This is a genomic window from Streptomyces sp. NRRL S-920, assembly GCF_000717945.1.
GTDB classification, from domain to species: domain Bacteria; phylum Actinomycetota; class Actinomycetes; order Streptomycetales; family Streptomycetaceae; genus Streptomyces; species Streptomyces alboniger.
Genome location: NZ_JODF01000041.1, coordinates 1 through 57,671 on the forward strand (window position 1 = coordinate 1; position 57,671 = coordinate 57,671).

General features: G+C 70.9%; 44 protein-coding genes and 1 pseudogene (1 of these 45 running past the window's edge). 27 read left to right on the top strand and 18 right to left on the bottom strand.

Annotated elements, in window-relative coordinates; all coding sequences use genetic code 11:
• Both IG54_RS40555 and IG54_RS0125765 read left to right on the top strand, forming a co-directional pair.
• Positions 1-151: carboxyl transferase domain-containing protein (locus IG54_RS40555; protein WP_078594499.1), on the top strand; the 151-nt coding region annotated here is incomplete at its 5' end.
• Positions 152-171: 20 nt separating this feature from the next.
• Positions 172-354 (top strand): acyl-CoA carboxylase subunit epsilon, encoded by a 183-nt coding sequence (locus tag IG54_RS0125765; RefSeq protein ID WP_030789099.1) that lies wholly within the window; start codon positions 172-174, stop codon positions 352-354.
• 69 nt (positions 355-423) lie between these two features.
• On the opposite strand, the gene argF is transcribed toward IG54_RS0125765, so the two are convergent.
• The 4 genes from argF to IG54_RS0125785 form a co-directional block, all read right to left on the bottom strand.
• Positions 424-1,407 (bottom strand): ornithine carbamoyltransferase, encoded by a 984-nt coding sequence (gene argF / locus IG54_RS0125770; RefSeq protein WP_030789102.1) that lies wholly within the window; start codon positions 1,405-1,407, stop codon positions 424-426.
• 203 nt (positions 1,408-1,610) lie between these two features.
• The gene (locus tag IG54_RS0125775; protein WP_030789105.1) at positions 1,611-3,098 is read right to left on the bottom strand and encodes a tryptophan 7-halogenase; all 1,488 of its coding nucleotides are present in this window, start codon (positions 3,096-3,098) and stop codon (positions 1,611-1,613) included.
• A gap of 12 nt (positions 3,099-3,110) precedes the next feature.
• The gene (locus tag IG54_RS39385; RefSeq protein ID WP_078594501.1) at positions 3,111-10,634 is read right to left on the bottom strand and encodes a non-ribosomal peptide synthetase; all 7,524 of its coding nucleotides are present in this window, start codon (positions 10,632-10,634) and stop codon (positions 3,111-3,113) included.
• Positions 10,635-10,671: 37 nt separating this feature from the next.
• Positions 10,672-10,875, bottom strand: coding sequence for an MbtH family protein (locus tag IG54_RS0125785; protein ID WP_030789108.1), 204 nt, complete (start codon positions 10,873-10,875; stop codon positions 10,672-10,674).
• Between the two features lie 223 nt (positions 10,876-11,098).
• On the opposite strand from IG54_RS0125785, the gene IG54_RS0125790 reads away from it, so the two are divergent.
• Genes IG54_RS0125790 through IG54_RS0125800 form a run of 3 tightly spaced genes read left to right on the top strand, consistent with a single transcriptional unit; the run spans position 11,099 to position 15,110 of the window.
• Complete coding sequence (locus tag IG54_RS0125790) at positions 11,099-12,301, top strand: beta-ketoacyl-[acyl-carrier-protein] synthase family protein (RefSeq protein WP_078594503.1); 1,203 nt, start codon at positions 11,099-11,101, stop codon at positions 12,299-12,301.
• Positions 12,298-13,374 carry a beta-ketoacyl synthase N-terminal-like domain-containing protein gene (locus IG54_RS0125795; protein ID WP_030789111.1) on the top strand — a complete coding sequence of 359 codons (1,077 nt, stop codon included), beginning with the start codon at positions 12,298-12,300 and terminating at the stop codon, positions 13,372-13,374. The genes IG54_RS0125790 and IG54_RS0125795 overlap by 4 nt, the downstream gene beginning before the upstream one ends.
• A 53-nt stretch (positions 13,375-13,427) precedes the next feature.
• Positions 13,428-15,110, top strand: coding sequence for a phytoene desaturase family protein (locus IG54_RS0125800; RefSeq protein ID WP_030789113.1), 1,683 nt, complete (start codon positions 13,428-13,430; stop codon positions 15,108-15,110).
• A 76-nt stretch (positions 15,111-15,186) separates the two neighbouring features.
• Here the strand turns inward: IG54_RS0125800 and IG54_RS0125805 are convergent, their stop codons facing one another.
• Positions 15,187-15,849 carry an O-methyltransferase gene (locus IG54_RS0125805; RefSeq protein WP_030789116.1) on the bottom strand — a complete coding sequence of 221 codons (663 nt, stop codon included), beginning with the start codon at positions 15,847-15,849 and terminating at the stop codon, positions 15,187-15,189.
• Between the two features lie 59 nt (positions 15,850-15,908).
• Positions 15,909-16,667, bottom strand: a complete 759-nt coding sequence (locus IG54_RS0125810) for a hypothetical protein (protein ID WP_030789119.1) — start codon at positions 16,665-16,667, stop codon at positions 15,909-15,911.
• Positions 16,668-16,875: 208 nt separating this feature from the next.
• Between IG54_RS0125810 and IG54_RS0125815 the strand changes: the two genes are divergently transcribed.
• The 15 genes from IG54_RS0125815 (at position 16,876) to IG54_RS0125885 (ending at position 27,463) form a co-directional block, all read left to right on the top strand.
• Complete coding sequence (locus IG54_RS0125815) at positions 16,876-17,160, top strand: acyl carrier protein (protein WP_051819956.1); 285 nt, start codon at positions 16,876-16,878, stop codon at positions 17,158-17,160.
• Between the two features lie 27 nt (positions 17,161-17,187).
• The gene (locus IG54_RS0125820; protein ID WP_030789123.1) at positions 17,188-18,414 is read left to right on the top strand and encodes a beta-ketoacyl-[acyl-carrier-protein] synthase family protein; all 1,227 of its coding nucleotides are present in this window, start codon (positions 17,188-17,190) and stop codon (positions 18,412-18,414) included.
• Positions 18,411-19,553 (top strand): beta-ketoacyl-[acyl-carrier-protein] synthase family protein, encoded by a 1,143-nt coding sequence (locus IG54_RS0125825; protein ID WP_030789125.1) that lies wholly within the window; start codon positions 18,411-18,413, stop codon positions 19,551-19,553. Before IG54_RS0125820 ends, IG54_RS0125825 begins: the two co-directional genes overlap by 4 nt.
• Entirely contained in the window at positions 19,550-20,551 is a 1,002-nt protein-coding gene (locus tag IG54_RS0125830; protein WP_037897712.1) for a beta-ketoacyl synthase N-terminal-like domain-containing protein, read from the top strand. The genes IG54_RS0125825 and IG54_RS0125830 overlap by 4 nt, the downstream gene beginning before the upstream one ends.
• Positions 20,548-21,429, top strand: coding sequence for an alpha/beta fold hydrolase (locus tag IG54_RS0125835; protein ID WP_051819958.1), 882 nt, complete (start codon positions 20,548-20,550; stop codon positions 21,427-21,429). Before IG54_RS0125830 ends, IG54_RS0125835 begins: the two co-directional genes overlap by 4 nt.
• Complete coding sequence (locus IG54_RS0125840; RefSeq protein WP_030789132.1) at positions 21,429-22,436, top strand: hypothetical protein; 1,008 nt, start codon at positions 21,429-21,431, stop codon at positions 22,434-22,436. Before IG54_RS0125835 ends, IG54_RS0125840 begins: the two co-directional genes overlap by 1 nt.
• Positions 22,433-23,494 carry a beta-ketoacyl synthase N-terminal-like domain-containing protein gene (locus IG54_RS0125845; protein WP_030789134.1) on the top strand — a complete coding sequence of 354 codons (1,062 nt, stop codon included), beginning with the start codon at positions 22,433-22,435 and terminating at the stop codon, positions 23,492-23,494. The genes IG54_RS0125840 and IG54_RS0125845 overlap by 4 nt, the downstream gene beginning before the upstream one ends.
• Complete coding sequence (fabG, locus tag IG54_RS0125850; protein WP_030789137.1) at positions 23,487-24,233, top strand: 3-oxoacyl-[acyl-carrier-protein] reductase; 747 nt, start codon at positions 23,487-23,489, stop codon at positions 24,231-24,233. The genes IG54_RS0125845 and fabG overlap by 8 nt, the downstream gene beginning before the upstream one ends.
• An 82-nt stretch (positions 24,234-24,315) precedes the next feature.
• Entirely contained in the window at positions 24,316-25,032 is a 717-nt protein-coding gene (locus tag IG54_RS0125855) for a 2-hydroxychromene-2-carboxylate isomerase (protein ID WP_037897715.1), read from the top strand.
• 41 nt (positions 25,033-25,073) lie between these two features.
• On the top strand, positions 25,074-25,334 hold the full coding sequence (locus tag IG54_RS0125860) for an acyl carrier protein (protein WP_030789141.1): 261 nt from the start codon (positions 25,074-25,076) through the stop codon (positions 25,332-25,334).
• Positions 25,331-25,666, top strand: a complete 336-nt coding sequence (locus IG54_RS0125865; RefSeq protein WP_030789143.1) for a hypothetical protein — start codon at positions 25,331-25,333, stop codon at positions 25,664-25,666. Before IG54_RS0125860 ends, IG54_RS0125865 begins: the two co-directional genes overlap by 4 nt.
• On the top strand, positions 25,657-26,082 hold the full coding sequence (locus tag IG54_RS0125870; protein WP_158708929.1) for a DsrE family protein: 426 nt from the start codon (positions 25,657-25,659) through the stop codon (positions 26,080-26,082). The genes IG54_RS0125865 and IG54_RS0125870 overlap by 10 nt, the downstream gene beginning before the upstream one ends.
• Positions 26,083-26,466, top strand: coding sequence for a hypothetical protein (locus IG54_RS0125875; protein WP_030789148.1), 384 nt, complete (start codon positions 26,083-26,085; stop codon positions 26,464-26,466).
• 20 nt (positions 26,467-26,486) lie between these two features.
• Positions 26,487-26,954, top strand: a complete 468-nt coding sequence (locus IG54_RS0125880) for a hypothetical protein (RefSeq protein ID WP_030789150.1) — start codon at positions 26,487-26,489, stop codon at positions 26,952-26,954.
• Complete coding sequence (locus tag IG54_RS0125885) at positions 26,951-27,463, top strand: 3-hydroxyacyl-ACP dehydratase FabZ family protein (RefSeq protein ID WP_051819962.1); 513 nt, start codon at positions 26,951-26,953, stop codon at positions 27,461-27,463. Before IG54_RS0125880 ends, IG54_RS0125885 begins: the two co-directional genes overlap by 4 nt.
• On the opposite strand, the gene IG54_RS39390 is transcribed toward IG54_RS0125885, so the two are convergent.
• From IG54_RS39390 to IG54_RS0125900, 3 genes are all read right to left on the bottom strand, one after another.
• Complete coding sequence (locus IG54_RS39390) at positions 27,449-28,771, bottom strand: ATP-binding protein (RefSeq protein ID WP_030789156.1); 1,323 nt, start codon at positions 28,769-28,771, stop codon at positions 27,449-27,451. The two genes, IG54_RS0125885 and IG54_RS39390, sit on opposite strands and share 15 nt — an antisense overlap.
• A gap of 133 nt (positions 28,772-28,904) precedes the next feature.
• Positions 28,905-29,399, bottom strand: a complete 495-nt coding sequence (locus tag IG54_RS0125895) for a DUF3995 domain-containing protein (RefSeq protein WP_030789159.1) — start codon at positions 29,397-29,399, stop codon at positions 28,905-28,907.
• 154 nt (positions 29,400-29,553) lie between these two features.
• Positions 29,554-41,022, bottom strand: coding sequence for an amino acid adenylation domain-containing protein (locus IG54_RS0125900; protein WP_051819964.1), 11,469 nt, complete (start codon positions 41,020-41,022; stop codon positions 29,554-29,556).
• A 166-nt stretch (positions 41,023-41,188) separates the two neighbouring features.
• On the opposite strand from IG54_RS0125900, the gene IG54_RS38295 reads away from it, so the two are divergent.
• Positions 41,189-41,782 (top strand): DUF6191 domain-containing protein, encoded by a 594-nt coding sequence (locus tag IG54_RS38295; protein WP_037897717.1) that lies wholly within the window; start codon positions 41,189-41,191, stop codon positions 41,780-41,782.
• The gene (locus tag IG54_RS0125910; protein WP_051819966.1) at positions 41,779-43,155 is read left to right on the top strand and encodes a cation:proton antiporter; all 1,377 of its coding nucleotides are present in this window, start codon (positions 41,779-41,781) and stop codon (positions 43,153-43,155) included. Before IG54_RS38295 ends, IG54_RS0125910 begins: the two co-directional genes overlap by 4 nt.
• A gap of 3 nt (positions 43,156-43,158) precedes the next feature.
• Here IG54_RS0125910 and IG54_RS0125915 read toward each other — a convergent pair whose 3' ends face one another.
• The 6 genes and pseudogenes from IG54_RS0125915 to IG54_RS40565 form a co-directional block, all read right to left on the bottom strand.
• Positions 43,159-43,455: an SCO5918 family protein gene (locus IG54_RS0125915; protein WP_030789167.1), complete on the bottom strand. Its 297-nt coding sequence runs from the start codon at positions 43,453-43,455 to the stop codon at positions 43,159-43,161.
• Positions 43,456-43,506: 51 nt separating this feature from the next.
• Positions 43,507-43,881: a CBS domain-containing protein gene (locus IG54_RS0125920; RefSeq protein WP_030789170.1), complete on the bottom strand. Its 375-nt coding sequence runs from the start codon at positions 43,879-43,881 to the stop codon at positions 43,507-43,509.
• Positions 43,882-43,931: 50 nt separating this feature from the next.
• On the bottom strand, positions 43,932-45,389 hold the full coding sequence (locus tag IG54_RS0125925) for a DEAD/DEAH box helicase (RefSeq protein WP_030789173.1): 1,458 nt from the start codon (positions 45,387-45,389) through the stop codon (positions 43,932-43,934).
• Positions 45,390-45,591: 202 nt separating this feature from the next.
• Positions 45,592-45,795 (bottom strand): cold-shock protein, encoded by a 204-nt coding sequence (locus tag IG54_RS0125930; RefSeq protein WP_030789175.1) that lies wholly within the window; start codon positions 45,793-45,795, stop codon positions 45,592-45,594.
• Positions 45,796-46,186: 391 nt separating this feature from the next.
• A pseudogene (locus IG54_RS40560) lies at positions 46,187-46,998 on the bottom strand (IS5 family transposase).
• A 42-nt stretch (positions 46,999-47,040) separates the two neighbouring features.
• Complete coding sequence (locus tag IG54_RS40565) at positions 47,041-47,316, bottom strand: hypothetical protein (RefSeq protein ID WP_078594509.1); 276 nt, start codon at positions 47,314-47,316, stop codon at positions 47,041-47,043.
• A gap of 152 nt (positions 47,317-47,468) precedes the next feature.
• Here IG54_RS40565 and hsdR point away from each other — a divergent pair, with 152 nt between their 5' ends.
• The 5 genes from hsdR (at position 47,469) to IG54_RS42175 (ending at position 54,299) form a co-directional block, all read left to right on the top strand.
• The gene (gene hsdR, locus IG54_RS0125940; RefSeq protein WP_037897718.1) at positions 47,469-49,991 is read left to right on the top strand and encodes an EcoAI/FtnUII family type I restriction enzme subunit R; all 2,523 of its coding nucleotides are present in this window, start codon (positions 47,469-47,471) and stop codon (positions 49,989-49,991) included.
• Between the two features lie 103 nt (positions 49,992-50,094).
• Positions 50,095-50,694 (top strand): type IV toxin-antitoxin system AbiEi family antitoxin domain-containing protein, encoded by a 600-nt coding sequence (locus IG54_RS0125945; RefSeq protein ID WP_030789180.1) that lies wholly within the window; start codon positions 50,095-50,097, stop codon positions 50,692-50,694.
• Positions 50,691-51,632, top strand: a complete 942-nt coding sequence (locus tag IG54_RS0125950) for a nucleotidyl transferase AbiEii/AbiGii toxin family protein (RefSeq protein WP_078594511.1) — start codon at positions 50,691-50,693, stop codon at positions 51,630-51,632. Before IG54_RS0125945 ends, IG54_RS0125950 begins: the two co-directional genes overlap by 4 nt.
• A gap of 1 nt (position 51,633) precedes the next feature.
• On the top strand, positions 51,634-53,148 hold the full coding sequence (locus IG54_RS0125955) for an HsdM family class I SAM-dependent methyltransferase (RefSeq protein ID WP_030789188.1): 1,515 nt from the start codon (positions 51,634-51,636) through the stop codon (positions 53,146-53,148).
• Positions 53,145-54,299 carry a hypothetical protein gene (locus tag IG54_RS42175; protein WP_158708930.1) on the top strand — a complete coding sequence of 385 codons (1,155 nt, stop codon included), beginning with the start codon at positions 53,145-53,147 and terminating at the stop codon, positions 54,297-54,299. Before IG54_RS0125955 ends, IG54_RS42175 begins: the two co-directional genes overlap by 4 nt.
• Positions 54,300-54,304: 5 nt before the next feature.
• On the opposite strand, the gene IG54_RS0125965 is transcribed toward IG54_RS42175, so the two are convergent.
• From IG54_RS0125965 to ychF, 3 genes are all read right to left on the bottom strand, one after another.
• Entirely contained in the window at positions 54,305-54,973 is a 669-nt protein-coding gene (locus tag IG54_RS0125965; protein ID WP_030789195.1) for a JAB domain-containing protein, read from the bottom strand.
• Between the two features lie 16 nt (positions 54,974-54,989).
• Positions 54,990-56,711, bottom strand: a complete 1,722-nt coding sequence (locus tag IG54_RS0125970; protein ID WP_078594513.1) for a GmrSD restriction endonuclease domain-containing protein — start codon at positions 56,709-56,711, stop codon at positions 54,990-54,992.
• 302 nt (positions 56,712-57,013) lie between these two features.
• Positions 57,014-57,671 carry the 3' portion of a redox-regulated ATPase YchF gene (ychF, locus tag IG54_RS0125975; protein WP_030789200.1) on the bottom strand. Its footprint extends 431 nt past the window's final position, so the window shows 658 of its 1,089 coding nt (coding positions 432-1,089); the start codon falls outside the window, past its right edge — the gene reads right to left on this strand; it ends in the stop codon at positions 57,014-57,016.

The following is a 57,671-nucleotide window of genomic DNA, read 5'->3' on the forward strand; positions in this document are numbered from 1 at the left end:
GATGCACCCCTACTACGCCGCCGAACGCGGCCTGGTCGACGACGTCATCGACCCCGCCGAGACCCGCGAGACCCTCATCAACTCCCTCGCGATGCTCGCGGGCAAGCACGCCGACCGTCCCGCCCGCAAGCACGGCAATCCCCCGCAGTGACGCCCACGACCGGAGGTCCCATGCCCACAGCCGACATCCGCATCGAGAAAGGCGAGGTCACCGCCGACGAGCTGGCGGCCCTGACCGTCCTCCTGCTGTCCCGCGCGGCCGTCCCGTCCCGGACCACCGCCACCGGCACCACCGGGCCGAGCACGTCGTGGCGCCACGACCGGTACCGGGCCCCGCACAGCTGGCAGGGCTGACGGCCGCCGCCGTGACGCATGAGTGCGCGCCCCCGGATGTCCGGGGGCGCGCACTCATGCGTGCGGGTCTCAGCCCGCGATGGTCAGCTGCATCAGGGCCTTGGCCGTGTGCATGCGGTTCTCCGACTGGTCGAAGACGCGGCTCTGCGCACCCTCGAACACCTCGTCGTCCACCTCGCGGATGTCGGGGTGCGCGATCGCGGTCTCCGTGTCCAGGAGGTGGAAGGCCGGCAGGCAGTGCAGGTAGATGCTGTCCTCGCGGCCGGTGAGGGCCATGAGGTCGCTCGTCACCTTCAGGTCGCGCAGCAGGTCGATGCGCTCCTGCGTCTGGTCCTCCTCGCCCATGGAGACCCAGACGTCGCCGTAGACGCAGGCCGAGCCGCTCAGCGCCTCCTCGGGCGACTCCGTGACGAGCACCCGGGCCCGCTCCGACTCGCGCCCGGCGAGCAGCTCCTTGATCACCTCGGGGTCGGGCTGCAACGGCTTCGGCGCGAGGATGCGCAGGTCGAGGCCGAGCTTGGCGGCGGCGATGGCCAGGGTGATGGCCATGTTGTTGCGGCCGTCACCGACGTACGTCAGCGGGAGGCCCTCCAGGTCGCCGAAGTTCTCGCGCAGGGTGAGCAGGTCGGCGAGCACCTGGGTGGGGTGGTAGCTGTCGCACAGGCCGTTCCACACGGGGACGCCCGCGTACTGGGCGAACTCGGCGACCGTGGCGTGCTCGTAGCCGCGGAACATGATGCCGTCGAAGACGCGGCCGAAGACGCGCGCGATGTCCCGGACGGACTCCTTGATGCCGAACCGGATGTCCTCGCGGTTGAAGATCTCCGGGTGCGCGCCGGACTGCGTCGAGGCGACGACGAAGGAGACGCGCGTACGGGTGGAGGGCTTCAGGAAGATCAGGGCGATGTTCTTGCCGGCCAGGGCGGGTACGTTCACCCCGAGGGCGGTGCGCTCCTTGAGGTCGGCCGCCTTGACCAGCAGCTCGCGGATCTCGTCGCCGCTCAGCTCGCGCAGGGACAGCAGGCTGCGCCCCTTGAGGCCCGAAATCGTCACGGCACTACCTCCGAAGTCTGACCAGCCCCGACAGCACCGAGTCGGTGGAGCTGGGTCAAGGGAACTGGGTCAAGGGAACTGGGTCGATAATCATGCAGACCTTTACATTAACATGCAGTCGCAACGGGTCAACCGCGTGCGCCGCAGGTCACACATGCGAAAGGGGCCGGACTCCGACGAGTCCGGCCCCTTCCCCCTTCAGCTCACCGCTCGGCCGACACCGCCCAGCGCAGACCGTCCGCCGAGGGTACGAGACCGCCTTCGAACAGGGCGTCCGACGGATCGAGGTCGCCGCCGAGCGCGGCCTGCACCTGGATCTGGGTGCCCTGCTCCATGACGCTGCCCATGATCTCCGACTGGTACAGCGGCGTGGCGTCGTCCCCGCCGGTCCGGTCCACCTGGGCCACCGACCGCTCCAGCTCACCGGCGGTGTTCTTGAACCGCGTCCGCACCGACTCGGCGTCCACGAAGGCGCCGTCGAGGGAGGCCACCCCGCCCACCAGCTCGACGAACGCCTCCAGCTCGGAGTCCGCGAAGCTGTTGACCTTCTTCGCCTGCCAGAAGTACGACTCGTGATCGCTGTTCATGTCGTAGAACGACACCAGGAACTCGTAGAACAGGCCGAACTCGTGGCGGTAGCGCGCGTCGAACTCGGCGAAGCTCTCCTCCTCGCCGATGTCGCCCGCCAGCACGGAGTTGATGGACCGCGCGGCGAGCAGCGCGCTGTAGGTCGCCAGGTGCACCCCGGAGGAGAAGACCGGGTCGAGGAAGCAGGCGGCGTCCCCGACCAGCACCATGCCCGGACGCCAGTAGCTGTTGTTGCTGTACGAGTAGTCCTTGCGGACGCGCACCTGGCCGTAGACACCGTCCGTGACGCGCTCGGCGTCGGACAGCAGGTCGGCGATGCGGGGGCACTTCTCGATGAGCTGCGAGAGCGCCTCGGACGGGTCGCCCTGCACCGACTCGGCGAACTCGCGGTGCACCACCGCGCCCACGCTGGTGAGGGTGTCGCTCAGCGGGATGTACCAGAACCAGCCCTCGTCGAAGGCGGCGCAGAAGATGTTGCCCTGCTTCGGCGCGGGCATCCGCTTGCCGCCCTCGTAGTACCCGAAGATCGCGATGTTGCGGAAGAAGTCCGAGTACGTGCGTTCGCCGCCCGCCTGTCGGTGGATCCGGCTCTTGTTGCCGGACGCGTCGACGACGTAGCGCGCGTTGACCGTGTGCCGGGTGCCGTCCGCGTCGGTGTAGACGACGCCGCGGACCCGCTCGGCGTCCTCGATCACCTCGGTGACGGAGCAGTTCTCACGCACGTCCACGCCGAGCTTGCGGGAGTGCTTGAGCAGGATGTCGTCGAACTTCATCCGCTCGACCTGGTACGCGTGAGAGGTCGGACCGGCCATCCGCGGCGAGATCGCGAAGGCGAACGACCACGGCTCGGGGTTGGTGCCCCAGCGGAAGGTGCCGCCGAGCTTGCGCGTGAAGCCGGCCTTCTCCACCTCGTCGGCCACGCCCAGCATCCCGCAGATGCCGTGCACCGTCGCGGGCAGCAGCGACTCGCCGATCTGGTACCGCGGGAAGGTCTCCTTCTCCAGCAGCAGCACCCGGTGACCCTGCTTGGCGACGAAGGACGCGACGGTCGAGCCGCTCGGGCCACCGCCGACCACGACGACATCGAACTCTTCTGTAGACAACGGTCAATCTCCTCAACTTGTCGGGCGTGGACGCGGTCGCAGCACCGGCCGCTCGCGCTTGCGCGCCACGGCCAGCCGGCCCGAGAGCTTCTCGACCGTGGTCGCGTTGAACAGATCCGGGATGGCCAGCTCGACGCCCAGCGTCGAGCGGATCCGGGACACAAGGCGGGTCGCGAGGAGCGAGTGGCCGCCCAGCTCGAAGAAGTCGTCGTCGATGCCGACCGCCGGTACGCCGAGCAGCTCGGCGAAGAGCCGGCACAGCACTTCCTCGCGCTCGTCGCGCGGCCCCCGGCCCGTCCCGGCGCCGGCCCGGCCCGGTGCGGGCAGCGCCCGCCGGTCCACCTTGCCGTTCGGTGTCAGCGGCAGCTCCTCCAGCACGACCAGGGCCGAGGGGACCATGTGGTCGGGCAGGGAGGCCTGGAGGTGGGCCTTGACCGCGGCGCTCAGGGAGACGGCCTCCGCGGCCAGGGACGGGTTGTTGGTCAGCGGCCGGGGACCGGAGTGCCGCGGCAGGTACCCGGTCGTGGGCACCCCCGTCGCGTTCCGCTCCACGAACAGGACGTCGAGCGTGCCGTCCTCGCCCGGCGGCAGCACCAGAGCGCGGTATCCGGCCCGGTCGGCGGGCCCGGCGAAGTCCCCGGGTTCCGGGAGCGTGTCGTCGCGCCGCGCCAGCCTGTCCCTGGCCTCGTCCGGCGTGCCGCCGTCGGCCAGGACGCGTACCGCCGCGAGTTCGTACTCGACCCGCGTGTCGGGCACGCCGCGCAGCCGCACGGGCGCGGGGTGCGCCGCGGCCAGCCGGTCCGCCAGCGCGTCCAGGCCGGTGACGTCATCGCCCCAGGTGACCTCGTGGGCACCGTCGGTGTCGGCGTGTTCGTGCGGCTGCTTGTGGAGGACGACGTCGAACCGGTGCGCGGTCAGTTCGTTGCGGAAGTCCGACCGCTTGACGCGCAGGTCCGCCGCCGCGTCGAGGCCGGTGAAGAACGCCGGGTCGATCAGCAGTTCCTTCTCCAGCGACACGGACTGCTCGATCGCCGCGCGCAGCGCCCTGCCGTCCGACGTGCCGCCCGGGCGGCCCAGCTCGACGGCGGTGCGCAGCGCTTCGAGGAGGTGGATGTTGCGCACGTCGCCGACGAACACCCGGCCGCCCGGGGCCAGCAGCCCGAGCAGTCCCCGCAGGGCCTTCTCCAGGTAGTCGGCGTTCGGGAAGTACTGCACGACGGAGTTCAGCACCACGGTGTCGAAGTGGCCCCGGGGCAGCCCGTCGAGGTCGTGGGCCGGCTGGACGCGCACCTCGACGCGGCCGTCGAGCCGCGGGTCCTCGGCCACCTGGCCGCGGACTCCCTCGACGATCTGGGGCGAGATGTCGGTGCCCCAGTAGCTCTCGCACTCCGGTGCGATCTTCGACAGGAGCAGTCCGGTGCCCATGCCGATCTCCAGCACGCGCCTCGGCCGCAGGGCGAGGATCCGCTCCACGGTGTCGTCCCGCCAGGCGCGCATCTGCTCGACGGGGATCGGCCGGCTGTCGTAGCTGCTGTTCCAGCCGGAGAAGTCCTCGCCGAACTCGGCCGCCTGCCCGCCGGTGTAGAGCGAGTCGTAGGTGAGCTGCCACTCCTGCACCTGCCGCTCGTCCCGGTCCCTCGCGACGGCGGGATCGTCACCGCTCGGGACGAGGTAGCCGACCAGGCGCCTGCCGCCCGGCTGGTCCTCGCGGGGCACCACGACGGCCTGCGCCACGCCGGGGTGGGCGGTCAACGCCGCCTCCACCTCGCCGAGTTCGATGCGGAAGCCGCGGACCTTGACCTGGTCGTCGGAGCGGCCGACGAACTCCAGCTGGCCGTCGCCGCGCCACCGGACCACGTCCCCCGTCCGGTACATCCGCTCCCCGGGGGCGCCGAACGGGCAGGCCACGAACCGGCCCGCGGTCAGTCCCGGGCGCCGCAGATAGCCGCGCGCCAGGGCCTCGCCCGCGATGTACAGCTCGCCCGCCACGCCCGGCGGAGTGGGCCGCAGCCGGTCGTCGAGGACGTAGAGCCGGGTGTTGTCCAGCGGCCGTCCGATGGGGGGCTGGGTGCCGTCGGGGACGAGCTGGTCGCTGACCGTGGCGCAGACGGTGGCCTCGGTCGGGCCGTAGGCGTTGACCATCCTGCGGCCGGGGGCCCAGCGGGTGACGAGGTCGGGCGGACAGGCGTCACCGGCCATGATCAGCATCATCGGCGCGGGCAGGCCGTCGTCCGGCAGGGCCGCGAGCACCGGCGGCGGCAGGGTCACGTGGGTGACGCCCTGCTCGTGCATCAGCACGCTCAGCCCCGGCCCCGGCAGCGTCTTCTCGCGCGGCGCCACGATCAGCGTCGCACCGGCCAGCAGCGCCATGCACATGTCGGAGAACGCGCCGTCGAAGCTGGGTGAGGCGAACTGGAGTACGACGCTGTCCCGCTCGACCTCCAGACGCTCGATCTCGCTGCCCATCCGGCTCGCGATGCCCGCGTGGGAGACCACGACGCCCTTCGGTACGCCCGTGGAGCCCGAGGTGTAGATGACGTAGGCGGCGTGGCCCGGCCGCAGGGGCGCGACGCGGTCGGCGTCCGTCAGGTCCTCGCCCGGCAGCAGGGAGACGGCCGAGCGGGTCTCCTCGTCGAGGACGATCCGCTCAAGGCCCGCGGGCAGCGGGACCGTGCTGTCCGCCGCGGTCAGTACGTATCGCGGCGCGGCGTCGCCCAGCATGAACGCGACGCGTTCCGCGGGGTAGTCCGGATCCACCGGCAGATAGGCGCCGCCCGCCTTCAGCACCGCCAGCATGGCCGTGGTCAGCTCGATCGACCGGGGCAGCGCGAGCGCCACGTAGTCGTCGGGGCCCACGCCGTGCGCGGCCAGGTGCCGGGCCAACCGGTTGGCGTTCTCGTTCAGCTCCCGGTAGGTGAGCGCGGTGCCCTCGCCGCGGACCGCGACCGCGTCGGGGACCGCGGCCACCTGCGCCTGGAAGAGTTCCGGGAAGACCGTCGGGGTGACGTCCCGGTACGTGTCGTTCCACTCGTGCAGCACCAGCCGCCGCTCGGCGGGGTCGAGGACGTCGATGTCGGCGAGACGGGTGTCCGGGTCGGCCGTCATCACCTCGAAGACCTGGACGAGCCGGTCCAGCATCCGCTCGACGGTGGCCGGGTCGAACAGCTCGACGGCGTACTCGACCACACCGGTCAGTCCGTGCGGGGCGCCCTGCTCGTCGAACTGCTCGAACACGCTGAAGGCCAGGTCGAACTTGGCGGTGTCGGTGTAGAGCTGCTTGGCCTCGACCTCCAGGCCGGGCAGCCGGAACTCGACGTCGGCCAGGTTCTGGAAGGCCAGCATCACCTGGAACAGCGGGTGGCGCGACGTCGACCGGCTCGGGTTGAGGATCTCCACCAGCCGCTCGAACGGCAGGTCCTGGTTGGCGTACGCGTTGAGGTCCGTCTCCCGTACGCGGGCGATGAGTTCGCGCAGGGAGGGGTCGCCGCCCAGGTCGGTGCGCAGCACCAGGGTGTTGACGAAGAACCCGACGAGTTCGTCCAGGCTCTCGTCGGTGCGGCCCGCGATGGCCGTGCCGATGGGGATGTCCGTCCCCGCGCCCAGCCTGCTGAGGAGTGCGGACAGGCCCGCCTGCACCACCATGAACAGGCTCGCGTCGCTCTGCCGCGCCAGCTCGGTGAGCCGGGTGTGCAGGCCCGCGCTCATTTCGAAGCGGGCGGTGGAGCCCCGGTAGCTGGCGACCGCGGGGCGCCGGCGGTCCACGGGCAGCGGCAGCTCGTCGGGCGCGCCGTCCAGGGCCTTCGCCCAGTACCGGATCTGCTCGTTGATCCGGCTGTCCGGGTCGTCCTCGGTGCCGAGCAGCCGCTGCTGCCACAGCGTGTAGTCCGCGTACTGGACGGGCAGTTCGGGAGCGCCGTCGTCGAGCCCGGCGGCCCGTGCCCGGTAGGCGGCCGCCAGGTCGTCCGAGAGCGGGGCCATCGACCAGCCGTCGCCCGCGATGTGGTGGATCACCAGGGCCAGTACGTGCTCGGTCGGGGAGAGCGCGAAGAGGTGCGCGCGCAGCGGCGGATCGACGGCCAGGTCGAACTCGCGGCCGCAGAACGCGGCGACCTCGGCGTCGAGGCCCTGCTCGGTGGCGTCGGTGCACGGCAGTTCGGGCCGGACGTCGAGGACCCGCTGGAACGGCACCCCGTCGACCTCGCCGAACACCGTGCGCAGGGCCTCGTGCCGGTCGGACAGGTCCCCGAGCGCCGCGGCGAGCGCCGCGCGGTCGAGGTCGCCGGTCAGCCGCAGCACGGCCGGCATGTTGTACGTGGCGCTCTTGCCCTCCATCTGGCCGAGGAACCACAGGCGGCGCTGGGCGAAGGACAGCGGCAGCCGGTCGGGCCGCTCGGCGCGGGTCACGGCGGGCCGCAGCGAGCCGCCGACCTCGTCGAGGCGCCGCGCCAGCTCGGCCACCGTGGGCGCGCCGAAGATGTCGCGGACGGTGAGTTCCACGCCGAAGGCCGGTCTGATCCTGGCCACCAGCCTGGTCGCGAGGAGCGAGTGCCCGCCGAGGTCGAAGAAGTGGTCGTCGATGTGCACCTTGGGCGCACCGGTGACGTCCGCGAACAGGCCGCAGAGGATCTCCTCGCGAGGGCTGCGCGGGGCACGGCTCGGGCCGGTGCCCGCGAACCTGGCGGCGGGCAGCGCGCGCCGGTCCAGCTTGCCGTTGGGCGTCAGCGGAAGCCGGTCGAGGACCACGACCGCCGCGGGCACCAGGTGCCGGGGCAGGACCTCGGCGACCGACCTGCGGGCCTCCACGGGGTCGATGACGCGCCCCTCGTGCGGCACGGCGTAGGCGATCAGGCGCCGCTCGCCGGGGACGTCCTCGCGGGCGACCACGGCGACCTCGCGCACGGCGTCGTCGGCGGCGAGCACGGACTCGATCTCGCCCGGTTCGATGCGGAAGCCGCGGATCTTGACCTGGTCGTCGGCGCGGCCGAGGAACTCCAGCTGCCCGTCGGCGCGTCGGCGGACGAGGTCGCCCGTGCGGTACATCCGCTCGCCCGGGGCCTGCGCGGCCTCGGCCGGGCAGGCGAGGAACCGCTGCGCGGTCAGCGCGGGCTGTCCCTGATAGCCCCGGGCGAGGCCCGGCCCCGCCAGGTACAGCTCGCCGGTGACGCCCGTGGGCACCGGGCGCAGGGCGCCGTCCAGGACGAGTACCCGCATGTTGTCGATCGGGCGGCCGATCGGCGGGGTCGTGCCGCCGGTCAGGGGGTCCGACATGGTCGCGCAGACCGTGCTCTCGGTCGGACCGTACGCGTTGAGCATGCGGCGGCCGGGCGACCAGGCGGCGACGACCTCGGCCGGGCACGCCTCGCCCGCCAGGTTGAGGGTGAGGTCCGCGGGCAGTTCGCCGGGCCGCATCGCGGACAGGACGGCGGGCGGCAGCGTCACATGGGTCAGGGCGTGCTTGGCGGCCAGCTCGGTCAGGGTGATGCCGGGGACGAGCTGTTCGGCGCGCGCGAGCACCAGGGCCGCTCCGGACAGGAGGGCCATCGACACCTCGGAGAACGCCGCGTCGAAGCTCGGCGAGGCGAACTGGAGCACCCGGCTGTCCTCGTCCACCGCCAGCCGGGCGATCTGCCCGAGGGCGAGCGAGGCCACGCCCGCGTGGGTGACGACGACGCCCTTCGGGCGGCCGGTGGAGCCCGACGTGTAGATGACGTACGCCGGGTGGTCCGGCAGCAGGGGGGCGAGCCGGTCGGCGTCGGTCAGGTCGGTGTCCTCGCCGGTGTCGGCGTGCGCGGCCGCCCGGTCGTCGAGGGCGATCCGGGGCAGGTCGTCCGGCAGGCCCGCCGGGCTCCGCTCGTCGACGACGACGCAGGCGGGCGTGGCGTCCGCGCACATGAACGCGAGGCGCTCCGCCGGGTGTTCGAGGTCGAGCGGCAGATACGCGCCGCCCGCCTTGGACACCGCGAGCATCGCGGTGATCAGCTCGATCGAGCGCGGCAGCGCCAGCGCGACGACGCTCTCGGGGCCGACGCCGGAGGCGACGAGGGTGCGGGCGAGCCGGTTGGCGCGGCCGTTGAGCTGGGCGTAGGTCAGCTCGGCGTCCTCGAAGAGGAGGGCGGTCGCGTCGGGGGTGCGCGCGGCCTGCGCCTCGAAGAGGGCGGGCCAGGTCGCCGTGGGGTGTGCGCGGGCCGTGTCGTTCCACGCGTGCAGCGCCTGGTGGCGTTCGGCGGTATCGAGCAGCTCGATGCGGCCGACCTGTACGGCCGGGTCGTCCGCCATCGCCGTCAACACGCGCAGCAGACCGCGCTGATGGGTCTGGAGGTCCTCTTGCCCGTACAGGCCGCTCGCGTCGAGGTCGACGCGCAGCCCCTGTCCCTCACCGCGGTCGTAGACCGTGATCGACAGGTCCTCGACCAGGCCGCCCGCGAGGTTGTGGGAGGTCATGGGGTGGCCGCCGAAGCCGCGGTCGTAGCTGAACGGCAGGACGTTGACCACCGGGCCGACCAGGGACTCGTCCTCCAGGGACAGCCGCTGGTCGCGGCGCATGTCCTCGTAGCGGTACCGCTGGTGGCGCAGCGCCTCGCGGGCGCGGGACAGCACGTGCCGGGCGAGGTCGGCGCAGCTGAGCCCGCTGGTCACGGTCAGCCGCAGCGGCAGCAGGTTGGAGACCATGCCGGGCGTCTTGGCGCCGGGGCCGGGCCGTGCCGTCACCGGCAGTCCGAGCACGAGGTCCCGCGCTCCGGTCAGCCGGTGCAGATAGGCGGCCACCGCGGTCAGTACGACGGTGGGCAGCGCCCGCCCGGTGGAGTCGGTCAGCCGCTGCTGGAGGTCGGCGCCGAGCTGTGCCGAGCAGCGCGCGGGCTCGCCGGACGCGCCGGACGACCGCTCGGCGAGGGTCACCGGTTCGGGGCGGTCGGCCAGTTGGGCGTCCCAGTACTCCTGGTCGGCGGCGAAGGCGTCGGAGGCGCGGTAGTCGGCCTCGTCGTCGAGCAGTGCGCGCAGCGGCAGCGGCTCGGGGCGGTCCGCCCGCTCACCGGCGAGGAGTGCCGAGTACACCTCGGCGACGCGGCGGACCACCATGGCCCCGCTGTAGCCGTCCAGGGCGGCGTGGTGGAACTGGAAGTACCACTGCCAGCGGTCCGCGGCCAGCTCGAACAGCAGCACGGTGTGCAGCGGGCCCCGGGTCAGGTCGACCGGCCGGTCCAGGTCGGCGCGCATCCGCTCCAGGGCGGCGCCCGCGGGGTCCGGCAGCGCGGAGACGTCCACCACGTCCAGGGCGGCGTCGACGTCGTCGGGCCCGGCGACGAACTGCCGCGGCCCGTCCGCCTCTTCGGAGAACCGCACGCGCAACGCGTCGGTCTCGGCGACGACTTGGCGCCAGGCGGTGCCGAACACCTCGGGGTCGACGGCTCCGCGGATGTCGAAGTACTCCGCGATCCGGTAGCGCCGGCCGCTGGAGTCGAGTTGATGTCCGTACCAGATTCCGCGCTGTGCCGCGGAAAGAGGCAGCAGGTCACCGCCGACGTTGTTCATGTTCATCCCCGAGGTAGTGGCCGGTGGTCCAGGGCGGTGGACGTCAGGAGGCTTCGCGCAGGCTCTTCGGCCGCATGTCCGTCCAGTTCTCCTCGATGTAGGCCAGGCAGGCCTCGCGGCTGCTCCCGGAGAGCTGCGCGGTCCACCCCTCCGGTACGTCGGCAAATGCCGGCCAGAGCGAATGCTGTCCTTCACCGTTCACCAGAACAGAGAAGACCGCCTCGTTGTCGTCGAACGGATTCGTCATGGGACTCCCCTATCGCATCGGCGCGCTCGAACTTCAGAATTGCCGCCGCGACGGCGTCCCAGCAAGTGGAAGGACGGTACGGGACGGAACGAGACAGCGGCAGTTGTGTACGCGCGCGGAGCCCGGCTTGTAGTCTGCCGGGCGGACCTGAACTGCTTTTCTCTTCTGAATTGGGGTCAGTGAATTGCTTGCTGGGAAAAGGAAAGAACCCGGCCGGCGGGTAGTGATTACCGGGCTCGGCGCAGTTTCCAGCATCGGCACCTCCGTCACCGAATTCCTCGCCGGACTGCGCTCGGGTCGCAGTGCGGTCCGGCCGATATCCGCGTTCGACACCACCGGCTTCGAGCACGCCAACGGCTGCGAGATAGCCGACTTCGACCCGGAGCGCTGGATCGAGCGGCTCGACCCCGAGGAGCTGGGCCGGGCGGCCCGGTTCGCCGTGGCCGCCGCGAGGATGGCCGCGGACCACGCCGGGCTGACCTCCGACGTGCTGGCCGGCAGCCGGGTCCTGGTGGCCGTCGGCACGACCGACGGCGAGACCCGCGACCTCGACCGGCTGGTGGCGCAGGACCTCGCGGAGCCGGGTGCGACGGACCCACGGATCGCCCGCCGGGCCTCCGCCTCCCGCCTCTCGGCCTCCGTCGCCCGCGAGTTCGGGCTCGCCGACGCCGAGGCGGTGACCATCCCGACGGCGTGCGCCGCCGGCAACTACGCGATCGGCTACGGCCTCGACGCCATCCGCGCGGGCGACGCCGACCTGGCCTTCTGCGGCGGCGCGGACGCGGTCTGCCTCAAGACCTTCGCCGGGTTCTACCGGCTCGGCACCATCGCCCCCGACGTCTGCCGCCCCTTCGACCTCGACCGCAAGGGCATCCTCACCGGCGAGGGCTCGGGGATCCTGGTCCTCGAGAGCCTGGAGTCGGCGCTCGCCCGCGGCGCCCGCATCCACGCCGAGGTGCTGGGATACGGCCTCAACTGCGACGCGTACCACCAGGTCGCGCCGCTGGAGGAGAGCGTCGCCGACTGCATGCGGCTCGCGGTCGAGGACGCGGGCGTCAAGCCGTCGGAGGTGGACCTCATCTCGGCGCACGGCACCGGCACGAAGGCCAACGACAGCACCGAGGCGAGCGCGATCCACGCGGTCTTCGGCGACCGGCCGCCGCGCACGGTGTCGATGAAGTCCATGCTCGGGCACACCATGGGCGCGGCCAGCGCGCTGGCCGCGATCGGCTGCACGCTGGCCCTGGAGCACGGCTTCATCCCGCCGACCATCAACCACACCACGACCGACCCCGACTGCGGCCTCGACTGCGTGCCCAACGAGTCGGTGGCGGCGGACCTGCGGATCGTGCAGAACAACGGGCTCGCCTTCGGGGGCAACAACGCGGTGGTCATCTTCGGCCGCTACGACGGAGGAGCAGCGTGACAGGCATACGACCCGTCATCACGGCATGGTCGGCGATCTCGCCCTTCGGGTTCGGCGCGGACGCCTTCCGGGCGGGGCTGCGGGGCGGCGTTCCGGCCGCCGCCCCGGGTGCCGGGGCCGCCCGGCTGGTTCCGGACTTCGACGGCCGTGCCGTCCTCGGCAAGAAGGGCACCCGTTCGATGGACCGGGTCACCGCGCTGTCGGTGGCGGCGGTCCGCGAGCTGGTGGACCAGCCGGACGCGCCCGCCGCCCCGGCCGGTGGCCCGGCCCCCGGCCTGGTGCTCGGCACCACCGGCAGCGTGCAGTCCACGATGGACTTCACGCGCAGCTCGCTCGACGGGGAGCGGCCGTTCTACGTCGACCCGGCCCGTTTCCCCAACACGGTGATGAACTGCGCGGCCGGCCAGTGCGCGATCTGGCACGGGCTCAAGGGCCCGAACGCGACGATCGCGGGCGGCCGCGCGGCCGGTCTCCTCGCGCTGAACTACGCGCGCAGGCTGCAAGCGGGCGGCCGCGCGGGAACGCTGTACTGCGGCGGCGCCGAGGAGTACTCCGACGCGCGGGCGCGCCTGCACCAGCACGCGCAGGACACCCCGGGCACCTCGGGCACTCAGGCCACCGCGGTTCTCGGTGAGGGGGCGGCGGTCCTGCGCCTGGAGCCGGGCGGATCCGGCGCCGCCGAACGGGACGGCCTGGCCGAGGTCGTCGCGCTGGAGTTCGGCGTGTACGAGGACGCCGGGGAGATCGCCGCGACCCTGCTGCGCTGTCTGCGCCGGGTGCTGGAGCGGGCCGGGGCACGACCCGAGGACGTCGCGCTCGTCGCCCCGGGCGCGGCCGAAGGACCCGAACAGGACGCGCTCCGCGAGCTGTTCGGCCCCCGGCCGCCCGCGCAGACCGACTGCGCCGCGCTGATCGGCGACCAGGCGGCGGCCGCGGCCGCCTTCCAGGTGCTCACCGTGCTCGTCAGGGCCGAGGACGACCCGGCGCTCGCCGGCCGGCTGGCGCTGGTCACCGCGGTCGACCACGACGGCACTCTCGGCTGCGCGCTGCTGCGGCCCTACCCCGCACGCTGACCCCAGGCACCGGCCGGACCACCACCACGGCCCATCACCACGGCGAGGACTCCTTGACCACCACCAGCACCGAAGAGCAGTGGGACGCCATCGTCGTGGGGGGCGGCCTCGGCAGCCTGACCTGCGCCGCCTATCTCGCCGCCGCGGGACAGCGGGTGCTCGTGCTCGAACAGCACGACTGGGCGGGCGGCAACAGCCACGTCTTCCGCCGCCGCCGTGCCTACGAGTTCGACGTCGGCGTGCACTACCTGGGCGACTGCGGGCCCGACGGCGTCATCCCGGCCATCCTGTCGGGCCTCGGCGCGGGCGGCCGGGTGCGCTTTCGCGAGCTGGACCGCGACTGCTTCGACGAGATCCGCGTCCCCGGGCTCACGCTCGACGTGCCCGCCGACTGGGACGCGTATCTGACCCGGCTCCAGCGGGCGCTGCCCGAGGACGCGGAGGGCCTGCGCACCTTCACCGGGATCTGCCGGGCCGTCGGCGGTGAACAGCGCTGGGCGCTGCTCACCGATGCCACGCTGCCGCAGATCGCCGCGGGCACCGAGAACGTACGGGCCTGGGGACGGCGCACGCTGGCCGAACTGTTCGACCACTGCGGCCTCTCCACCCGGGCCCGCACGGTGCTCGCCGCCCAGTCGCCGAACTACGGCATGGGCCCGGACATCGCGACGGTGGCCACCCACGCCACGGTGACCGACCACTACCTCCGCGGCGCCTACGTCCCCGAGGGCGGCGGGCAGGTGCTGGCCGCGACGCTCGTCGAGGTCCTGGAGGCGCACGGCGGCGAGCTGCGCACCCGCAGCCGGGTCGCCTCGATCGACGTCACGGACCGCACGGCCACCGGTGTGCGCCTGACGGACGGGACCTCGTTCAGCGCGCCGCTGGTGATCTCCGGCGCCGACTACCGGCGTACGGTCCTCGACCTCGTCGGCGAGGAGCACTTCAGCCCGCGCATCGTCCGCGCGACCCGGGAGGCGACGATGGGACTGCCCTTCGCCACCCTCTACGTCGCCCTCGACCGGCCGCCGGCGCGGCGGTCCGAGGCCAACCTCTGGTGGTACGACCACGAGGACATCGGCGACCTCTACCGCGGGCTGCACGCGGGCGAGCAACCCGACGACGTGCGCTTCCTCTTCGTCTCGTTCGCCTCGCTGAAGGAGCCCGGCGCGCGGCACCTGGGCCCGCCGGGACACGCGAACTTCCAGCTGATGACGATGTGCCCGCCCGGCTACCGGCACTGGGGCGTCGAGCGGGGGCCGGCCGAGGGAGGCCGCTACCGCCGCGAGCCCGCCTATCTGGCGGAGAAGCAGCGCTTCACGGAGGCCGTGCTGCGGGCCGGGGAGCGGGCGCTCGGGCCGTTCCGGGACCACATCACGCATCTGGAGCTGGCCACCCCGCTGACCCAGGAGCGCTACACGCTCTCCACCGGCGGCTCCCCGTTCGGCCTGGCCACCTGGGGTGCCACGGGCGCCAGGCCCGACACCGCGACCGGCGTCAAGGGCCTGCACGTCGTCGGCCAGAGCACCCGCTACGGCAGCGGCATCACGGGCGTGATGGTCAGCGGCATCGCCTGCGCCTCCCGGATCCTCGGGCGGCGGCTGCTGACCGCGGCGCACACGGGCGCGGTCCTCGGGGACCGGGACAGGCTGCCCGCGCGCGCCGCGGACTGGGATCCGCTGGCCGTCTCCCGGGGAGCGGCGAGGCGGGACGCGCGCGGACTGGCCAAGGTGGACTGACGCCGAAGGGGCGCGAAAGCGCGAAGGGCGTGTCCGCGACATCACCTCGTCGCGGACACGCCCTCGGTGTGTGCGGTCAGCGCTTGACCGCGAGCGTCAGGCCGTCGGCGAACGGCAGCATGCACAGGTCGACCCGGTCGTCCGCGCGCAGCTTGTTGTTGAAGGAGCGCAGCGCCCGGGTCTCGGAGTCCTGCACCGACTCGTCGATGACCCGCCCGGACCACAGCACGTTGTCGGCGGCCAGCAGCCCGCCCGGCCGCAGCAGGGTCAGGGCGTACTCGTAGTACGTCTCGTAGCCCTCCTTGTCCGCGTCCAGGAACACGAAGTCGTAACCGCCGGCCGCGCCCTCCTCCTCGACGAGGGCGGCCAGGCTCTGCCGGGCGTCGCCGATCCGCAGGTCCACCTTGTCCGCGACGCCCGCCCGCGCACAGTGGCCGAGCGCGGTCCTCGCCCACTCGTCGCTGATGTCGCAGGCCGTGACGCGGCCGTCGGCGGGCAGGGTCAGCGCGGTGCGCAGCAGGCTGTAGCCGGTGAAGACGCCGACCTCCAGAGTCCGCTTGGCGCCGATGGCGCGCAGCAGCACGGACAGGAACTGGCCCTGCTCGGGCGAGACCTGCATGTTGCGCTCGTCGAGCCGCGAGGTCTCCTCGCGCAGCTCGGCGAGCGGCGCCGGTTCGGACAGGGAGACGTCCGCGATGTAGTCCTGGAGTTCCTCGGTGATGCTGACCTGGATTCTCATGTCTTCGCTCTCAGTGTGATGTCGGCCGGCCGGGCATGGGTCACCGCCGGGTCAGGAAGTCACAGCCGGGTCAAAAACCGCCGCACCTCGGCGACCATGTGGTCGACCGACTCGGCGGCGAAGAGCACCGGCATGCAGTCCGTGTCGTCGAAGTCCTGCGCCACTATGTCCGCGGTGTCGAACGGCCGCAGCTCCACCTTGTCCAGCGACTCCATCTCCGCGACCGAGGACAGCAGGGCCGCGCCGCACACCCGGGGCCGGCCTGCCTCGTACACGACACCGGTCTCGATGGTGAACCAGAAGACGTGGACGAGGTCCCGCAGGGCCTGAGGTGTGGTGATCCGCCGGGCGGCCTCGCCGAAGCTCCGGTACAGGTCCGCGAAGACGGGGTCGCCCAGCATCACGGCGTGGCCGACCAGTTCGTGCAGGACGTCCGGTTCCGGGGAGTGGTAGGGCGAGTCGGGGCGCCGCAGGTACTGCGTGGCGTGGAACCCGCCGTCCGCGAACGCGCCGAGGAACTCCTTGACGGGGACGGTGCCTTCGGCGGGCCGCAGGTGGAAACCGGTCAGGCCGGTCAGCACCGGGGAGACCTCGGCCAGTTGCGGGACCCGGTGCCGGTGGAGGACGACGGCCTCGGCGGCCCGCCGGTAGTTCGCGCACGCCACTTCCGCGTGCAGGGAACCCAGTTTGGCGGTGACCGTCTCCCAGAGGGCGTCCTCCTCCTCCGTATAGGCAATGTCCGGCAGCGGTTCACCGGGCTGCCATTCCCTTGCCTTTTGCTGACGCGTGGCCTTCTGGCGCTCATATTCATCAGTCATCGCGTCTTTTTCACCCATCCCCTCGAAGTTGCGGCGCAACTCCCCCTCATTACCGATTACGCACGCTAACCCACGGCCCCGCGGGCGGGATACGAGGAGCGGCTGTCTCGTTCCGTCCCGTGCCGTCCATGACCTTGCGGGACAGCGCCCGCCCGCATGAGATCTGAACTACTGAACCGATGCTCAACTCGCATGCGGAGAAATCCACATGCCGGAGAAAGAGGTCACGACTGTGGCAACGACCACCGACGCCAATTTCGCGAAGATTAAGGAAATCGTCTGCGAAATCCTTGAGCTGGAAGAGGAAGAGGTCACGACCGAGGGCCTGTTCAACGAGGAGTACGGCGCCGACTCGCTGCGCGCCATCGAGATCCTCGGTGCGCTTGAGCGTGAGTTCGGGGTGGTCATCGACCAGGCCGAGCTGGGCCGGATGACGAATCTCCAGGGCGTCTACGACGTGGTCTCCGAAACCGCGGGCTGGGCGAAGAAGTAACCCCTCCGCACAGGGAATGAGGAGCTGATGGCGTCACGTGACAGGCGGGTGGTCCTGACCGGCCTCGGAGTGCTGTCGAGCATCGGGACCGGGGTCGAGGAGTTCACCGCCGGCCTGCGGTCCGGGCGCAGCGGTGCCGGGCCGATCACGGTGTTCGACACCGCCGGCTTCGAGCACTCCACCGGCTGCGGGCTCGGCGAGTTCGACGCGGAGGCCTGGATCCAGAACCTTCCCGTCGACTCGCTGGGCCCCGCGACCCGGTTCTCCGTGTCGGCGGCGCGGATGGCGGTCGCGGACGCCGGTCTCGACCTCGGGACGCTGCGCGAGCGGCCCGGCATGATCTCCATCGGCACCACCGACGGCGAGTCGCGCGATCTGGACGAGCTGGTGGAGACCCAGCTGGCCCACGGCCACGCGGCGATGGACCCACGGGTCGCGAGCCGTCTGCGGGCCGCCCGGCTGTCCTCGGCCGTGGCCCTGGAACTGGGCCTCACGGACGTGGAGGCGGTGACCATCCCCACCGCGTGCGCCGCCGGCAACTACGCCATCGGCTACGGCTACGACGCGGTCCGCTCCGGGGACGTCGACTTCGCCCTGTGCGGCGGCGCGGACGCCATGTGCCGCAAGACCTTCGCCGGTTTCTACCGGCTCGGCACCATCGCCCCCGACCTCTGCCGCCCCTTCGACGCCGACCGCAAGGGCATCCTCACCGGTGAGGGCGCGGGCGTACTGGTCCTGGAGGACCTGGAGTCGGCGCTCGCCCGCGGGGCCCGCATCTATGCCGAGGTGCTCGGTTACGGCCTCAACTGCGACGCCTACCACCAGGTCGCGCCGGACCTGTCCAGCGTGGCCCGGGTGATGTCGCTCGCGCTGGAGAACGCGGGCGTGCAGCCGCACGAGGTCGACCTCATCTCGGCCCACGGCACCGGTACGAAGGCCAACGACATCACGGAGTCGCAGGCGATCCGGGAGATCTACGGCGACGAGCCGCCGCGCACGGTGTCGGTCAAGTCGATGCTCGGGCACACCATGGGCGCGGCGAGCGCGCTGGCCGCGATCGCCTGCGCGCTGGCGATCACCCACCGCTTCATCCCGCCGACCATCAACCACAACCGCACCGACCCGGAGTGCCGGATCGACTGCGTGCCCAACCACGCCGTCGAGGCGGACCTGCGGATCGTGCAGAACAACGGTCTCGGCTTCGGGGGCAACAACGCGGTCGCGGTCCTGGGCCGGTACGAGGAGTCCCGTTGAGCGAGCACGCAGGCTGGCCGATCGCCGGAACCGGCGCGGTGGCCGCCATCGGCCGGAGTCCGGCCGAGATCTTCGATTCCCTGTGCGCGGGCACGTCCGGCCTGCATCCGATGCGGGGCTTCGAGCGGTCGTACTACACCGGCGACCGGCTGTACGAGATCGATGACCGGGGCGCCACCGGGGACGTACCGGGCCGGGCCACCGCCTTCCTCCTCGAAGCGATCGCGCAGGCGCTCGCCGAGGCCGGTCTCGACGAGCGGCTCGGCGACATCCCGGTACTGGTCGGCACCGGGCTGCGGGAGCTGCGCTCGGTCGAGCTGTGGGCCCGCGGCGAAGTCCCGTACGCCGCGGGGGAGCTGCACTTCGGCACCGCGCTGCGGGAGCGCTTCGGCGCGACCATGACCCACACCTTCTCCAATGCCTGCTCGGCGTCGCTCTACGCGCTGTCGCTGGGCACCGACCTGCTGGCGGCGGGCGCCGAGACCGTGGTCGTGGCCGGTGTCGACGCCGTCACCGAGAGCATGGTGGGGATCGCCGACCGGCTCCAGTCGGTGGCACCCGACGCCGTACGCCCCTTCGACCGCAACCGGATGGGCACGATCCTCGGCGAGGGCGCCTCGGCCGTGGTGCTGCGCCGCACCGAGGACCCGGCCCGTCCGGCCCTCGGCCGGGTGCGCGGCGTCGCCGTCAACTGCGACGCCCACCACACCACCGCCCCGGAGCCCGGCAGCATCGCCACCGCGATCCGCGACGCGCACCGCAGGGCCGGTGTCACCCCCGAGGACATCGACCTGGTGATGCTGCACGGCACCGGGACCCACGCCAACGACGCCGCCGAAGCCCGGGCCATCCGGGCGGTGTTCGGCCCCGCCCCCCAGAAGGCACTGATGACGGCAATGAAGTCGATGACCGGCCACACGTCCGGAGCCTCCGGACTGCACAGCCTGATCGTCGCGCTGCGGGCCATGGAAGGCGGTCTCGTCCCGCCGACGCTCGGTCTGGACGAACCGATCGAGGACGTCGAGGAGTTCCGGATCGTGCGGGACGCGGCCGCACCGGCGGACCTGGCCCTCGCGCAGGTCAACGCCTTCGGCTTCGGCGGGATCAACGCGGTCGCACTCGTGGCCGGCCGGCGATGAGCGCGGTCGTCACGGGCGTGGGCCTGGCCGTGCCGGGCGCGCGGACCGCCCCGCAGCTCACCACGCACACCGCCGAGGGCGCCGAGCCGTTCGACCCCGCGGCCCTGATCGGCAAGAAGGGCCTGCGCTATCTGGACCAGGCGACCCGGCTCGCGCTCTGCGCCGCGCGGGACGCGCTGAACGCCGCCGGTCTGATGACCGGCGACGCACGGCTGGCCACGCCCCCCGGCGGCGGCGCCCCGGCCGTGGCCGCCGAGCTGCTGGTGCCCGGCGAGTCGGTCGCGGTCGTCGTCAGTTCGAACTTCGGCAACCTGGACTCGGTGTGCGAGGTCGCCACGGCCATCGCCGCCGACGGCGGCACCCGGCTCCTGAGCCCCGTCTACGCCCCGCGCCTCTCGAGCAACGTCACCGCCTCCGAGATCGCGATCAGATTCGGGCTGCGCGGCCCGAACCTCATGCTGTGCAACGGCCCGACCTCCGGCCTCGACGCGGTGCACTGGGCCACGGTGCTGCTGGCGGCCGGCCGCGCCCGGCACGTCCTGGTGGTCGGCGCCGAGCCCGCCAACGACGTCGTACGCCGCCTCACCGGGCACGCGCACCCGCTCGACGGCGCCGCGGCGCTGGTCCTCGAGTCCCCGGCGGCCGCGGCCGGGCGCGGTGCCCCGGTGCTCGCCGGTCTCGACGGCTACGTCCGCACCGGCTCGCTCGCCGACTGCCTCGCCGCGCTCGGCGGCGCCCCCCATGCCTGGCTCGCCCCGCGGCAGGCGCCGACGGACGTCCTGCCGGGCGTGCCCCGGCACGATCTGGAGGACCGCTGGGGCGCGGCGTCGGGCGCGCTGGGGGTCCTCCAGTGCGCCGCCGCGGTGGGGCACTTCGCCGCGGGCGGCGGCGGCCCGGTGTACGCGGTCGCCGGTACGGACGTCGACGACGCGGTCGCCGGGCTCGTCCTCACCGCGCCGGGCGGCGCGGGGAGCGAAGACGGGGTGGCCCGCGCGTGAACGTGGCGTCCCCGGCCGACGGCATACGGCCCGTGCTGCTCCGTCAGCGCACGATCAGCGACGGCACGGGGCCCCGCGTACTGCTGCTGCACGGCATGGCCGACAGCGCCACCGTCTGGGAGCGGCTGCTCGCGCTGGCCCCCCGGCACGCGGAGCTGCGCCGCGCCGAGATCCACACGGCCGAACTGCCCTGGCGCGGCACCGGACCGTCCGACTGGGCGCACCGCCTCGACTCCGCCGCCTGGCTCGCCGAGACCCTCGACGAACTCGCGGACACCGTGGGCCCGGCCGACGTCGTGGTGGCGCACTCCTTCTCCGCCATGCTGCTGCTCGACCTGGCCTGTGGCGCGTCCGCGCGCACCGGGCTCGCCGGGCGCCCGCTGCAAGGGATGCTCCTGCTGTCCCCCTTCTTCCGGCCCCGGCCCGAGGACTTCGACTGGCACACCATGGCGGGGCTGCCCGAGCAGTTCGTCCGCACCATGGAGGAGGGCATCCGGGTGGCGGCCGGACCGCGGTCGAAGCCGGAGCTGCACCGCGCCCTGGCGGAGCGGCTGTGCGAGACGATCGGCCCCTACGGCTGGTCGCGGTTCTTCGAGCTGTACCTGCGCACGCCGTGGCTGCGCACCACCGAGGTGCGCACACCCGTACTGGTCGTGTCCGGCGCCGAGGACCGCATCGCGGTGCCCGGGGAGGCACAGGACCTGGTCGCCCGGATGCCCTCGGCGGCCCTGCACACGATCGAGGAGACCGGCCACTTCCCGATGGCCGAGCGGCCCGCGCGGTTCGCCGACGCGCTCGGCGGTTTCCTGCGACGCATCCGCGCCACCCCCGAAGCGGCCGGGGAACGGCCCCGTTCAACGCTAATGGAGCGAATCTGATGGCTGACATCGACACCGCGGTCAAGAACGTGCTCACGGAGACCACCACGGTCACCCTCACGCCCGGCTACGAGGGCGCGAACATCGGCACGTACATCGGCTTCAAGCACGTCAACTACCTCGTCGAGAAGGCGGTCATCGAGCACTTCCGGCGCCAGGGCCTGCCGGTCGGCGAGCTGTACGAGAAGTACGGCCTCGGCTTCGACCTCGTCGACCTCGAAGCCCGCCTGCGCGGCGGGGTGTTCGTCGACGACGAGGCCTCGCTGGAGGTGCGGCCGGTGACGGGCGACGACGACACCGCGTTCCGGTTCAAGGTGGCGATCACCGTCCTGCGCGACGGCGAGCCGAAGAAGATCGTCACCGCCTCGGCGGCGGCCGTGCTGCGCCGGGACGAGGACGACCGGCGGCTGCCGGGCCGGGTGCCGGCCCCCGCCGCGCTCGACCGCTTCACCGTGGCCACCCTCGGCACCCCGGAGCCCGGCGACGCCGTCCCGGCCACGGGCGAGGCCCTGCCGTCCGGCGGCTCGACCGACCAGGACCCCGTACTCGACCAGCTGCTCGCCGGGCGCAACGGCCACGGCTGGAAGTTCCGCGTCCCGTACCCGTACGTGCACTTCTTCAGCCGCATGCACATGTCGTCGTACCTGCGGCAGATGGAGGAGGCCAAGCACCGCTTCGTCGACGCCCGCGGCATCTCCATCGGCGCGCAGCTCGCCGAGCGCAACTGGATCCCGGCGGTCACCCACTCCCGCATCGAGATCCTCGGCGAGGCCCTGCTCGAAGAGGACCTCTACACCGTCTACACGGTCGAGAGCATCTTCAAGAACCTGCTCTACACCTCGCGCATGGACTGCTACGTGGTGCGCGAGGGGCACCTGGTCAAGATGGCCACGGGTGTCATCACGCACGGCTACGGCGTCGTGGAGAACGGCAACCAGGCCCGGGTCGTCACCTGGGACGACCGGATCGACCGGGCCATCAAGGGCCTGCCCGGCGAGGAGTCGTGACGACGCCCGTCATCACCGCCTGGTCCGCGGTCTCGCCCTTCGGCCTCGGCCGGGGGGCCTTCGCGGCCGGTGTCGCCGCGGGCACGTCCGCGGTGACCCGGCCAGATGACTGGCCCGTCCCGCGGCAACGGGTCGCGCAGGTACCGGGCTTCGTCACCGCCGAGGTGCTCGGCCGCAAGGGCACCCGGTCGATGGACCGGGTCTCGGCGCTGACCGCGGCCGCCGCCGACGAGCTGCTCGGCGCCGACAGCCGCCACCGCGAGGTCGCGGCCGGTGAGCGGGCGGCGCTGGTGCTCGGCACCACCGCGGGCAGCAGCACGAGCATGATGGACATCACCCGGGACACGCACACGCGCGCGATGCCGTTCCACATCGACACGCCGCGGATCCCCAACGCCATCATGAACAGCTCCGCCGCGCAGTGCGCCATCCGGCACCACCTCAAGGGCCCCAACACGACCGTCGCGGGCGGCAGGGCCGCCGGACTGTTCGCGCTGCGCTACGCCCTGCGGCTGCTCTCCTTCGGCCACGCCCGCTCCGTGCTCTGCGGCGGCGCCGAGGAACTCACCGAGGACCGCGCCTGGCTGGAACACCTGTCCGGTGACCCGGACCGGCCGACCACGCTCGGCGAGGGCTGCTCACTGCTGCTCCTCGAACCCGCCGCGCCCCCGGACGCGCCGGTGCTCGCCGAGGTCCTCGGCGTCACTCTCGGCGTGTTCCGCGACGGCGAGCAGGACGCCGCGCTCGCCGACTGCCTCGACCGCGCCCTGGCACGGGCCGGGGTCGCGGCGGCGGACCTGTGGGCCGTCTCCCCCGCGGTCGGGCAGGGCGAGGTCCGCCTCGACGGACACGCCCCGCTGATCCTGCCCGGCGAGGAGGCCTGGGGGGACGCCGGCGCCGCGGCCGCCCCGTTCCAGATCGCGTCCGTGCTGGCCGCGGCCGAAGGGGACCCCGCAGCCCGCGGACGTGTGGCGGCGGTGCTGTCGGCCGACCGGGACAACGTTCTCGGCTGTGCCCTTTTCCGAATCGCGAAGGAACCAGGGAGTACCCATGCCTGAAACCCCGTCACCGGTCGCACTGGTGAGCGGCGGATCCCGTGGCATCGGCCGGGCGGTCGTGCGCCGTCTGGCCGAGGACGGCTACGACGTCGCGTTCTGCTACGTCAGCGCCGAGGAGCCGGCCAGGGAGCTGGAGAAGGAGATCGCCGAGCTGGGCCGGCGTGCCGTCGCCACCCGGGTCGACGTGACCGACGCCGAGGCCGTGCGCGCCTGGGTGCGCGAGACGGCCGACGAACTCGGCCCGATCGACGCCGTGGTGACCTCCGCGGGCGTCACCAGGGACAGCGCGCTGGTGCTGATGGCGGACGAGGACTGGCACACCGTCCTCGACATCAACCTCGACGGCATGTACAACGTCTGCCGCTCCGCGATCTTCGACATGATGAAGAGCCGCTCCGGAGTGATCGTCAACCTGTCCTCGGTGGCCGGGGTGAAGGGCCACGCCCGGCAGACCAACTACGCGGCAGCCAAGGCCGGGATCATCGGGTTCACGCGCTCGCTGGCCAAGGAGGCGGGCCCCTACGGGATCCGCGCGAACGTGGTCGCCCCCGGGTTCATCGACACCGACATGACCTCCGTACTGCCCGAGAAGGCGACCAAGAAGGCCATCGAGGAGACGGCGCTGCGCCGCATGGGCCGGCCCGAGGAGGTGGCGGACCTGGTGTCGTTCCTGGTCTCGCCCCGCGCGGCCTTCGTCACCGGCACGGTCCTCGAGATCGACGGCGGCATCTCGCTCTGACCCGAGCGGCACCCGCTCCGACCGAGGGCACCCCGCTCAGCTCCGAGCGGCTCTCGCTCCGACCCGAAAGGAAGCCACCGACATGGCCCGCAAACCACCGCGCTGGTACTTCTCGCTGCGCAGCCCGTACTCGTGGTTCGCCTACCGCGACCTGATGGACCGCTACCCCGACGTGGCGGACGCGATCGAGTGGATCCCGTTCTGGGAGCCGGACAGTCACACGCAGGCGCTGCTGGACGAGGACGGCGTCCAGTTGCCGATCGTCGACATGTCCCGTGCGAAGAACTTCTACATCCTCCAGGACGCCCGGCGGCTGGCCGAGGCCCGCGGACTCGCCGTCACCTGGCCGGTGGACCGCGACCCGAACTGGGAGATCGCCCACCTCGGATACCTGGTGGCTCAGGACGCGGGCCTCGGCCGGGAGTACGTGGCGCTGGCCTACCGCGCCCGCTGGCAGCAGAGCAGGGACATCACCGACCGGGCCGTCATCGCCGAGATCGCCGCCGAACTCGGCCTGGACCCCGCTTCGGTCGCCGACGCCTCGGACGACCCGAAGCTGCGGCGGCTGGGGGCCGAGGCGCTGACCCGCTCCTACAAGGACGGCCTGTTCGGCGTCCCCTTCTTCATCCATGGCCACGACAAGTTCTTCGGCGCCGACCGGCTGCGCGCCTACGTCGCGAAGGTCCGGGGCGAGGAGCCGGGCCCCGACACCTACCTCACCTGGCTGGACGAGGCGGGCCTGGAGCCCGAGCCGATACGGGCCGGCGGGGACGCCGGACACGCGGGCGGCTGCGGCTGACGCCGCGACCACCGCGCAGACCAACAATGGAAGGGATTCCCATGACCGCCGAAGCCACCCTCGACACCGCAGAGCTGCGCGAACTGATCGCCGATGTCCTGGAGGTCGACGGCGAGTCGATCACCCCGGAGATCGACTTCGTCCGCGACCTCGGCGTCGACTCCCTCCTCGCCATGGAGCTGGCCGTCACCCTGGAGCGGCACTACCAGGTCAAGATCGAATCGCATGAGATCGGCGAGGTGCGGACCCTGTCCGACATCTCCGCGCTGCTGCTCCGCAAGCTGGGGAAGTCGGCGGCGTGAGCGAGGACCACCCGGCCGAGCGGTACCTGCTGGTCGAGACCCAGTCCGGCACCACCGCGGAGCGCTTCCTCGCCGACGCCGCCGCGCTCGCCGGCGCCGGTGAGCAAGTGCGCCTGTTCCTCGCCTCGGACGGCGTCGCGCTCGGGATCCGCGGGGCGAGCGCCGGGCTGCCGCGGTTCCTCGGCGCGGGCGGGCAGGCCTGGATCGACGAGTTCACCCTCGCCCACCGGGCGCTGCACGCCGCGCCGCTGGCCCCCGGCGTGCGCACCACCGGCATGGGCGACGTGGCGGACTGGCTCCTTGAGCCCGGCACCCGGGTGGTGTGGCACTGACCATGGCCGTGACCGTCGAACGCCGCACCTGGGACGTGCTGGTCGTCCTCAGCGCGCCGCCCCACACGTCCGATGCGCTGACCACCGTGCTCCGCCTCGCCCAGGCCGTACTGGACAGGGAGCACACCATCAGGGTCTGGGCCTGCGGCTACAACACCATCCTGACCCAGGGCTCGCTGGGCGACACCAAACCCGCCGACCTGCGCGACCCGGCGACACCGGCGCCGACGGCCGGGGCGTTGATCCGGGGCCTGCTCACCGCCTACAAGGGCCGGTTCAGCTGGATCGTCTGCACGGCGTGCAGCGCGGAGCGCGGCGCCGGGAACCACATCGCCGAGGTCCGGCTGCGCTCCGACGCCCGCCTCGCGGCGACGATCGGCGCGGCCCGCCGGACCATCTATATCGGAGGTGCGTAGGTGGCCTACCTGGTCATCATCGACCGCGGCTACCGCGGCAGCGCGGAGGCCCAGTTCTTCGACGCGCTCTACGGCGTCGAGATGCTCGGCGAGCAGCTCGGCGGCATGGACGTGGTGCTGCGCGGCACGAGCGTGACCGCCGCGCTGGCCGGCGCCGCGCCGCCGCCCGCCCTGCGGGTGGGGCCGACGGTCCTGAACACCCTCGGGGACCCGCGGCGGTCCGTCGGCGCGCTGGTGGACAAGGGGGCGGCGGTCTACGTCGACGAACCCGGCCTCGCCGCCCTCGGCCTGGCCGACGCCCCGCTGCTCCCCGGCGTCACCAGGCTGGACACCGCTCGGCTCGCCGCTCGCTGGGGGGAGTACGCCGGGGTGTGGTTCCTGTGAACGGGCGACGTGCGGTTCCCGTGCGCGGGCGACGGGGATACGCCCGGCCGCTCGACGGCACCGACCGGATCACGGCCCGCGCCGAGGCGGACGAGCTGCTGATCGAGGCGGCCAAGGTGGTGCGGTCCACCGACCCCTACCTCGCCGGGCACTTCCCGGAGGTCACCCTCTACCCGGCGATCTTCCTGCTCGACGGCATCCGGCAGGCGGTCGGCGCCGAACTCCACCGCTCCCCCGCGCTCACCGCGCACCTCGGCCCGGACGGCCCTGACGGCACGGACAGCGCGGAAGGCGAGTGGCTCGAACTGGGGTCGCTCGACTCCGCGCGGGTCCTCAGGCCGATGCTGGAGGGCGACGAACTCCGGCTGCTGATCCGGGTGTCGGCCGGTCGTCCGGGCGCCCTGCGGGCCGCGCTCGACTGCCGTCGCGGCGACGGCGAGCAGGTCGCGAAGATGACCGTCGAACTCGTACGGGGAGGAACCTCATGAACTCCGGGTACGCGCGGCTCCTCGCGCTGCTCCCGGTCCGGCACCCGATGGTGCTGGTGGACCGGGTGCTCGACTTCGACCACGGCCGCGCCATCGAGACCGCCAAGGCCGTGACCGGCAGCGAGCCGTGCTACCAGGACATGGCCGAGGGCCTGCCGGCCGAGCGGTACGCCTATCCCCGGTCGATGGTCCTGGAATCCTTCGGGCAGTCCGCCGCGCTGCTCTGGCTCGGCAGCCGCGGCCCGGAATCCGAGGAGGACCGCCTGCCCATGGTCGGCCGGCTGCGGCACTGCGCGTTCAACGGCGCAGCGTACCCCGGTGATGTGATCCGGCACCGCGTATGGGTCGAACGGCTGGTGGACGACAACGCGTTCATGGCGGGCGAGAGCCGGGTCGGCGATCAGGTGCTCCTCACCGTGGGTTCCCTGATCGCCGTGGCCCGCCCGGCCGCCGTGGTCACCGGGGCGGCGACCTCCGCCGCCGCCCCGAACGCCTCAGGCGAGCATTAGCGTGCGGGCCTCACCGGCGTTGCGCTCCATGGCCCGCGCGAACGCCTGCAACACCCGGGGCATGGTGAACCTGCGTCCGCCCGCCTCCGCCACCAGGTGCTCCGACTCCAGCTGCGCGGTCAGCCGGTCGGCCTCGGCGAGGGGTATCCCGGCGAGCGCCGCACCCGCCTCCAGCGTGAACCCGGTCTCGTCCACGAGGCCGATCTTCCGGAAGAAGCGCTTCGCGTCCAGGCCGAGTCTGCGGTACGAGAACTCCAGTTCGTCCTGGATGGAGCTGCCGCTGTCGCCGTCGAGCGCGAGGGAGAGCAGTTGGCCGCCGTCGCGCATGGAGCGGACGAAGCTCTTGAAGCCCTGTCCGGGCCGGTCGGTGAACTTCACTGCGGCCAGCCGCAGCACGAGCGGCAGATACCCGCACAGCTCGGCCAGTTCCTCCAGCTCGGCGCGCGCCTCCACCAGGTGGGCCTCGTCGATGACGGCGCTCAGCACCGCGCAGGCCGCCTCCGAGCTGAGCGCCTCGAGGACCAGCCGCTGCGCGGCCTCCCTGGCCACGAGACCGGACATGCGGTTCCGGCTGGTGACGATGGTCCGGCAGTGCTCGCCGGTCGCGAGGAGCGGGCGGACCTGCTCGGCGTCGCAGGCGTTGTCGAGGACGACGAGCATGCGGCGCCCGGCGATCAGCGAGCGGTACCGCTCCACCCGGCGCCACGGGTCCTTCGGGCAATCGTCCTCGTGCACACCGAGGCTGCCGAGGAGCACGCCCAGGGCCTGCTGGCTGTCCAACGGGCCGTGCGGGCCGCGCAGATCGACGTAGAGCTGGCCGTCCGGGAAGTCGTCGATCAGGCGGTGCGCCCAGCGGACCGCGAACGCGGACTTGCCGACGCCGACCGAGCCCGTCACGAGGAAGACACCGCTTCCGGACTGCCGCCGGAACAGCTGTTCCGCCACGTCCAGTTCGGCCGCCCGGCCCGCCAGGAACGGCGCCCCGAGCGGGAGGTGCCGGGGCACGCTCCACCTCTGCGGCTCCTCGGCGGGAGGCACGTCCCGGGCGGGCCTGCCCTCGGCGCCCTCCGTCGCTCCCGTGGCGTAGAGCGCTCGCCAGTGGGCGAGCCAGCGCTCGGTCGCCTCGGCCACCTTCTCCTGCGGCTGCCCGCCGTACACCAGGCAGGCCGTCACGAATGCCGAGACGAATTCGGAGCGCGGCAGCTTGTCGCCGCGCAGAATCGTCGAGACCGTGCTCCGCGGCAGCGCGTCGACCTCGTCCCCATTGGCTGCCCTGGTCGTCCCGCCCAGTTGCTGTAGGCGGCGCATAGAAGGCTGCCCGACGTTCAGTCGAAGTTCACGCAGCTGCTCTACGAATTCCGATGCATTTACAGGTGTCACCACGACAATCACCCCCGAAATTGTCGAATTTTTAACTACAAGTTGTGGGCGCTTCGCCCACTCAGTGCCGGACCACGGGTCCTGATCCCGATCGGTCCGCCATACCCTTGCCGAAGCTTCTCGCCGCCATCCCGAACAGCACCCCACCGAGAATGAACCACGGGTTCCACACCGCGAGCGTCCAGAACTTCTGCGCGGCACTGACCTCGCCGACAGCCGAAACACCGGCGAGGAGCAGCACTTCGACGAGCACGCCCCGGAACAGCAGCAGTGCGCAGATCGCGAATCCGACCAACTGGAGCAGCCGCCACCGCCGCCCGCGCACACCGCGTCGCCTCAGACCCAGCGCGATCGCCGAGCCGATCAGGCACAGGAGGCCCACGCCCCAGAGCCCGCCGGCCACGAACCAGGCCGGCCGCTCGGAGGCGAGTCGCTCACCGGACGAGACGTCGAGACCGACTTCCCCGCCGAGAGCCCAGAAGAAATGCAGAGCAGCGAAAATTACCGCCCAGCCGGCAGCAAGATACCCATGGCAGCGTGACCCACTGAACCGCAACCCCCGACCCCCGTATTGCGACTGTCCCCCGAATTGTTCTCGGTGGTGCCGACGTTCTCTCATCGGCAAGGGACAACGCAAGCATACCAGTGCGGCAATACTTGTGAACTGCGCCACGATGACGGTTTGCCGGGGGCCGGGCCTCCTACCTGCCTCACCAATCAGTTGTCCAGAGTTTCGCCTGAAGTGCCGGGGCGATTTGCTCCAGTGCCTTCGGTTCCGTCATCTGATTGTGTTCGCAGTCGACCTCGACCTCCGTGATCTGACCTGTGATCAGGGACTGCCAGGTCAATGCGAAGTCCGGTTCATTCGGGTGGGTGCGCTTCGCGGTGAAGAACAGCAGGTCGGTGTCGACAGGACGGGTGAACGGCACCTGGAGCATCCCGGTGGCCCTGCGGAGGATCTCCGGCAGCGCGGCCAGGCTGCTCTCGCCCAGACCGGCGAGCGGATGGTCGATCTCGCGCAGGAAGGCGTGCACCTGGGCGAAGTCGAGCTGCTCGCCCTCCACTTGGGGCAGGTCCAGACCGACGTAACGCAGCGCCTGGAACATCACCCCGGCGTCCGGGTCGGTGTAGTCGGCCCCGGGGACCGTGGTGTCGAGCATGGCCAGCAGGTGCACATGCTCGCCCTGCTCCCGCAGCAGCCCGGCGATGACATGGGCGGTCGCGCCGCCGGAGGACCAGCCGAGGAGCTGGTACGGCCCGTGCGGCTGCACCTCGCGGATGTGGGCGACGTAGTCGGCGGCCATCTCGTCGATCGACGCGGCGTACCCGCCCTGCCCGTCCAGGCCGCGGGCCTGGATCGCGTAGACCGGCTGGTCCTTCCCCAGGTGCCGCAGCAGACCCGAGTACACCCAGCCGAGCCCGGTCGCCGGATGCACGCAGAACAGCGGCGGGCGGCTGCCCTCGGCGCGCAACGGCATCATCACCTGGAGCGAGCCCGCACCGGAGTTCTCCTGGCCGCTCGCGTCGAGGCGGTCGGCGAGGGCCGCGACCGTCGGCGCTTCGAACAGGGTCCGCACGGCGAGGTCGACGCCGAGCCGGTCCCGCGCCTTCGCCACGAGCCGGGTGGCGAGCAGGGAGTGCCCGCCCAGCTCGAAGAAGCTGTCGTCGATGCCGACCTTCGGCGCCCCGGTCACCTCGGCGAACAGGTCGCACAGCGCCTGCTCGCGGGCGTCGCGCGGCCCGCGTCCGTCGGCGGACCGCGTGGCCCCCGGCGCCGGCAGCATCCGCCGGTCCAGCTTTCCGCTGGCCGTCAGCGGCAGCCGCTCCAGCGGCACGACCGCCGACGGGACCAGGTGGCCCGGCAGTTCCCGGCGCGCGAACTCGATCAGCGCGGCCGGCTCCGCCTCGCGGCCCTCGACGGCCACGGCATAGGCGACCAGGGCGGTGTCCCCCTGCTCGTCCTTCCGGGCGATCACCGCGACCTGGGCGACGCTCTCGTGCCGGGCGAGCACGGCCTCGGTCTCGCCGGGTTCCGCCCGCTGGCCACGGATCTTGACCTGGTCGTCGACCCGGCCGATGAACTCCAGCTGGCCATCAGCGCCCCAGCGCACCAGGTCGCCGGTGCGGTACATGCGCTCCCCCGCGCCGCCGAAGGGGCAGGCGACGAAGCGTTCGGCGGTCATCCCGGGCCGCCCGAAGTAGCCCCGGGCGAGACCGGCTCCGGCGAGATACAGCTCGCCGGTGACGCCGGGGGGCACCGGGTTCATGCCGTGGTCCAGCACGTAGGTGCGGTAGTTGGTGAGGGCCCGGCCGATCGGCGCCACCCCGGCGGCGTTGCCGTCGTCGTACCACTCGGTGGCGTAGACGGTGGCCTCCGTCGGGCCGTACAGGTTCGCGATCCGCACGCCGGGGGCGGCGGCCCGCAGGTCGTGCACGAGCCGTGGCGTGACCGCCTCGCCCACCAGGATGACGGTGCCGATCCGCAGGCGGCCGCCGGTGGCGAGCGCGGCCGCCATCGCGGACGGTGCCGTGCAGACCAGGCTCGCCTCGGGGCGGTCCTCGTCGGCGAGGGCGAGGACGTCGCGCACCACCTCGATGGCGCCGCCGTGCAGCAGCGGCAGGATCAGGTCCGACACCGAGACGTCGAAGGTCGCCGAGGTGGTGGCCAGCGTGGCGGCGAACACGTCCGCGGAGAAGGCCTCTCCCGCCCACGCCGACAGGTTCGCCACGGCGCGGTGCGCGACCACGACGCCCTTGGGGCGCCCGGTCGAACCCGAGGTGTAGATGACGTAGGCCGCGTCGTCGGGGCGCAGCGGCGCCGTCCGGTCCGCGTCGGTGAGGTCACCGTCGTCGAGGCGGCTGAGCGCGGCCTCGGTCTCCGGGTCGTCGAGGACGATCCGGGGCAGGCCCTCGGGCAGCACGGCGGCGCCCGCGCGGTCGGTCACCGCGAGCACCGGGCGGGCGTCCTCGACCAGGTAGCGCACCCGCTCGGCCGGGTGGCCGGGGTCGATCGGCACATACGCGGCACCGGAGTTGAGCACCGCCCACATCGCGACCGGCAGCCGCTCGTCCCTCGGCAGGGCCAGCGCGACCCGCCGCTCCGGGCCGCAGCCGTGGGCCACGAGGAGCCTCGCAAGACGGTTGGCACGGGACCGCAGCGCGTCGTAGCTCAGCCGTGTCCCACCCGCCCGTACCGCGATGGCGTCGCCGTCGCGGGACGCGGACGCGGCGAACAGCTCGGGCAGGGTGGCCGAGGGGACCGGCGCGGTGGCGCCGTTCCACTCCTCCAGGATGCGCTTGCGCTCGGCCGCGCCGAGCAGTTCGACCTGGCTGATCCGCTGCTCCGGGTGGCCGGTGATCGCCTCCAGCATCAGCAGCAGCCGATCGGCGATCATCTGCACGGTCTCCCTGTCGAACAGGTCGCCGCTGTACATCAGCGCGCCGCGGGCGCCGCCCTCCCGGCCGTCCTCGTGGTAGCGGGCCGTCAGGTGGACCGACAGGTCGAACATGGTGGCGTCGGTGCCGACCTCGAAGGCCTGTGCGGCGAGGTCGGGCAGCCGCAGCTCGGTGTCCCGCGTGTTCTGGAAGGCGAACATCACCTGGAACAGCGGGTGCCGGGCCGCGGACCGGTCCGGGTTGAGCGCCTCGACCAGGTACTCGAAGGGGAGGTCCTGATGGGCGTACGCGTTGACGTTCGCCTCCCGCACCCGGTCGATGACCTCGCGGAACGTCGGATCGCCGCTGGTGTCGGTGCGCAGGACCAGCGTGTTGACGAAGAAGCCGACGAGGTCGTCGAGGGCTTCGTCGGTGCGCCCGGCGATGGGTGAGCCGACGGGGATGTCGGTGCCGGCGCCGAGGCGGGTCAGCAGGGCGGCGAGCGCCGTCTGGACGACCATGAACGCCGTCGCGTTGCAGTCGACGGCCAGCTTGTTGATCCGGGCGTGCAGCTCCGGGCCGTAGCCGAAGTCGACGCTGCCGCCGGCGTAGCTCGGGGTCTTCGGCCGCTGCCGGTCCGTCGGCAGCGGCAGCTCGTCCGGGATCCCGGCCAGCGCCCGGCGCCAGTAGGCGACCTGCTCGTTGACGAGGCTGTCCGGGTCGTCCGTGCGGCCCAGCAGATCACGCTGCCACAGCGCGTAGTCCACGTACTGCACGGGCAGTTCGGTCCACTCGGGCGTCCGGCCCGCGCAGCGCCTCGCGTACGCGGCGCTCAGGTCGCGGGCGAGCGGGACGAGCGACCAGCCGTCGCCCGCCACGTGGTGCAGGACCAGGACGAGCATGTGCTCGGTCGGGGAGAGCGCGAGCACCCTGACCCGCAGCGGCAGGTCGGTGCGCAGGTCGAAGTCCCGCTCCGCGATCCGGGCGATCGCGGCGGCAAGCTCGTCGCGGCCGACCTCGCGCACCTGGAAGTCGGGCCGTATCTGCTCCGGGTCGAGGATCCGCTGGTGGGGGACGCCGTCGGTCTCGGGGAAGACCGTGCGGAGCGTCTCGTGCCGGACGGTGACGTCGGCGACGGCCGCGGCCAGCGCCTCGTGGTCCAGGGGGCCCGTCAGCCGTGCCGCCATCGGCAGGTTGTAGGCGGCGTTCGAGCCTTCCAGGCGGTTGAGGAACCACAGCCGCTGCTGGGCGTGGGACAGCGGCACCCGCTCCGGGCGCGGTCCGCGCACGATCGGCGGCCGCCGGCTGTCGCCCGAGCGGTCGAGGATCTCCACGAGACCGGCCACCGTCTGCGTCGTGAACAGGTCGCGGATCGCCAGGTCGACACCGAACGTGACCCGGACCAGGGAGATCAGCCGGGTCGCCATCAGGGAGTGGCCGCCGAGGTCGAAGAATCCGTCGTCGATGCCCACCTCGGGCAGGCCGAGGATGTCCGCGAAGATCCGGCAGAGCGTCTCCTCGCGCTTGTCGCGCGGCCCGCGTCCGGCCTTGCGGCCCTCGTGGTCGGGTGCCGGGAGCGCCCGCCGGTCCAGCTTTCCGTTCGGGGTCAGCGGCAGCTCGTCCAGGACGACGAAGGCCGCCGGGACCAGATGCTCGGGCAGCAGGCCGCCGAGGAACTCGCGCAGCGCCGTCGGCTCGGGCCGCTCCGCGCCCGCCGGGACGACGTAGGCGAAGAGCCGGGTGTCGCCGGAGGGGTCCACGCGCGGTACGACGACGGCGTGCCCGACGCGGTCGTGCCGGGCCAGGGCCGCCTCGATCTCGGCGGGCTCGACGCGGAAGCCGCGCACCTTGACCTGGTCGTCCGCGCGCCCGAGGAACTCAAGCTGGCCGTCGGCCCGCCAGGCCGCCACGTCGCCGGTGCGGTACATCCGCTCCCCGGGGCCGCCGAAGGGGCAGGCCACGAACCGTTCGGCGGTCAGGCCGGGGCGGTGCAGATAGCCGCGGGCCAGCTGGGCACCGGCGATGTACAGCTCGCCCGCGACGCCGGGCGGGACCGGGCGCAGCGTGGAGTCGAGCACGTACAGGGCGGTGTTCCACACCGGGCCGCCGATCGGCACGGAGACCGCGCCGGGCTCGTCGCGGCACTCCCACGCGCTCACGTCGATCGCCGCCTCGGTCGGCCCGTACAGGTTGTGCAGGCCGGTCCCGATCGTCGTGCGGGCCCGCTCGGCCAGTTCGGCCGGCAGTGCCTCGCCGCTGCTGATCAGGCGGCGCAGGTGCGGCAGCGCGGCGGCGGCGGGTTCGGCGGCGAACACGGCCAGCATCGACGGCACGAAGTGGGCGGTGGTGACGCGCTGTTCGCTCATCAGTTTGGCCAGGTACACGGGGTCCTGGTGTCCGCCGGGCTTGGCGACCACCAGCGTGGCGCCGTTGAGCAGCGGCCAGAAGAACTCCCATACCGACACGTCGAATCCGGCGGGGGTCTTCTGGAGCACCCGGTCGGTCCCGTCGAGCCCGTACTGGTCCTGCATCCACATCAGCCGGTTGACGATGCTCGCGTGCGAGACCACCACGCCCTTGGGCGCTCCGGTGGACCCGGACGTGTAGATGACGTACGCGGGGTGCTCCGGGAGGCAGCGGCCCGGGGCGGCCGCGAGGGCGTCGCCCGTGTGCTGTGCGCCGAGGAGGGGGTGGTCCTCGGTGAGGGTGAGCACCGGGCGGGCGTCGTCGAGCAGGTACTGGATGCGCTCGGCGGGGTAGCCGGGGTCGACCGGCAGGTAGGCGGCGCCGGTCCTGAGGACCGCGAGCAGCGTGACGACGAGGGTCTCGGAGCGCGGCAGCACCACGGCGACGCAGGTCTCCGGTCCGGCGCCCTGCTCGGCGAGCAGCCGGGCGAGCCGGGCCGCGCGCTGATCCAGCTCGGCGTAGGTGAGTTCGGTGCCCTCGAAGACCACCGCCGTGCGGTCGGGGGTTCGGGCCGCCTGGGCGGCGAACAGGTCCACCAGGGTGGTGCGCGGCACCTCGTGCGCGGTGTCGTTCCAGCCGCGTACGACCTGCTCGTACTCGGTCTCGTCCAGCAGGTCGGCCGCGCCGATCCGCTGCCCGGGGTCGTCGGCCAGCGCGGTGAGGATCCGTGCCAGCCGGTCCGTCAGCCGCTCGACGTCCGCCGCGTCGAAGAGGTCGGTGGAGTACTCGACCATGCCTTCGAGGCCGCCCGGGGCGCCGTCCTCGGCGACGGTCTCGCGGAGGTGGACGGCGAGGTCGAACTTGTTCTGCACGATCCGCTCGACGGGCTCGGCGCGGGCGGTGAGGCCGGGGAACGCCGGTTCCGGCGGGGTTCCGTGCAGCGAGAGCAGTACCTGGAACAGAGGCATCCGGCCGGCCGAGCGGTCGGGGTTGAGGAGTTCGACCAGCCGCTCGATCGGCACGTCCTGGTTGGCGTAGGCGTTGAGGTTCGTCTCGCCGACGCGGTCGAGCAGCTCGCGCCAGGTGGGGTTGCCGCTCGTGTCGGTGCGCAGCACCAGTGTGTTGAGGAAGTCGCCGACGAGGTCGTCGAGCGCGGTGTCGGTGCGTCCGGCGACCGGCGTGCCGAGCGGGATGTCGGTGCCGCAGCCGAGCCGGGTGAGCAGGGCGGCGAGGCCTGCCTGGGCGACCATGTAGAGGCTGGTGCCGGAGGCGGTGGCCAGCTCGGCCATGCTGCGGTGGGTCCGCCGGTCGATGCGGAACGACAGGGTGGCCCCGTGGTACTCGCCGCTCGTGCCGCGCGGCCGGCTGCCGGGCAGCCGCAGGTCCTCGGGCAGATCGGCCAACGTCCTGCGCCAGAACGCGATCTGCTCGCTGACGAGGCTGTCCGGGTCGTCCTCGCGGCCGAGCAGCTCCCGCTGCCACAGCGCGTAGTCCACGTACTGCACGGGCAGCGGCGCCCAGCGCGGCTTGCGGCCGTCGCGGCGGGCGGCGTAGGCGTCCGTGAGGTCGCGGGTCAGCGGGCCCATCGACCAGCCGTCCCCGGCGATGTGGTGCAGCACCAGCGCCAGCACGTGGTCGTGCGGCGACAGCGCGAACAGGGTGGCGCGCAGCGGGAGTTCCTCGGCCAGGTCGAAGACGTGGCCGCAGGCCTCCGCGAGGTGGGCGGGCAGTTCCGCGTCGGTGGTTTCGATGACCTCCAACTCGATGCGGGCCTGCTCGGGGGCGACGATGTCCTGATAGGGGGTGCCGTCGAGGTCGGGGTAGCGGGTGCGCAGCGACTCGTGGCGGTCGGACACGTCCTGGATGGCGGCGGCCAGTGCCTCGCGGTCGAGCGCACCGGTGAGCCGCATCGCGATCGGCATGTTGTAGGTGGCGCTTCCGCCCTCCAGCCTGCTGAGGAACCACAGGCGCTGCTGAGCGTGCGACAGCGGTACGCGCTCGGGGCGGCGCCGGCGCACCACCGGCTGCCGCCTCGTTCCCTCGGCCTTGTCCAGCACCTCGCTGAGCCCGGCCACGGTCGGCGTCAGGAACAGGTCGCGGATGGCCAGGTCGACGCCGAGGGCGTCCCGCACCCGGGAGACCAGGCGGGTGGCGAGCAGGGAGTGGCCGCCCAGGTCGAAGAACCCGTCGTCGATGCCGACCCGGGGCAGGCCGAGGACCTCGGCGAAGATCCGGCACAGCGTGGTCTCGCGGTCGTCGCGCGGGCCGCGGCCCGCGGTCTTGCCGATGACGGCGGGTGCGGGCAGCGCCCGCCGGTCCACCTTGCCGTTCGTGGTCAGCGGCATCCGGTCGAGCACGACGAACGCGGTCGGCACCAGGTAGTCGGGCACCGCGCGCCGCAGGTGCTCGCGCACCGACTCGACCAGCGCGTCCGAGGCGAGCACGGCGGCCGGGGCGTTGGTGTGCGCGGGGCCTTCGGCGGCCGGGCGCGCGCCGGGGCGGTAGCCGGTCACCGGCGCCGCGCCGGGTGCGCCGAACGCCACGTCCAGGGTGCCGCCGTCGCGGTCGGCGCCGTTCCAGGTGACGGTGGTGCGGTAGCCGGCCTCCTCGCCCAGGGCGGTCAGTTCGGCCGGTTCCGGCAGCCCGGAGGTGTCCGTCGTCAGGGCGGCCTGAGCGGCCGTCAGGTCACCGGCTTCGAGCGCTCGTACGGCGGCCAGCTCACCGGCGATCCGGTGGTTGGGGACGCCGGTGACGCGCAGGCCGTCCGGCCGTGCCGCCAGCGCGGCGCGCAGCGCGTCCATGTCGCTGATGTCCCGGCCCCAGGCGAGGTCCTGGACGGCGCCCGGCTGGGCCTGGGGCGCGGTGCGCAGCACCACGTCGTAGCGGTGTCCGGTCAGTTCGTTGCGGTCCGTGCCGTACTTGACCGCGAGGTCCGCGGCGGCGGGCAGGCCGGTGAAGTAGTCGGGGTCGACGAGCAGTTCCGTCTCCCGCGCCACGGCCAGGTCGACGGTCTTGCGCACGTCGGCGGCGTCGCGGACCGCGGCGTCGGTGGCGAGCAGTTCGACGGAGGTGCGCAGGGCGCGGTGCAGGCGGAGGTTGCGCACGTCACCGACGAACACGTTGCCGCCGGGGACGACCAGGCCGAGCGCCTGGGTGAGTACGTCGGTGAGGTAGTCGGCGCTGGGGAAGTACTGGATGACGGAGTTCACGATGACGGTGTCGAAGAACCCGGTGGGCAGACCGTCGAAGAGGTGCGCCGCCTGGGCGCGCAGCTCGACGCGGCCCGCGAGGTCGGGGTCGCCCTCCAGCTGGGCGCGGACCCGCTCGATGACGACCTCGGAGATGTCGGTGCCCCAGTAGGACTCGCAGTCCGGCGCCAGCGGCGCGAGGAGCAGGCCGCTGCCCACGCCGATCTCCAGGACGCGGCGGGGGCGCAGTTCGCGCACCCGGGCCACGGTGGCGTCGCGCCACCTGCGCATCTCGTCGAGCGGGATCGGCTGCCCGGTGTAGCTGCTGTTCCAGCCGGAGAAGTCCTCGCCGAGACCGCCCTGGCCCTCGTGGTGGGCGTCGTACGTGGCGTCGTACGTGGCCTGCCAGTTGCCGAGCTGCTGCTCCTCCGCCGCCTCGTCCCGGTCGGCGTCGTTCTCGGCCGGTACGAGGTACGCGGCCAGCTGCCGGTCTCCGGGACGGTCCTCCCGCGCCAGCACGGCGGCCTGCCGCACCCCGGGGTGCCGGGCCAGTACGGACTCGACCTCCCCCGGCTCGATGCGGAAGCCGCGGATCTTCACCTGCGCGTCGGCGCGGCCGACGTAGTCGACCTGTCCGTCGGCGCCCAGCCGGGCGAGGTCCCCGGTGCGGTACATCCGCTCCCCGGGACCGCCGAAGGGGCAGGCCACGAACCGCTCCGCGGTCAGGCCGGGGCGGCGCAGATAGCCGGCGGCCAGGCTCGCGCCCGCGACGTACAGGTCTCCCACCACGCCCGGCGGCACCGGGCGCAGGGCCTCGTCGAGGACGTAGACCCGGGTGTTGTCCACCGGCCTGCCGATCGGGGGGCCGTCCGGGCCGGACAGCCGCTCGCTCATGGTCGCGATGACGGTCGTCTCGGTGGGGCCGTAGGCGTTGAACATCCGGTTGCCCGGCGCCCACCGCTCCACGAGCGCGCCGGGGCACGCCTCGCCCGCGACCGACACGGTCAGGCCGGCCGGCAGCACGCCCGAGGGCATCGCCGCGAGCACGGACGGCGGCATGGTGAAGTGCGTCAGGCGCCGGTCCCTGATGAACTCGGCCAGCTCCTGTCCCGGCATGAGCTGGTCGGCGGAGCGCAGGTACAGCGTGCCGCCGTTCAGCAGCGCCATGCAGCAGTCCCAGAACGCGACGTCGAAGCTCGGCGAGGAGAACTGGAGCACCCGGCTGTCCGGGCCCGCGCCGAGGCGCTCCCGCTGGCTGCGGACCATGCTGGCCACGCCGCTGTCCGTCACCACCACGCCCTTGGGCTTCCCGGTGGATCCCGAGGTGTAGATCACGTAGAGCGGGCTGCTGAGCGTGCGGTTCGACGGCAGGCCGTCGGTGCTGTGCCGGTCCAGCTCGGTGCGGGTGTGCTCGTCGTCGAGTACGAGGAGGGTGCTGGGGCTGGTGCCGGAGTCAGGGTCAATGCCCGACCCGCCGGAGGGCAGCCGTCCGGTCAGTTCCCCGGTGGTGACCGTCAGGACCGGGCGGGAGTCCTCCAGCATGTACGCGATGCGCTCGGCGGGGTAGCCGGTGTCGACCGGGAGGTAGGCGGCCCCGGCCTTGGCCACGGCGAGCATCGACGTCACCAGCTCCACCGAGCGGGGCAGCGCCAGCGCCACCAACTGGCCGGGGCCCGCGCCGCGTTCGGCGAGCAGTCGGGCCAGCCGGTTGGCGGCGGCGTCGAGTTCGCCGTAGGTCAGGGTGGCCGCGTCGGACACCAGCGCGACGGCGTCCGGGGTCTCGGCCGCGCGGGCCCGGAACAACTCCGCGAACCCGGCCTCGGGGACGTCCTGCTCGGTCCGGTTCCACGCCTCGAGCACCTGCTGGCGCTCGCCCGGCAGCACCACGTCCACGGCGCCGACCCGCTGTTCCGGATCGGCGGCCATCGCCTCGAATACGTGGACGAGGCGCGCGCCGAGCCGCTCCACGCTCTCGCGGTCGAACAGGTCGGTGGCGTACTCGATCGTCCCGCCGAGGCCCAGCGGCCGCCCCTCGCCGTCGAACTGCTCGCCCATGCTGAAGGCGAGGTCGAACTTGGAGGTCTCGGTGTACAGCTGCTCGCCCTCGACGACCAGCCCCGGCAGCCGCAGCTGCGGCAGCGTGTTGTTCTGGAACGCCAGCATCACCTGGAACAGCGGGTGCCTGCCGAGGGTCCGGTCCGGTCGGAGGATGTCGACCAGTCGCTCGAACGGCAGCTCCTGGTTCGCGTACGCCCCGAGGGCCGTCTCCCGGGACCTGGCGATGAGCTGGCGGAACGTGGGGTCGCCGTCGGTGTCGAGGCGCATCACCACGGTGTTGACGAAGAAGCCGACCAGTTCGTCGAGGCCTTCGTCGGTGCGTCCCGCGATCGGCGAGCCGAGGGGGATGTCCGTGCCGGCGCCCATCCGGCTCAGCAGTGCGGCGAGGCCCGCCTGCACCACCATGTACAGACTGGCGTCCGACCGCGCGGCCAGTTCGGACAGCTTGCCGTGCAGCTCCGCGCTCACCCGGAACGGAACGTTCCCGCCCTGGTTGCCGGCCGCGGCGGAGCGCCGCCGGTCCACCGGTAGCCGCAGCTCGTCCGGCAGCCCGGCCAGCGTCTTGCGCCAGTACTCGACCTGCTCGCTGATCAGCGATTCCGGGTCGTCCTCGCCGCCGAGCAGCTCCTGCTGCCACAGGGTGTAGTCGGCGTACTGGATCGGCAGCTCGGGCCAGTCGGGGGCCCGCCCGGCGCGACGCGCCTCGTACGCGGTGGTGAGGTCCCGGGCGAGCGGGGCCATCGACCAGCCGTCCGCCGCGATGTGGTGGATCACCAGCGCCAGTACGTGCTCGCGCTCGGACAGGGCGAACAGCCGCGCCCGGATCGGTATCTCCGCCTCCAGGTCGAAGGCTTCGGCGGCCAGCTCGGCGAGTTCGCCGTCCAGCCGCTCCGGCGCGACCTCGGTGACGGCCGCCTCCAGGCGGGTCGCGCCCGGGGCGAGGATCTTCTGGCCGGGTACGTCGTCCTTGCTGACGAAGACCGTACGCAGCGGCTCGTGCCGGTCGATGAGGTCCTGCAACGCCGCGACGAGTGCGGTCCGGTCCAGCTCACCCGTCAGCCGAAGGACGGCCGGCATGTTGTAGGTGGCATTGGGCCCTTCCAACCGGTTGAGGAACCACAGTCGCTGCTGTGCGTGCGAGAGCGGGATCATCAATTCTCCTCGGGCTGCGCAGGCGCTAAATCTCCACTGGAGGCTCTGCTGTACGGACATGCCGTGCAAGGCCTGAGACGGCACTGGACGAAACGGGACACCGGATCCTGGTGAACGGGATCCGGTTGCCGGATAGCGTCGACCTCGTCAGCAGGAGGCCTATCCGATGTCAGTTGTATGGAGCGAGGCCGTCATACCCGGGCTCGCGTTGTTGCTGTTCATCTGTTGCGGGACGGAGTTGGTCCTGCGCCGCTTCTTCAAGGGGCGCAGCATCCTCTTCCGGCGCAGCAGCGCGCGGCGCCCTTTGACGGGCCACGCGTTCGACGAGTTCAACCTGATCTTCAACGGCAACAAGCTGGTCGAGATCAAGCAGCAGCAACAGCAGGAGATGCTCCGCGACGATGAGGGCGACGGCGCGCCCCCACGCACGCGGATCGACCTGAACAAGGGCATCGCGAGTGTGGTCCTGCCCGGTGAGAACGGGGCTGGTGATGCCTGGGGGGCCGGGGGTGACCGAGCGCCGGTTGTGGGTGGCCGCTCGGGGGCGCCGGACGCGGATAGCCGCGCGGAGGCGTTGGGCGCCAGCGAGCGCTCGGAGGCGCCGGGCGCGGATGGCCGCTCGGAGACGCCGGACGCAGATCGACCCTCGGAGGCCCCGGACGCGGATAGCCGCGCGGACGCCCCGAACGCCAGTGAGCGCTCGGAGGTGCCGGGCGCCGGCGAGGGCGGCCCGGACGCGGAGGAAGGGTCCTCCCGGTGACGCCGTCGCAGACGCTCTACCTGCTCCTCGACCTGGCCCTGATCCTCGGCCTCGCGCGCCTACTGGGCGCGGCCGCGCGGGCGTTGGGCCAGCCCGCGGTCATCGGCGAGATACTCGCCGGGGTCCTGCTGGGCCCCACCCTGCTCGGCGCCCACTTCGCGGACACCCTCTTCCCCGCCGACGTACGGCCCCTGCTGAGCGCGCTCGCCGGAGTGGGCCTCGCCCTGTTCATGTTCGCCGTCGGGCTGGAGATCGACCTCGGCGTCCTGCGCGGCGGGGGCCGGGTCACCCTGTGGGCGACCACCTTCTCGACCGTGCTGCCGCTCGGCCTGGGCGCCGGGCTCGCGTGGCTGCTCGCGGACACCCACCGTCAGGGCCCGCTCCTGGCCTTCGTCCTGTTCTTCGCGGTCGCCATGGCCGCGACCGCGTTCCCCGTACTCGCCAGGATCATCGCCGACCGCGGACTGACCCGCACCCGGCTCGGCACGACCGCGCTGACGTGCGCGGCCATCACCGATCTGCTGGTCTGGATCCTGCTGGCGGTGGCGGCGGCCGTGGCCACGGGGGAGGACCTCGACTGGCGTCTGGTGCTCCTGGTGCCGTACGTGGTCCTGATGATCACGGTCGTACGTCCGCTGCTCCGCAAGGCGGGCGGGCTGAGCGGGCGCAAGAGGAAGCGGGGCGCGGGATTCACTGCGTCCGGCGCTTCCGATGCTTCCGGCGCTTCCGGCGCTTCCGATGCTTCCGGCGCCTCCGGCGAGAGCACGAACCTCGTGGTTCTGGTGCTGGCCGGCCTCCTCCTGTCGTCGGCCTGCACCGAGTGGCTGGGCCTGCACTACATCTTCGGAGCGTTCCTGTTCGGCGCCATCATTCCGCGGGACGGCCACACCGCGCTGCGCGAAGGCGCGCTGCAACGGATGGAGCCGCTGTCCCGACTGCTCCTGCTGCCCGTGTACTTCGTACTGGCCGGCCTCAAGGTCGACCTGTCCGAACTGGACCTCACGGACCTCGGCACCCTGGCCGCCATCCTGGTGGTGGCGATGGCCGGAAAGCTCCTCGGCACCTACGTCGGGGCGCGTCTCGGGGGCTTCGGCAGACGGCCGGCGGCCGCGCTCGGCGCTCTGCTGAACACGCGCGGCCTCACCGAACTGGTGGTGCTCGGCATCGGCTTGGAACTGGGCCTGCTGGACGGGACGCTCTACTCCCTGATGGTGGTCATGGCGGTGGCGACCACCGCGCTCACCGGCCCCCTGCTGACCCGGATCCTGCCGACGACAGGAAAGAACGGGGCACCCGCCGAGCAGCCCGCGCCGACAACCCCCGGCGCACAAGAGGCCTCACCCCGTGAAGCGGTCCCGGCAACCGACAAGTGACGTCTACGCGCCGAGCAGGGCGGAAGCCCGTCCCATCGGAGAGAGGTCGGACGTGGGCGCGGCGACGGGCAGCCCGCGGCAGGTGAAGCCGAGCTGACGCATGGCCCGCAGTACCTCGCCGGAGCTGAAGTCGCGGCGGTCCTGGCGGGTGATGACCTGCCCGACCTGCTTGACGGGGTAGGTGCGGCGGCCGATGATCACGGACTCGCCGATGACCTCCTCGGGCTTGACGCCCTTCATGGTCTCCAGGACGCCGCTCTTGGTGAGGTCGAACGGGAAGCGGGCGATGACACAACGCATGGATGCCTCACAGGAAGGAGAAGGGGAGTAATTCCGCCGCCGTGAGGCGGTTCAGCGAGCAAGGACGAGAACGTCCGGAACGCCGCCCTCCGCGCTGTCGGCCATCACCGGCACGGACGCCGGCACCGGCACCGGCGAGGTGAACGGCTCACGGAGGTCGGGAATGTCGCGGAGCTGCACCCGGTCGGTGTACGCGGAGCCGTCCCGGACGGCCACGAGCCGGGCCCGGGTGACCAGTCCGGTGCACAGACCGTCGTCGTCACAGACGAGCAGGTGCTCGGTGCGGGCGCCGGCCATGACGGACAGGGCCACCTCGACGGTCATGTCGTCACCGACCCGCGGCCCTGCCGGGTCGATGGCGTCGGCCACCGTCCCGTGCACGGGAGTGGCATCCGCCGAGCGGTGCTGCGTCTGAACCAGCGTCAAAAGGTGCCTCCTGCGGAGATGGGTCAACTTCCCGAACACGAAGGGGTTGGTCAGGCCGCCGCGTCGAAGGTGGTCTGCCGTACGACCGCGCGCCGCGAGGCCGAGGCGGGGCTGCGCCGGCCGCGGGAGGCGGCACCGCGCTTACGCCGCTCGGTTACCGGCGCGGTGATCGTCACGGGGATGCCGGAGGGAGCCTGGGCGCCGGTGATCCGGCTGAGCGCCTCTTCGCCGGAGCGCACCTGGGTGGCCTGGGGGACGATGCCGGCGGCGGCCATGAGACGGGTCATGTCGCGGCGCTGGCCCGGGGTGACCAGGGTGACGACGCTGCCGGACTCCCCGGCCCGCGCGGTGCGGCCGCCGCGGTGGAGGTAGTCCTTGTGGTCGGTCGGCGGGTCGACGTTGACGACGAGGTCGAGGTTGTCGACGTGGATGCCGCGCGCCGCGACGTTCGTCGCGACGAGCACGGTGACGTGCCCGGTCTTGAACTGGGCCAGGGTCCGGGTGCGCTGCGGCTGCGACTTCCCGCCGTGCAGGGCGGCGGCCCGCACCCCGCTGTTCAGCAGGTCCTGCGTCAGCCGGTCGACGCCGTGCTTGGTGTCCAGGAACATGATCACCCGGCCCTCGCGCGCCGCGATCTCGGTCGTCGTCCGGTGCTTGTCGGCGCCGTGGACGTGCAGGACGTGGTGCTCCATGGTCGTGACGGCGCCCGCGGAGGGGTCGACGGAGTGGACGACCGGGTCGGTGAGGTAGCGACGCACCAGCAGGTCGACGTTGCGATCCAGGGTGGCCGAGAACAGCATCCGCTGCCCCTCGGGCCGCACCTGGTCCAGGAGCGCGGTGACCTGGGGCATGAAGCCCATGTCGGCCATCTGGTCGGCCTCGTCGAGGACGGTGATCGCGACCTGGTTCAGTCGGCACTCGCCCCGGTCGATGAGGTCCTTGAGGCGCCCCGGCGTCGCGACGACGACCTCGGCACCACGGCGCACCGAGCTGACCTGCCTGCTGATCGGCATCCCGCCGACGACGGTGGCGAGGCGCAGGCTCACCGATCGGGCGTAGGGGGTGAGCGCGTCGGTCACCTGCTGTGCCAGTTCGCGTGTCGGTACGAGGATCAGGGCCAGCGGCTGGCAGGGCTCGGCGCGCTGTCCGGCGGTGCGGGCCAGCAGGGCCAGACCGAAGGCGAGGGTCTTGCCCGAGCCGGTGCGCCCGCGGCCGAGGACGTCGCGGCCCGCGAGGGTGTTGGGCAGGGTCGCGCCCTGGATCGGGAACGGGACGCGCATGCCCTGCGCGGCGAGCGAGGCGTGCAGCCGCTCGGGCAGGTCGAGGTCGGCGAACGCCTCGACGGCGGGCAGGGCGGGAGTGAGGGTCTTCGGCGGAGCGAACTCGGCGGAGGACGCTCCGGACCGCCGGCCGTAGCCACCGCCACGGCTGGGGCCACCCGAGCGGCTGGGCGCTCCGGTACGGCCGCGGGCGCGGGAGGAGCGATCGTTCGTACGTGCGGGGTTCATACAGAACCTTCCTTGATACGGCACGTATCAAGGAATTCCCGCAACGGAAGATCAGCGCAGGGAATTACAAGAACGGACCGAATGGAACGCGAAAGCAGACCCACTCTTGATGGATCCAACTCTTAAAGAAAAAGGGAATGCTCGCAGCTGGGGCCCGCACCCCGAGGGATGCGGGCCCCAGCTACGAAGTTCACTCAAGAAGTCAGACGGGAATAATATTCTCGGCCGTCGGACCCTTCTGGCTCGGCATGATGTCGAAGGTGACCTTCTGCCCTTCGAGCAGCTCACGGAAGCCCTGGGCGGCGATGTTCGAGAAGTGGGCGAACACATCGGCGCCGCCACCGTCCTGCTCGATGAAGCCGAAACCCTTGGCCGCGTTGAACCACTTCACAGTGCCGGATGCCATGTCGTATCTCCCTTGGGGCAGTACACCGGCCCCGTACGTCACGGATGCCGGGTCGCCGCGATGATGCCCCGCCCGGAGAACACCCGGAAATAAAAAACGCTTCCCACGTCAAAAATCCCGACGTAGGGCGTTCAAGTTTTTGGGAACCACAACTGCAACTGGGATCGACAATAGCACGCCGAAGCGCCCGGCGTACGAAAACTAATTTCACTCAACCACCCAAGCCAAACAGACTCCCCGCCCGAACCATTAAAGCCTCACCCGGCGACCACAGGTATCCCCCACCCCGCGAGCGAACGAGAGGTCGGATCCCCCAAGGCCGGACCCCTTCTGACCCGCGCGTATGGCGGCTCAGCGACCTGGTGCCAGGTCACCCGCTACACATTTAGAGTCATTTCAGTTGGCTCAGTCTGCGGTGGCAAATGAGAGTCGCGGCGATGGCAGTGAAGGCAAGGAAGTGTTCGGGCTCGCGCTCGTAGCGGCGGTGGAGTCGTCGGCAGCGGGACAGTCAGGACACAGGCCGCTCCATGACCCAGCGGTGTCGGCCCAGACGCTGGAGTGAGTCTCTGCCCTTGCGGGCCAGGCGGTGCCGGATGCCACGGGAAGCCAGCCATTGTCGCAGGTGCCGATAGTCGTAGCCCTTGTCGCCCGTGCAGCCTGCCGGGGCGCCGGCGCCACGGGCCACGGTGGGAGCGAATGGGCGGGATGCCGCGGACCAGCGGGGTGAGGGCCTGGCTGTCGTCAAGGTTCGCGGCGGAGATGCCGATCGACAGGTGCAACCCTCGACGGTCGACGATCAGGTGGATTTTCGACCCGTTCTTGCCGCGGTCGGTCGGATTCGGTCCCGTCAGCTGCCCCCCCCTGGAGAGCGCGGACGCTGACCGAGTCGATCGCGCATCGCGACCAGTCCGCGCCAGCCGAGCTGATCCAGGACCATGCAGGGGAGCTTGGCCCACACCCTGGCCTTGGACCACTCGGTGAACCGGCGGAAGGCGGGCACTCCCCACAGCCCGAAGACCGGTGGCAGTTGGTTCCAGGTGCGCCCTGACGTGGCCACGAAGATAATCGCGGCCAGCACCTCACGGTCTCCTCACCTGCGGTGACCGCCACCCTGCAAGGCGAACGGGTGCCGGTCGGCACCACCCGCTGCAACAACTCCCGCAGGCCTTCCGGCGCCAACCGCTCGACGAGCGGAGCAGTCATCGCCCCAGACCGCCGCAAGATCACGCCAACTGAAATGGCGTCTTAGCCGAAGCTCCACGATGAAGCGTTGACCTGCAGAAATGCGCGGGCACCCAGCACCGATCCAGCACCGTCGAAACTTATCCAGCGCATCCAGTCCGTCACACTGCGGACGGAGTCACTCCGAGTCTGCCACGACTGGGCGGAACGATCCCATGCTTCGGTCAGGTGGCTGTAGATGTCCACGGTCGCCTTGATCGGCTTGTGGCCGAGCCAACGAGAGACCTCGTGTCTCAGGACACCGTTTGCCAACACAGCCGAAGCGAAGAAGTGCCGCAACGAGTGCGGGGGTTCGCGGAGCGCCGGTCAGCCCGGTCACGGGCTCCTGTGATACTGCCGAACTGGCAGTTCCAAGGGCAAAACCGGCCGGAGCAGTGTCTGATTCCGCCCTCCCGGCCCAACTGTCAGAGGCATGCAGTAAATCTAGTCCCATGACCTTCGGTTCGAATCAGTTGACCGAGGACGAGACCTGCAAGCGGTTCGTCCTTCCGGCACTCGCGGCCTCCGGATGGGCCACTCGGCAGATCAGGTCCCAGTACGGGATCAACAACGGTCAACTTGTGCCGACCAAGAGGCGTCACCGCAAGGGAAGGCCGCTGGTCGCCGACTATGTCCTGGAGTACGTCGCGGACGTTCCAATCGCCGTGGTGGAGGCCAAGCGATACCGATTCAGCGCGGAGAACGGGGTGGAGCAGGCGCGGCGGTACGCGCGCAAGCTGGGGCTGAGATTCGCCTACGCCACCAACGGCCGTGAGATCGTGGAGATCGACTTCAGCGACCCGAAGCGGCCGGTGATCCGGGATATCCAGGAGTTCCCCTCCCCGCAGGAGCTCTGGGGGCGGTTCCTTCAGGACCAGGGTGTGAATGACACACCGCTCGGCGAGCGACTGCTCTCGACCCCGTACGACTACACGCTGCGCAACTCCGACAGCACATCCCAGCGGCCGCGCTACTACCAGCGGGTGGCCGTAACAAGGGCCTTGGCCGCTCTGGCCCGCGACGAGCGGCGCATCCTGCTCGTCCTGGCGACGGGCACGGGCAAGACCATGCTCGCGCTCCAACTGGTGGCGCGGCTGATGAACGCTCCCGAGGCCTTCGGCGGCCGGAAGCCACGTGTGCTGTACCTCGCGGACCGCAACATACTCGTCGACGATCCCAAAGACCGTTACTTCCAAGAGGTATTCGGCAAGGACGACGTCCACAAGATCACGGGAGGCGATGCCAAGCGCGGACGGAAGGTCTACTTCGCCCTCTATCAGACCCTGGAGCAGGGTGCGCCGGGAGAAGAGCTCTACCAGGAGTACCCGGAGGACTACTTCGACATCGTCATCGTGGACGAGTGCCACCGGGGGAGCGCCGCCAGTGACGGCCGCTGGCGGAGGATTCTCCAGCACTTCTCGCCGGCTGTGCAGATCGGCCTCACGGCCACGCCGGTCGCCGATGACAGGCGGAAGACGGACACGTACGAGTACTTCGGCAACCCGGTCTTCACGTACTCACTCAAGGACGGTATCGAGGACGGATTCCTCTCGCCGTACCGACTGCGCAGGGTCCGGTTGAACGTGGACGTGGAGGGCTACCGGCCGCAGCCGGGTGAGAAGGACATCTACGACCGGGAGATCCCCGACAATCTCTACGGCCCCAAGGACTACGAACGGGTCATGGTGATCCTCGAGCGGACCGAGTTGGCGGCGCGGTACCTCCTCGACCATCTGCGCGCCACTGCTGAGGAGGGGCGGCTCGGCAAGACCCTCGTCTTCTGTGAGAACAACGACCACGCGGCCCGTATGCGGACCGCGCTGTTCAACGCCGCCCCCGAGGAGGTCGCCATGCTCCCGGACTTCGTGCGGCGCATAGTGGGAGACGACGGTTCGCACGGTGGCGAGGCGCTGGAGGAGTTCCGCAAGGCAGACAGCAACGAGCCGGTCATCGCGGTGACATCGAAACTGCTGTCGACAGGAGTGGACATGCCTCCCGTACGGAACGTGGTTTTGTTCCGGCGCATGGCCTCCATGCCGGAGTTCAAGCAGGTCATCGGCAGGGGCACTCGACTCTGCCCGGAGATCGACAAGGAGTCGTTCGACATCATCGACTTCGTCGAGGCGTCGCGCCTCTTCGACGATCCGGCCTTCGACGGGCCACCGCTCAAGGTGGTCCGGGACTGGACCGACGATCAGGGTGCCGTGGTGGACTCAGAGGATCTGACCCCTGCGCCTGAGTCTGAGCAGGATACGGAAGCCGAGTCCGCCGCTGAGCCGCAGGCGGAGTACACGCAGCAGGGCGGTGGGGCCTTCGACGCTGACGGCGACTCCGTGGGCGGAGCACAGGACGGCGACATCACCGACAACGAGGAGATCGAGAGGATTCTTTCTCGCTCCAGAGACCGGTACACGGTCAAGGATGTCGACGTCTATAAAGTGGGTGAGCTGCGGTACATCCTCAAGGACGACGGAAAGCGACTCCAACTGGTGACCGTGCAGCAGTGGGTGCACGACCGGGTACTGGAACTCGATCTCGACCCGGCCCAGTTGCGTACTCAGTGGGCGCAGGCGAAGAGCCGTGCCGCTCTGATGGCAGCCCTGAAGTCGGCGCAGATCGACGTCGAGCGCCTGCCCGAGGAGTTGGGCATGCGCGAAGTGGACCCCGTGGACCTGCTGGTGTCCGTGGCCTGGGAGGGGCTCGCCGTGGTGAGCCGCGACGAACGACTGACGTGGTTCCGCCGGGAGCACGCGGAGTTCCTGGACTCCTTCGGGGACCGGGCCAGGGAGGTGCTCGAAGCAATGCTCCTCAAGTTCGAGGAGTCCGGGTCGCCGCAGCTGAAGGTGGAGACGCTCAGGGTGCCGCCGTTCACCGAGATGGGAAGGGTGGCCGAGCTGACCAGCCGGTTCGGAGAGCCGGGGAAGGCGCATCAGGCCATCGACGATCTGGCGGCCCGCCTGCTCACCGCGGTCTAACTTGCGACCAGGAGTAAAAGCATAAGATGACTTTACTTTGATGTTGAAACGGCGCATCGAAGTAAAGTCATCTTTGTGTTTCACGTACTGCTACGCTGGGGATGTGCTCAGAGATCGTACGGACACCCGGGCTCTGCTCTGGCGGATCGCCGCCGGACAGCGGGGGTACTTCACCGCTGCTCAGGCCCGGGAGGCGGGGTACTCGTACCAGGCCCAGCGCTACCACGCGCAGCACGGCAACTGGCTCGCGGTCGACCGGGCCATCTACCGCTTCCGCGAGTTCGCGGACCTTCCGAGCGAAGGCGACGAGCAGTTCGTTCGCTGGTCGCTGTGGAGCAGGGGCCGCGCGGTCATCTCCCACGCCAGCGCACTGGCAGCCCATGATCTGGGGGTGGCCAACCCCTCCCGCATCCATCTCACCGTGCCGCGCGCCTTCCGACAGACCACGGCCGCGGTGATCCTGCACCGAGCCGATCTCGCCGGCGGAGACAGTGAGGGGCGTAACGGATACCGGGTGACGACGCCGCTGAGGGCGCTGGCGGAGAGTGCTGCCGACGGGGAGGATCAGGACGTACTCGAATCCGCGGTCTCCGAGGCCCTGGAGCGCGGAATGATCACCCGTCGGAAGCTGCTGCACGCTGCCCAGCTCTGCGGACCACGGTCCGAGCTGGGGATCGAGCGCGCGCTCGGAGCTCTGTCGTGACCGGGCGATACCGGGATGCGGCGGACCTGAGGAGGGCGCTGGAGGCGCGACTCAAGCAGGAGGCCGCCGAGACCGGTACGGACCTGGCTCGACGCCGGCGGCTGGTCGTCTTCGACCGCCTCGCGGCGCGGCTGGCCGAGGACCGCGCTGGCGGCTGGGTGCTGAAGGGCGGTGCCGTCATGGAGTTCCGCTTCACCGGGCGCGCGCGCACCACCAAGGACCTCGACCTGGCCGTACGGCCTGAGCCGGTCGGCGGATGTCTTGACGGGGATGCGGTCCGCGACCTGCTCATCGAGGCTCTGGACCGCGACCTCGACGCCGACGGATTCCGGTTCCGTGTCGCCGCGCCGGTGGGGCTGAAGGCAGACGTCGCCGGACGGGGTGGGTGGCGCTTCTCCGTCGAGGCGCACCTGGCGGGGAAAGTCTTCGCCGGTGTCAGGGTGGACGTGGTCGACCGTGGCGAGGAGATCACACTCACCGAGCGCCTGCCCCTCCCCAACACTCTGGAGTTCGCCGGGGCACCGGCGCGTGCAATCGAGGCGGTCGACCGGCGTCAGCACTTCGCGGAGAAGCTCCACGCGCTCACGCGCGACTACGGCGATCGGCCCAATACCCGGGTCAAGGACCTGGTGGACCTCGTGCTCCTGATCGAGAGCGGGCTCTCCGGCGACATGGACCTTTTGAAGGCCGTGCGACACGTGTTCGCGGTACGGGCCACACACGAGGTTCCCCTCCTGCTTCCTGACCCGCCGCCGCGATGGCGGGACGACTATCCGGAGATCGCCGGGGAGTTGGCGACCGGCATTCCACCGACCCTCGACGCCGCGATGGCCTTGGTCCGCGAGCTGTGGGCCCGGACGCTTGCCGAGGACGCGGGGAAGGACGACGGAGACACCGCATTTCCGGGACGGAACGAACAGAAGGACCAACTGAACTGACATGGCAACGACCAGAAGGAAAGCGGCGGAGAAGGCACCCGTCACCACTCAGGCTCGCCTCGCGTCCCTGATCAAGTCCGCGCGCGACACCATGCGCAAGGACGCCGGCATGAACGGCGACCTGGACCGATTGCCGCAGTTGTCCTGGCTCCTGTTCCTCAAGGCGTTCGAGGAGCGCGTCGAGGAAGAGGGCGAGGCACTGGACCCGGGCGGATACCGCCGGGCGATCGAGAAGCCTTACCGCTGGACGGACTGGGCGACGGACGAGGACCTCAGCGGCAACGAGCTGAAGACCTTCGTCAACGACGAGCTCATCCCATACCTGGCGGGCCTGGACAGGGAGGCCGATCGGGGGGCGGAGGACCCGCGTAACGTCATCTCGCTGATCTTCAAGGACGTCGTCAACCGCATGCAATCGGGCACGCTGCTGCGTGACCTTGTGAACATCGTCAACAAGATCCACTTTGTCTCGCACGACGACATTCACACCATGGCGTTCGTCTACGAGTCGATCCTGCGGGAGATGCGCGACGCTGCCGGCGACTCCGGCGAGTTCTACACCCCGCGCCCCGTCAACCGCTTCATGGTGCGGCAGTCGTTCCTCGAACTCGGCGAGACGATCCTCGACCCGGCCTGCGGGACCGGCGGATTCCTGGTGCAGGCCCACGAGGAACTGGAGGGGAGGGTCAAGACCGAGACACAGCAGCGTGAGCTTCACGCGAACCTCAAGGGCATCGAGAAGAAGCCGCTGCCATATCTGCTGGCCTCGATGAACCTGCTCCTCCACGGCGTGCACGCCCCCCGCCTCCGCCGGGAGAACGCGCTCCTCACCATGCGCAACACACAGGCGGCGGACAAGGTCGACGTGGTCCTCACTAACCCGCCGTTCGGCGGGGAGGAGGAGTCGTCAGTCGTCACGGCCTTCCCGTCCGCCTTCCAGACGCAGGAGACGGCCTGGCTCTTCCTGTACTCGATCCTGGACCAGCTGAAGCTGGGCGGCCGCTGCGCGATCGTCCTGCCGAACGGCTCTCTCTTCGCCTCTGGCGAGAACTCGATCGGCGCGAAGATCAAGAAAAAGCTGATGAAGGAGTGCAATCTGCACACCGTCGTCCGCCTTCCCCAGGGCGTCTTCGCGCCCTACACCCAGATCCCGTCCAACATCCTCTTCTTCGAGAAGACCGGCCCCACACGAGACGTCTGGTTCTACGAGATCCCCCTCCCGGAGGGCCGCCGCGGTTACACCAAGACGAAGCCGCAGCAGCTGGAGGAATATGACGACTGTGTGGCCTGGTGGGGCGGCAAGTCCCGTGAGGGCCGCGAGGCGGGAGAGCGCGCGTGGTCGGTCCCAGCGGTGGAGATCATCGCGGACGGCTATAACCTCGATCGCGCCAACCCGCACATCGGGGATGAGCTGGCTCATCGCACTCCGGAGGAGCTGGTGGACGAGCTGGTGAAGACGGAGTCGGCGATTCTCAAAACGCTCGAGGAGCTGCGGGCGAAGCTGGAGAAGAAGTGACCGAGCTCACTGAGTACGCGGTTGAAGACGTCATCACGCTTGTACGTAGACCGATCCGGCCTGCGGTAGGAGAGACCTACCGCGAGATCGGCCTTCGCTCGTTTGGGAAAGGGATCTTCCATAAAGATCCCGTTACGGCCGAGGCGATCGGCGGAAAAAAGGTCTTCGAAATCCAACCAGGCGACCTCATCTTTAGCAACGTCTTCGCCTGGGAAGGGGCCGTAGCGATCGCTTCCGAGCAGGAAAAGGGCATGATCGGCTCACATCGGTTCATGACGCATGAGGTAAATTCGGAAATTGCCGATGCACGCTATTTGCTCCACTACTTCTACGGCGGCCCGGGACTAAATGTTATTCGCAGCGCGTCACCGGGATCAGCAGGGCGTAATAGAACACTTGGTACGCGCGCTTTCGCTACAAAACACATCCTGCTGCCCAGCCTGGGTGAGCAGCGGCGCATCGCCCGCAAGGTAGACCTTCTATTGATGGCGCAAGCAAAAGCGGCCATTCAGTCCCCGAGCATTGGGTATACCCAAAAGCTGGCAGTATCGGGGCTCGATAAGGTGCTTGGCCAGTGGGCAGAGGATTCTGTCCGCGTCGATAGCGTTTGCCAGCTGGTCAACGACACCGTCCACCCTGGAGCTGATCGCGGCAAGGCCACGGAATTCGTTGGGCTCGAGCACATCGCTCCGCACTTCGGTGTGCGTATCGGGTCGCGCCCCCTTGGCGAAGAAAAGGGGAGGAAGTTCCGATTTGCGCCCGGAGATATTCTGTATGGGTACCTCCGCCCCTACCTCAACAAGGTATGGCTCTCCGACCAGCACGGCTTGTGTAGCGTAGAGCAATACGTCTTGAGGCCCACGGGCGGGATGCCCGCAGAGCTAATTGCGGCCAGCCTTCGAAGCAAGAGAATCCTGGATGAGGTGCTTGGCGCGACTCACAACCTTCAGTTGCCCAGGCTGCGCTCGGGTCTGCTGCTCGCGATGGAAATCCCATTCATCCCGCCAGCCCATCAAGCCCAAGCCCTAGCGGATCTCAAACAGTTCGACGAGAAGGTCCGCAAACTCGCTCGCACACAGCAGCATCGGGATGAGGTGCTAGCAGCGCTGCGCCCCGCCATTCTTGACGCCGCCTTCTCCGGGCGCCTGTAGAGGGGTCAGTCGGCGGGGACCCTCCGCCACCCCGAATCCGTCACCACCACGTGGTCGAGGAACCGCAGGCCGACCGTCTCCGCCCCCGCCATAAGGCGGGATGTCGTGAGGCGGTCGGCCTCGCTCGGCGTCAGCCGTCCGGTGGGGTGGTTGTGGGCGACACCGAACGCGGCACCGCCGAGGGCGAGAACGCGGGCAAGGGTGTCGCGGACCGGGACGAGAGTGCGGTCGGACGCGCCGTCGGTGAGGACGGAGGTGCGGAGGACCGCACCTGCCCCGTCGCAGGTCACCAGAACCGCGCGTTCATGGCGCAAGCCACGGAGGAGAGGGCTCGCGACGGCTGCCAGGTCGGCGGAGCCGGAAATTCGCCGCAGGCCGGGAGCCTGCTGCACCGCCGCCCGCCGGCCCAACTGAAACGCCGCCGCGACCCGTGCCGCCTTCGCCGGGCCTACACCCGGCAGGCCGACGGCGAGCTCATGAGCAGGGACGCGCGAGAGCGCACACAGCCCGCCATGCCGGGCGATCAACCGTCCCGCCAGCTCCACGGCGTCCTGGCCGGCCAGGCCCGCCCCCAGCAGCAGTGCGAGAAGCTCTCGGTCGGACAGCGCCTCCGCGCCCCGGTCGAGCAGCCGTTCTCGTGGCCGATCCTGCGCCGGGACCTCCTTCATGCGCATGCCGATCAGGCCCGGCTCAGTCGACCGAGTCGCGGTCGAACGGCTCCGCGTCGTCAGGTACGGGATCGGGCTCTTCGGACTCCTCGGCGCCCATCGACGTGACGTCCGGCCTCGAGCCATTGCCGCCCTCGGCCGCCGATCCGATCAGGTCGATCAGACGCGCGTGCAGGGTCCGCGAGCGAGCCTTCAGGAAGCCCTCGTAGTCATCTCGCAGAGCAGCCTGGTAAGCGTCCTCCTCGACGAGACAGGTCCGCAGCCGAGCCCTCAGAGTGTCCTCGCCGTGCCAGTCGATCAAGTCCTTGAGATACACGGAGGGCGGAGAGTCGGAGACGATGTTGTTGGTGATCGCACTCAACATGATCAGATTTCCGCACACGTTCGCCCGAGCCGCGCTCACCCCGCGTCGCTTCAAAAAAGCGCGCGGGAAGAAGTGGTGGAACTGCTTGTCGTTCTGCCCGGCCAGCGCCTTGTCGGTGTCGATGGCCTGACCTGTGTTGAGGTCCACCGGCTTCTCGTACGACATCAGCAAGACGTGCAGCTTGGTTGGCGCGTTGGCGCGTGAGAACTGCGTCCGCTGCCAAAGCACGTCGCGCGGCAGGGCCGCCCCCGTCTCGATCTCCGTCGCCTGGCCGGTGGCGAAGGCGCTCACCGCGTCGAGGTCGGCCGTCATCTGAGACTCGCGCCAGCCCTTGAAGTACTCGCTGCTCGCCGTCAGCCAGAACCACCGTCCGATCGCCGCGTATTGATCGGCGGACGGCTTGGGGAGCTGCCGAAACAGCTCCACCAGGACCGCGAACTGGTTGTAGTACGGCAGAGCCTCGGCGCGGGGGGTCCGGATCTGGGTGAAGAGGAAGTCGACCGCTCGAGCGGCCGCTTTGCCGGCCTCGCTCACCGCGTCCTGCAACTCCGCGCGGTCGAGACGCCGCAGGTCCTGGATGGACTTCGTGGAGAACCCCAAGCCGGCGGCTGCAGAGATCGTGCGGAGCATCGTCTTGGTGTCGACTCGGCCGTACCGCTTCCGGTCGAGGACCTGCAGCAGCTGTTCGATCTCCTCCTTGAGGTCGAAGTCGCTCGACCAGGTCCCGGCTCGCACGAGATCGACGATGTCCATCCTCGTGCCCGTGCTGTTGATCCTCTCGAAGATGCGGGCCGAGTCCTCCTCCGTGACCTCAAGCATGGTCACGACCGGTACCTGATACCCGCGGAACTGATCGCTCAGTGCCTGAGCGCGCCGCACGTGCTCGTCCGTCGGTTTATCCCTCAGCACCCACGCCATCATCGAGCCCGCTGAGTCCAGGTCGCGCACGGGGATGATGTGCGCACCGGTCGGGGTCTCCTCTGTGAGGTACAAGAACTCCTCACGGGCCAGGTCGAACCCGATCCTCCACCGTGCCCCCTCGCCGTGCATCGCGCCCACGAGGCTCGCCAGCCGCTGCTGTCCATCGATGACGTACTGCACCGGAGCGCCGGACACCTGCGGGACAGCGGTCAGTCCAGCAATCTCGTGACCGCTGGCCAGCCTCCGGTCGGACGTACGCCACATCAGCAAACTGCCGATGGGATAGTTCCGGCGAACCGAGTCCAGCAGATAGAGCACCTGTTCCGGCTCCCAGACGAACGCCCTCTGGTACTTCGGCAGAACGATCTCTCCGGACAGCACGCGGTGCGCGAGCGTCGAGATCGGCGCAATCGTCGGTTCGGGTGCTGTGACGCGCCCAGAACCCTGAGATGACCCCATTCCACCCCTCCATTTGTTGTGCCTGCTCGCCCGTGAGCTGTTGAGACGATCCTAGAAGTCAGCACTGACAATCCGTCGACCACGTCATGGACCGCGGCACAGGGACGCAGTCCGACTGCGTGCCAGCGTGCCGCACAGACACCCAGCACGAATCCAGCACGGTACGGATATGAGGAGTGGTGACGGGTGACGAGAGGTCAGAAAATCCAGCACGGTAAAAATCAAGGGGTCTGACCCCGAAGAGTCAGACCCCATTTGACCTGCACGTTTGCCAGATCAGTGACGTGGTGATAAGTCACCCGCTACACGTTGAACCGGAACTCCACCACATCCCCGTCCTGCATCACATACTCCTTACCCTCCATACGCGCCTTCCCCGCCGCCCGCGCGTCCGCCACCGAGCCCGTTTCGACCAGGTCGGCGAAGGAGATGACCTCGGCCTTGATGAAGCCCTTCTGGAAGTCGGTGTGGATGACGCCGGCCGCCTCGGGGGCCGTCGCGCCCTGCTTGATCGTCCAGGCTCGGGATTCCTTGGGGCCTGCCGTGAGGTAGGTCTGGAGGCCGAGGGTGCGGAAGCCTACGTGGGCCAGGGTGGCGAGGCCGGGCTCTTCCTGGCCCACCGACTGGAGGAGTTCGAGGGCCTCCTCGTCGTCCAGCTCGGCGAGGTCCGCCTCCAGCTTGGCGTTGAGGAAGATCGCCTCGGCGGGGGCGACCAGTGCGCGCTGCTCGGCCTTGAAGTCGTCGTCCGTCAGCTCGTCCTCGTCGACGTTGAAGACGTAGAGGAAGGGCTTGGTCGTGAGGAGGTGGAGGTCGTGGAGCAGCTCGGAGCGCTCCGCGCCCTGGACGATGCCCTGGGAGAAGAGCGTGTCGCCCTTCTCCAGGATCTCCTTGGCCTCTTCGACGGCCTTGACCTTCGGCGCGATGTCCTTCTTGATGCGCGACTCCTTCTGGAGGCGCGGC

Bases quoted from the DNA above. Each gene is read 5' to 3' on its own strand.
- IG54_RS0125815 (WP_051819956.1), top strand. From the start codon at position 16,876: ATGCCGGAGAAAGAGGTCACGACTGTGGCAACGACCACCGACGCCAAT.
- IG54_RS0125915 (WP_030789167.1), bottom strand. From the start codon at position 43,455: ATGCGTTGTGTCATCGCCCGCTTCCCGTTCGACCTCACCAAGAGCGGC.
- IG54_RS0125810 (WP_030789119.1), bottom strand. From the start codon at position 16,667: ATGACTGATGAATATGAGCGCCAGAAGGCCACGCGTCAGCAAAAGGCA.
- IG54_RS0125965 (WP_030789195.1), bottom strand. From the start codon at position 54,973: ATGCGCATGAAGGAGGTCCCGGCGCAGGATCGGCCACGAGAACGGCTG.
- IG54_RS0125885 (WP_051819962.1), top strand. From the start codon at position 26,951: ATGAACTCCGGGTACGCGCGGCTCCTCGCGCTGCTCCCGGTCCGGCAC.
- IG54_RS0125855 (WP_037897715.1), top strand. From the start codon at position 24,316: ATGGCCCGCAAACCACCGCGCTGGTACTTCTCGCTGCGCAGCCCGTAC.
- IG54_RS0125925 (WP_030789173.1), bottom strand. From the start codon at position 45,389: ATGAACCCCGCACGTACGAACGATCGCTCCTCCCGCGCCCGCGGCCGT.
- hsdR (WP_037897718.1), top strand. From the start codon at position 47,469: ATGACCTTCGGTTCGAATCAGTTGACCGAGGACGAGACCTGCAAGCGG.
- IG54_RS0125805 (WP_030789116.1), bottom strand. From the start codon at position 15,849: ATGAGAATCCAGGTCAGCATCACCGAGGAACTCCAGGACTACATCGCG.
- fabG (WP_030789137.1), top strand. From the start codon at position 23,487: ATGCCTGAAACCCCGTCACCGGTCGCACTGGTGAGCGGCGGATCCCGT.
- IG54_RS0125860 (WP_030789141.1), top strand. From the start codon at position 25,074: ATGACCGCCGAAGCCACCCTCGACACCGCAGAGCTGCGCGAACTGATC.
- IG54_RS0125930 (WP_030789175.1), bottom strand. From the start codon at position 45,795: ATGGCATCCGGCACTGTGAAGTGGTTCAACGCGGCCAAGGGTTTCGGC.
- IG54_RS0125820 (WP_030789123.1), top strand. From the start codon at position 17,188: ATGGCGTCACGTGACAGGCGGGTGGTCCTGACCGGCCTCGGAGTGCTG.
- IG54_RS0125955 (WP_030789188.1), top strand. From the start codon at position 51,634: ATGGCAACGACCAGAAGGAAAGCGGCGGAGAAGGCACCCGTCACCACT.
- IG54_RS0125765 (WP_030789099.1), top strand. From the start codon at position 172: ATGCCCACAGCCGACATCCGCATCGAGAAAGGCGAGGTCACCGCCGAC.
- IG54_RS39390 (WP_030789156.1), bottom strand. From the start codon at position 28,771: ATGCGCCGCCTACAGCAACTGGGCGGGACGACCAGGGCAGCCAATGGG.
- IG54_RS0125970 (WP_078594513.1), bottom strand. From the start codon at position 56,711: ATGGGGTCATCTCAGGGTTCTGGGCGCGTCACAGCACCCGAACCGACG.
- IG54_RS0125900 (WP_051819964.1), bottom strand. From the start codon at position 41,022: ATGATCCCGCTCTCGCACGCACAGCAGCGACTGTGGTTCCTCAACCGG.
- IG54_RS0125785 (WP_030789108.1), bottom strand. From the start codon at position 10,875: ATGACGAATCCGTTCGACGACAACGAGGCGGTCTTCTCTGTTCTGGTG.
- IG54_RS0125830 (WP_037897712.1), top strand. From the start codon at position 19,550: ATGAGCGCGGTCGTCACGGGCGTGGGCCTGGCCGTGCCGGGCGCGCGG.
- IG54_RS39385 (WP_078594501.1), bottom strand. From the start codon at position 10,634: ATGAACATGAACAACGTCGGCGGTGACCTGCTGCCTCTTTCCGCGGCA.
- IG54_RS0125840 (WP_030789132.1), top strand. From the start codon at position 21,429: ATGGCTGACATCGACACCGCGGTCAAGAACGTGCTCACGGAGACCACC.
- IG54_RS38295 (WP_037897717.1), top strand. From the start codon at position 41,189: ATGTCAGTTGTATGGAGCGAGGCCGTCATACCCGGGCTCGCGTTGTTG.